At 64.9% G+C, this 57,671-nt stretch carries 42 protein-coding genes (2 of these 42 running past the window's edge); 22 read left to right on the top strand and 20 right to left on the bottom strand.

Annotated elements, in window-relative coordinates; genetic code table 11:
• From HKW67_RS07765 to HKW67_RS07755, 3 genes are all read left to right on the top strand, one after another.
• Positions 1 to 1,254 carry the 3' portion of a DUF1552 domain-containing protein gene (locus tag HKW67_RS07765; protein WP_171224840.1) on the top strand. The gene continues 135 nt to the left of window position 1, outside the view, so the window shows 1,254 of its 1,389 coding nt (coding positions 136–1,389); its start codon lies beyond the left edge, outside the window; its stop codon occupies positions 1,252 to 1,254.
• Entirely contained in the window at positions 1,247 to 3,154 is a 1,908-nt protein-coding gene (locus tag HKW67_RS07760; protein ID WP_171224839.1) for an ankyrin repeat domain-containing protein, read from the top strand. The genes HKW67_RS07765 and HKW67_RS07760 overlap by 8 nt, the downstream gene beginning before the upstream one ends.
• A gap of 345 nt (positions 3,155 to 3,499) precedes the next feature.
• Positions 3,500 to 3,973: a hypothetical protein gene (locus HKW67_RS07755; RefSeq protein ID WP_171224838.1), complete on the top strand. Its 474-nt coding sequence runs from the start codon at positions 3,500 to 3,502 to the stop codon at positions 3,971 to 3,973.
• 159 nt (positions 3,974 to 4,132) lie between these two features.
• On the opposite strand, the gene HKW67_RS07750 is transcribed toward HKW67_RS07755, so the two are convergent.
• From HKW67_RS07750 to HKW67_RS07725, 6 genes are all read right to left on the bottom strand, one after another.
• Positions 4,133 to 4,675 carry a hypothetical protein gene (locus HKW67_RS07750; RefSeq protein WP_171224837.1) on the bottom strand — a complete coding sequence of 181 codons (543 nt, stop codon included), beginning with the start codon at positions 4,673 to 4,675 and terminating at the stop codon, positions 4,133 to 4,135.
• A 64-nt stretch (positions 4,676 to 4,739) separates the two neighbouring features.
• Positions 4,740 to 6,407 carry a S8 family serine peptidase gene (locus HKW67_RS07745; protein ID WP_171224836.1) on the bottom strand — a complete coding sequence of 556 codons (1,668 nt, stop codon included), beginning with the start codon at positions 6,405 to 6,407 and terminating at the stop codon, positions 4,740 to 4,742.
• 138 nt (positions 6,408 to 6,545) lie between these two features.
• Positions 6,546 to 7,715 (bottom strand): carboxypeptidase-like regulatory domain-containing protein, encoded by a 1,170-nt coding sequence (locus tag HKW67_RS07740; protein ID WP_171224835.1) that lies wholly within the window; start codon positions 7,713 to 7,715, stop codon positions 6,546 to 6,548.
• Positions 7,716 to 7,747: 32 nt separating this feature from the next.
• A complete protein-coding gene (locus tag HKW67_RS07735) occupies positions 7,748 to 9,283 on the bottom strand; it encodes a cryptochrome/deoxyribodipyrimidine photo-lyase family protein (protein ID WP_171224834.1) in 1,536 nt (511 codons plus the stop codon).
• Positions 9,284 to 9,329: 46 nt separating this feature from the next.
• Complete coding sequence (locus tag HKW67_RS07730; RefSeq protein ID WP_171224833.1) at positions 9,330 to 10,100, bottom strand: hypothetical protein; 771 nt, start codon at positions 10,098 to 10,100, stop codon at positions 9,330 to 9,332.
• Between the two features lie 63 nt (positions 10,101 to 10,163).
• On the bottom strand, positions 10,164 to 10,640 hold the full coding sequence (locus tag HKW67_RS07725; RefSeq protein ID WP_171224832.1) for an Rrf2 family transcriptional regulator: 477 nt from the start codon (positions 10,638 to 10,640) through the stop codon (positions 10,164 to 10,166).
• Between the two features lie 171 nt (positions 10,641 to 10,811).
• Between HKW67_RS07725 and HKW67_RS07720 the strand changes: the two genes are divergently transcribed.
• On the top strand, positions 10,812 to 11,507 hold the full coding sequence (locus HKW67_RS07720) for an energy transducer TonB (protein ID WP_171224831.1): 696 nt from the start codon (positions 10,812 to 10,814) through the stop codon (positions 11,505 to 11,507).
• Between the two features lie 107 nt (positions 11,508 to 11,614).
• Positions 11,615 to 13,453 (top strand): amidase, encoded by a 1,839-nt coding sequence (locus HKW67_RS07715; RefSeq protein WP_171224830.1) that lies wholly within the window; start codon positions 11,615 to 11,617, stop codon positions 13,451 to 13,453.
• Here HKW67_RS07715 and HKW67_RS07710 read toward each other — a convergent pair whose 3' ends face one another.
• Positions 13,454 to 16,735, bottom strand: a complete 3,282-nt coding sequence (locus tag HKW67_RS07710; RefSeq protein ID WP_171224829.1) for a VPS10 domain-containing protein — start codon at positions 16,733 to 16,735, stop codon at positions 13,454 to 13,456.
• Between the two features lie 139 nt (positions 16,736 to 16,874).
• On the opposite strand from HKW67_RS07710, the gene HKW67_RS07705 reads away from it, so the two are divergent.
• Positions 16,875 to 19,166 (top strand): S9 family peptidase, encoded by a 2,292-nt coding sequence (locus HKW67_RS07705; RefSeq protein WP_171224828.1) that lies wholly within the window; start codon positions 16,875 to 16,877, stop codon positions 19,164 to 19,166.
• Positions 19,167 to 19,288: 122 nt separating this feature from the next.
• Here the strand turns inward: HKW67_RS07705 and HKW67_RS07700 are convergent, their stop codons facing one another.
• Together HKW67_RS07700 and HKW67_RS07695 are read right to left on the bottom strand one after the other, a co-directional pair.
• On the bottom strand, positions 19,289 to 20,134 hold the full coding sequence (locus HKW67_RS07700; RefSeq protein ID WP_171224827.1) for a hypothetical protein: 846 nt from the start codon (positions 20,132 to 20,134) through the stop codon (positions 19,289 to 19,291).
• Positions 20,131 to 20,544 carry a hypothetical protein gene (locus HKW67_RS07695; protein ID WP_171224826.1) on the bottom strand — a complete coding sequence of 138 codons (414 nt, stop codon included), beginning with the start codon at positions 20,542 to 20,544 and terminating at the stop codon, positions 20,131 to 20,133. The genes HKW67_RS07700 and HKW67_RS07695 overlap by 4 nt, the downstream gene beginning before the upstream one ends.
• 343 nt (positions 20,545 to 20,887) lie before the next feature.
• Between HKW67_RS07695 and HKW67_RS07690 the strand changes: the two genes are divergently transcribed.
• Positions 20,888 to 21,829, top strand: coding sequence for a hypothetical protein (locus HKW67_RS07690; protein ID WP_171224825.1), 942 nt, complete (start codon positions 20,888 to 20,890; stop codon positions 21,827 to 21,829).
• On the opposite strand, the gene HKW67_RS07685 is transcribed toward HKW67_RS07690, so the two are convergent.
• Positions 21,780 to 22,199 carry a hypothetical protein gene (locus HKW67_RS07685; protein WP_171224824.1) on the bottom strand — a complete coding sequence of 140 codons (420 nt, stop codon included), beginning with the start codon at positions 22,197 to 22,199 and terminating at the stop codon, positions 21,780 to 21,782. The two genes, HKW67_RS07690 and HKW67_RS07685, sit on opposite strands and share 50 nt — an antisense overlap.
• Before the next feature lie 452 nt (positions 22,200 to 22,651).
• Here HKW67_RS07685 and HKW67_RS07680 point away from each other — a divergent pair, with 452 nt between their 5' ends.
• From HKW67_RS07680 to HKW67_RS07665, 4 genes are all read left to right on the top strand, one after another.
• Positions 22,652 to 23,581, top strand: a complete 930-nt coding sequence (locus HKW67_RS07680) for an ATP-grasp domain-containing protein (protein WP_230981170.1) — start codon at positions 22,652 to 22,654, stop codon at positions 23,579 to 23,581.
• A 130-nt stretch (positions 23,582 to 23,711) separates the two neighbouring features.
• Positions 23,712 to 25,064, top strand: a complete 1,353-nt coding sequence (locus HKW67_RS07675) for a circularly permuted type 2 ATP-grasp protein (RefSeq protein ID WP_171224822.1) — start codon at positions 23,712 to 23,714, stop codon at positions 25,062 to 25,064.
• Positions 25,064 to 25,861 (top strand): gamma-glutamyl-gamma-aminobutyrate hydrolase family protein, encoded by a 798-nt coding sequence (locus HKW67_RS07670; protein ID WP_171224821.1) that lies wholly within the window; start codon positions 25,064 to 25,066, stop codon positions 25,859 to 25,861. Before HKW67_RS07675 ends, HKW67_RS07670 begins: the two co-directional genes overlap by 1 nt.
• Positions 25,862 to 27,082, top strand: a complete 1,221-nt coding sequence (locus tag HKW67_RS07665; protein ID WP_171224820.1) for a carboxylate-amine ligase — start codon at positions 25,862 to 25,864, stop codon at positions 27,080 to 27,082.
• A 7-nt stretch (positions 27,083 to 27,089) separates the two neighbouring features.
• Here the strand turns inward: HKW67_RS07665 and HKW67_RS07660 are convergent, their stop codons facing one another.
• The gene (locus tag HKW67_RS07660) at positions 27,090 to 27,860 is read right to left on the bottom strand and encodes an SDR family NAD(P)-dependent oxidoreductase (RefSeq protein WP_171224819.1); all 771 of its coding nucleotides are present in this window, start codon (positions 27,858 to 27,860) and stop codon (positions 27,090 to 27,092) included.
• A 168-nt stretch (positions 27,861 to 28,028) separates the two neighbouring features.
• Between HKW67_RS07660 and HKW67_RS07655 the strand changes: the two genes are divergently transcribed.
• A complete protein-coding gene (locus HKW67_RS07655; protein WP_171224818.1) occupies positions 28,029 to 29,087 on the top strand; it encodes an HmuY family protein in 1,059 nt (352 codons plus the stop codon).
• Positions 29,084 to 31,261: a TonB-dependent receptor gene (locus HKW67_RS07650; protein ID WP_171224817.1), complete on the top strand. Its 2,178-nt coding sequence runs from the start codon at positions 29,084 to 29,086 to the stop codon at positions 31,259 to 31,261. Before HKW67_RS07655 ends, HKW67_RS07650 begins: the two co-directional genes overlap by 4 nt.
• A gap of 30 nt (positions 31,262 to 31,291) precedes the next feature.
• On the opposite strand, the gene HKW67_RS07645 is transcribed toward HKW67_RS07650, so the two are convergent.
• From HKW67_RS07645 to glgP, 3 genes are read right to left on the bottom strand one after another with little or no spacing between them, the layout of a single operon-like run.
• On the bottom strand, positions 31,292 to 33,112 hold the full coding sequence (locus HKW67_RS07645; protein WP_171224816.1) for a DUF3536 domain-containing protein: 1,821 nt from the start codon (positions 33,110 to 33,112) through the stop codon (positions 31,292 to 31,294).
• The gene (locus HKW67_RS07640; protein WP_171224815.1) at positions 33,112 to 34,611 is read right to left on the bottom strand and encodes a glycogen synthase; all 1,500 of its coding nucleotides are present in this window, start codon (positions 34,609 to 34,611) and stop codon (positions 33,112 to 33,114) included. The genes HKW67_RS07645 and HKW67_RS07640 overlap by 1 nt, the downstream gene beginning before the upstream one ends.
• A 25-nt stretch (positions 34,612 to 34,636) precedes the next feature.
• Positions 34,637 to 36,811, bottom strand: a complete 2,175-nt coding sequence (gene glgP, locus HKW67_RS07635) for an alpha-glucan family phosphorylase (RefSeq protein WP_171224814.1) — start codon at positions 36,809 to 36,811, stop codon at positions 34,637 to 34,639.
• Between the two features lie 198 nt (positions 36,812 to 37,009).
• On the opposite strand from glgP, the gene thrA reads away from it, so the two are divergent.
• The 7 genes from thrA to HKW67_RS07600 all read left to right on the top strand — a co-directional run bounded on the left by thrA (position 37,010) and on the right by HKW67_RS07600 (position 48,231).
• Positions 37,010 to 39,544 carry a bifunctional aspartate kinase/homoserine dehydrogenase I gene (thrA, locus tag HKW67_RS07630; protein ID WP_171224813.1) on the top strand — a complete coding sequence of 845 codons (2,535 nt, stop codon included), beginning with the start codon at positions 37,010 to 37,012 and terminating at the stop codon, positions 39,542 to 39,544.
• A complete protein-coding gene (thrC, locus tag HKW67_RS07625; protein ID WP_230981150.1) occupies positions 39,541 to 40,923 on the top strand; it encodes a threonine synthase in 1,383 nt (460 codons plus the stop codon). Before thrA ends, thrC begins: the two co-directional genes overlap by 4 nt.
• Positions 40,920 to 41,675: an SDR family NAD(P)-dependent oxidoreductase gene (locus HKW67_RS07620; protein ID WP_171224812.1), complete on the top strand. Its 756-nt coding sequence runs from the start codon at positions 40,920 to 40,922 to the stop codon at positions 41,673 to 41,675. Before thrC ends, HKW67_RS07620 begins: the two co-directional genes overlap by 4 nt.
• A 5-nt stretch (positions 41,676 to 41,680) precedes the next feature.
• Entirely contained in the window at positions 41,681 to 43,333 is a 1,653-nt protein-coding gene (locus HKW67_RS07615; protein WP_171224811.1) for a M1 family metallopeptidase, read from the top strand.
• Complete coding sequence (locus tag HKW67_RS07610) at positions 43,330 to 44,145, top strand: helix-turn-helix transcriptional regulator (RefSeq protein ID WP_171224810.1); 816 nt, start codon at positions 43,330 to 43,332, stop codon at positions 44,143 to 44,145. The genes HKW67_RS07615 and HKW67_RS07610 overlap by 4 nt, the downstream gene beginning before the upstream one ends.
• Before the next feature lie 85 nt (positions 44,146 to 44,230).
• A complete protein-coding gene (locus tag HKW67_RS07605) occupies positions 44,231 to 44,818 on the top strand; it encodes a hypothetical protein (protein WP_171224809.1) in 588 nt (195 codons plus the stop codon).
• Positions 44,819 to 44,916: 98 nt separating this feature from the next.
• A complete protein-coding gene (locus HKW67_RS07600; protein ID WP_171224808.1) occupies positions 44,917 to 48,231 on the top strand; it encodes a S41 family peptidase in 3,315 nt (1,104 codons plus the stop codon).
• 10 nt (positions 48,232 to 48,241) lie between these two features.
• Here the strand turns inward: HKW67_RS07600 and HKW67_RS07595 are convergent, their stop codons facing one another.
• Both HKW67_RS07595 and HKW67_RS07590 read right to left on the bottom strand, forming a co-directional pair.
• Positions 48,242 to 49,177 (bottom strand): phenylalanine 4-monooxygenase, encoded by a 936-nt coding sequence (locus HKW67_RS07595; protein WP_171224807.1) that lies wholly within the window; start codon positions 49,175 to 49,177, stop codon positions 48,242 to 48,244.
• Between the two features lie 127 nt (positions 49,178 to 49,304).
• Entirely contained in the window at positions 49,305 to 49,946 is a 642-nt protein-coding gene (locus HKW67_RS07590) for a DsbA family oxidoreductase (RefSeq protein WP_171224806.1), read from the bottom strand.
• Between the two features lie 146 nt (positions 49,947 to 50,092).
• Between HKW67_RS07590 and HKW67_RS07585 the strand changes: the two genes are divergently transcribed.
• Positions 50,093 to 51,706, top strand: a complete 1,614-nt coding sequence (locus HKW67_RS07585; protein ID WP_171224805.1) for an alkaline phosphatase D family protein — start codon at positions 50,093 to 50,095, stop codon at positions 51,704 to 51,706.
• A 54-nt stretch (positions 51,707 to 51,760) separates the two neighbouring features.
• On the opposite strand, the gene HKW67_RS07580 is transcribed toward HKW67_RS07585, so the two are convergent.
• The 4 genes from HKW67_RS07580 to HKW67_RS07565 are packed head-to-tail and all read right to left on the bottom strand — an operon-like array spanning position 51,761 to position 55,318.
• Positions 51,761 to 52,426, bottom strand: a complete 666-nt coding sequence (locus HKW67_RS07580; protein WP_171224804.1) for a PqiC family protein — start codon at positions 52,424 to 52,426, stop codon at positions 51,761 to 51,763.
• Positions 52,423 to 53,415: an MlaD family protein gene (locus tag HKW67_RS07575; RefSeq protein WP_171224803.1), complete on the bottom strand. Its 993-nt coding sequence runs from the start codon at positions 53,413 to 53,415 to the stop codon at positions 52,423 to 52,425. Before HKW67_RS07575 ends, HKW67_RS07580 begins: the two co-directional genes overlap by 4 nt.
• Positions 53,412 to 54,170, bottom strand: a complete 759-nt coding sequence (locus HKW67_RS07570) for an ABC transporter ATP-binding protein (protein ID WP_171224802.1) — start codon at positions 54,168 to 54,170, stop codon at positions 53,412 to 53,414. The genes HKW67_RS07575 and HKW67_RS07570 overlap by 4 nt, the downstream gene beginning before the upstream one ends.
• Positions 54,167 to 55,318: an MlaE family ABC transporter permease gene (locus HKW67_RS07565; RefSeq protein ID WP_171224801.1), complete on the bottom strand. Its 1,152-nt coding sequence runs from the start codon at positions 55,316 to 55,318 to the stop codon at positions 54,167 to 54,169. Before HKW67_RS07565 ends, HKW67_RS07570 begins: the two co-directional genes overlap by 4 nt.
• Before the next feature lie 194 nt (positions 55,319 to 55,512).
• Here HKW67_RS07565 and HKW67_RS07560 point away from each other — a divergent pair, with 194 nt between their 5' ends.
• Positions 55,513 to 57,671: the 5' portion of an excinuclease ABC subunit UvrA gene (locus tag HKW67_RS07560; protein WP_171224800.1), read on the top strand. 376 nt of this gene lie beyond the right edge of the window; only the first 2,159 of its 2,535 coding nucleotides appear in the window; its start codon is at positions 55,513 to 55,515; its stop codon lies off the right edge, out of view.

Raw genomic sequence — 57,671 nt, 5'->3', positions numbered from 1 at the left:
CGCTTGATTGCGATCGAAATGGTGCACGGCGCCGCCGGCTCCAACGACATCGGCTCGAAGCTCAACTTCTGGTCGCCCGCGGCGACTGGTCGTGACTTCGATCTGTCGCCGTCGGCGTTGTCTTCGCTGGACAAGTACCGCGAGTACATGACGATCATCAGCAACACCGACGTGCGCGAAGCCGAGCCAGCCGCTCCGCCCGAGATCGGTGGCGACCATTTCCGTTCGAGCGCCACGTTCCTCACGCAGACGCACCCGAAGCAGACAGAAGGCTCCGACGTCAAGATCGCCACATCGCTCGATCAGCTGTACGCGCAGCGGTTCGGCCAGGAGACGCCGATCCCGTCCATGCAGCTGTGCATCGAGAACGTCGATCAGGCCGGTGGCTGCTCGTACGGTTACGCCTGCGTCTACACCGACTCCATCAGCTGGAAGTCGCCCACCGAGCCGCTGCCGGTCATTCGCGATCCGCGCGTGGCCTTCGAGAAGTTGTTCGGTGTGGGTGGCAACAGCGCCGAGCGCGCCGACCGTCGTCGCTCGCGCCGCAGCATTCTCGACTTCGTGTCGGGGCAGATGACGTCACTGTCGCGTGGCCTCGATGCCGACGACCGCCACCGCATGGATCGCTACCTCACGGACATCCGCGAGGTCGAGCGCCGCATTCAGATGGTCGAAGCGCGCAACACGAGCGGCGAGGAGCGTGAGCTCGCCGCCGCGCCCGCTGGCGTGCCAGATTCGTTCAAGGAACACGTCGAACTGATGTTCGACATCCAGGCGCTCGCCTTCGCCGCCGACGTCACGCGCGTGTTCTCGTTCAAGATGAGCCGCGACGGCACCAGCCGTACCTATCCGGAAAGCGGTACCGACAAGGGCTTCCATCCGGCGTCGCATCATGGCGGCGGTGAGAAGGGCGTGCGCGACTTCCAGCTGCTCAACAAGTACCACGTGTCGATGCTGCCGTATCTGCTCGACAAGTTGAAGAGCATCCAGGAAGGCGAGAGCAACATGCTCGACAAGACGATGATCATCTACGGTTCGCCGATGGGCGACCCGAACGTGCACAACCATCGCCGCTGCCCGCTCATGCTGCTCGGCAAGGCCGAAAATCGTCTCGCCGGCAACATGCACATCAAGGCGCCGGACGGTACGCCGATGGCGAATGCGATGCTCAGCATGATGCACACGCTCGGCATGAACGATCTGACCACGTTCGGTGACAGCACGGGTGCCCTCAATCTGAACTCCCATGCCTAAGCAGGTGGCGGGACACGTCGTGCAGCGCGCCTCGAAGCGGCTGGCCACGGTGGGTATGGCGCTCGGCGCGGCCCTCATGCTGTCGGCCGGCACTCCCGCGTCGGACTCCCCGTTGGCGGACGCCGTCATGCGCGGTGACAGCGCCGGGCTGCGCGTGCTGCTGAAGCAGGGCGTCGATGTGAACGAAGTGCAGGGCGATGGCATGACCGCGCTGCACTGGGCGGCATCACGCGGCAATCTGGCGGCCACCCGTATGCTTGTTTCTGCGGGCGCCCGATTGGATCCGGTGACGCGCAACGGCAACTACACGCCGCTGCATCTGGCCGCGCAGAACGGACGCGCTGAGACGGTGAAGGCGCTACTGGCCGCGGGGGCGAAGGTGAACGCCACCACGTCGTCCGGTGGCGCCTCGGCGCTGCACTTCGCCGCCTCGAGCGGCGATGCGGCCACGATCGACGCGCTGGTCGACAAGGGTGCCTCGGTGAACGTACGTGAAGCGGCGTTCTCGCAGACGCCGCTCATGTGGGCGGCGGCGGCCAATCGCGTGTCGGCGATTACCGCGCTGGTGAAGCGCGGCGCCGACATCGAAGCGGAAACGCGGACGCAGAGCATCCCCGAGCAAGAGAAGAAGGACCGCGCGTATCTGGTCACGCGATCACGACGCATGGCGGCGATGAAGTCGGCTGAAGCGTTGTTGGCGCCGACGGCCGTTGCGGCGACTCCTGGCGCGGCCACGACGGCGTCGGCCTCGGCGGCCACGCCGCGCACCGCAGCGCCGTCGGCGGCGGCGGCAGCGGCTGCGCCCGCACCGTCGGCGGCGACGGCGGGTGCCGCTCCCACCGGCAACTCCGACACGCGCATCACGCCCACGGCTGGTGATCGCCGGCAGCGTGGTCCGTCGTACGGTGATCTGGTGGGCAGCAAGGGTGGCAACACCGCCCTGTTGCTCGCCGTGCGTGACGGGCAGACGGCAGCGGTGAATGCGCTGCTGATGGCGGGCGCGAAGATCAACCACGCGAGCGCCGGTGACAGCACCACGCCGCTGCTGATGGCAACGATCAACGGTCGCTTCGATCTGGCCAAGACTCTGCTCGACCGCGGGGCCGATCCCAAACTCGCGAGCACGGCAAACGCGACGCCGCTGTACGCGGTGATCAACGTGGTATGGGCGCCGAAGGCGGCGTATCCGCAGCCCGTGGCGCAGTATCAGTCGAACGTCACGTATCTCGAACTGATGGAAGCGCTGATCAAGGCGGGCGCCGACGTGAACGTGCGACTCACGAAGCACCTGTGGTACATGTCGTACAACTTCGATCAGCTCAGTGTCAGCACCGCCGGCGCCACGCCGTTCTGGCGCGCCGCGTACGGCACCGATCTCGATGCGATGAAGCTGTTGCTCAAGTACGGCGCCGATCCGAACGTGGCCACCATCAAGCCGGCCGGTCGCTTGCCTGGCTCGGAAGAACTCGACGCCGATGTCGCCGCCGGTAAGGACCCGTCAGGGTTGCCGCCGGTGCCCGACAACGGCCCCGGTGTGCTGGCCATTCATGCGGCCAGCGGTGCCGGTTATGGCGAAGGCTTCGCGGCCAACGCCCATCGTCACGCACCAGACAGCTGGGTGCCGACGGTCAAGTTCCTCGTGGAAGAACTCAAGGCCGATGTGAATGCCCGCGACTTCAAGGGCTACACGCCGCTACACCACGCGGCAGCGCGTGGCGACAACGAGTTGATTACGTATCTGGTGAGCAAGGGCGCCGATGTCATGGCGGTGGCGCGTACCGGTCAGACCACGGTCGACATGGCCAACGGTGCCGTGCAGCGTATTCCCCCGTTCCTCGACACCATCGAACTGCTCGAGAAGATGGGAGCGAAGAACAACCACAAGTGCAAGAGCTGCTGATTATTTCTTCGTGGCCGGTGGCGCATCGTTCCATGATGCCGTCACGGTGATGCGCGTACCGACGGGACGGCAGGACTTCGGCGGAATGCTCGGTCACGTCAATCGACTGATGTCGAATACCGCCTGACTCGAGATCGGTGGCGGACAAAGCGGACGGAACGGCGCGACCGTCAGACTCTCGTCAGAAATAAGGTCGAGGTCGCCAACCGCGTGTCTTGTATGCCCTTGCGCGCGCACCACGAAGCGGCATGTTGAACCGTGCGCTTGGGGCGAAAGCCATCAATCGTTTGGGTTGCCGCACTGTGAAATCGACGAGAGTCCTCCACTCCTGCCCGAGGTTTCGAGATGATGCACCGCTCTGTTTCCCCGTTCTCGGCACCGCGTGTGCTTGCTGCGTTCACCATCGGAGTTGCTGCCCTGATGTCGGCCTGCTCCGACGGTCCAACCTCCGTGCCGCTCGCTGACCCGGAGGCCCGGTTAACCCAAGGCGGCGTTAATAGCACGGGATGTGCTCAAGACTCCAAATCGCTCGGTCTGATCAAGCTGAGCGCTGTGGACGCGCCGGACACGTGGTGGGGTATTACGAAGGCCGGGTTTGCCGCGGCCGGTATCACGGACCCGAAGTCGTTCATCGAAAACGCGTTCGGACAGGAGTTCGAATCGGTCGAAGCCGCGGCGGCGTTTCTGGTTTTGCAGGTGAAACCATACGATCTGAACGGCAACGACTTGGTCTGCGCGTTCAGTACACGTGGTACCCGATCGGTGTACCGCGCTCCGAACGTGGCGCTCTATTTGTTTCGGGCGACGGACGATCGGTAGCGGATACGCCCGTCGCACCCGCATCGGCATCACGAGCTTGCCGCCAAGCGCTTCCATCTCGCGCAGCGTTTCGGCGAAGCCCGACTCCATGATAGATCGAACTGCTCGAGAAGCTGGGCGCGAAGAATAACCACTTGTGCACGAGCTGCTGATGCGGGATTAGCGTTTTGTCACTGGCGGCGCATCGTTCCACGATGCTGTCACGGTGATGCGCATGCCTTGTGACGTACGCACGAACACTCGTGTCGATACGCCCGTCAGCGTGTCGCCGGGCGCGGGCACGCCGATGTAGCGGTAGTAGCCGTATACCACGCCAGGAGCGACCGGGACCACGCGCATCTCTTTCACGATCAGCGTGTCCGGCCAGGCACTCTCGGTGATCGCTGGCCACCCTTCGTAGCCAGTTTCGAGGGCGGTCGGCGAATGCCGGACCAGCTGCGGCGTGTGCACGTAGGTGGCCAGATAGCGCGGCTTGTTACGGGTGTGTATCGCGGCGATGTTCTCGCGAAAGGTGGCCAGTGCGTCGGCTGAGTCACGAGCAGCGCCGACTCCCGCCGCCGAGGTCACGCGCGCGCCTTTCGTGGCCTGTGCCGCGGCGACTCGCGTGGTCAGCATCGCCGCCGCGATGAGGGTGCCAGAGGCAACCAGTCGCCGAATCTGCGTGGCCGAGGATGTGGCTGTCGAGCGCGCAGTCATTCGCATGCGTTGCATTCGATGTTGGTGGTGGTGAGGCGGACACCTCTCAGAACGGTGCTGTGCCAAATACCTACGGCCGCGGCGCCACGCGCTGCAAGGCCAGCTTCACGGCGGCATAGGCATCGATCACGCCACCGGTGCGCGACAGGGTGGTGAACTTCACCTTCGATCCATCACCCGGTCGACGTACCTCGAGGTCGGGCAGTTTACGCACCGACTCCAACAGAATGTCACGCACCTGCATCGCCGTCAGCTCAGGAAAGTACGCCAGCAGCAACGCGGCCACGCCCGACACCACCGGTGCGGCCATGCTGGTGCCGCTCTCGCGCTTGAGGCCACCGCCCGGCACCGTGGACAGGATGTCGACGCCCGGCGCAAACAGGTCGACCTGCTCGCGGCCATAGTTCGAGAACTCGGCCGGCAACGACGCCAGCGGTTTCCAGCTCGACGCGCCCACTTCGATCCAATTCGCGGCGCGCGTTCCGCCGCTGAGCACGGGCGTGGGAAATGACGGCGTCTCGTCGTTGTTCTCGCCTTCGTTGCCGGCCGCATGCACCAGCAGCACGCCCTTCGATTCCGCATAGCGCACCGCGGAATCGACCGACGCCTTCGCGGGAGAGTAGCCCTTGCCGAAGCTCATGTTCACGATCTGCGCGCCGTTGTCCACCGCGTACCGGATCGCCCGGGCCACGTCCACGTCGCGCTCGTCGCCATCGGGCACGGCGCGAACGGCCATGATGTCGACGTTCGGGGCGATGCCCTGCATCGCGGCACCATCACCACGCAGCGCGCCGATGATGCCCGCCACGTGCGTGCCGTGGCTCGCGTCGGGGCCGGTCACGTCGCGCGTGCCCACCACGCGCTGGGGCGAGCGTGGATTGAACAGCGTGTCGAGCGCGTACTTCGCCTGCGAGTCGTAGGCCTCACGCGCCTTCGCGATCTCCCCGGCATTGAGCCCATCGGCATCGAGCCGCAGCCACATCCGCTTGGCTTCCTCCACGTCGGCTGAGACCGGACGCAGTACGGTGACCGACGCGCGCGTAACCGGCGCACCGTTCAGGGCCGTGCCGAGCAGGCGCTCGACGGTGCGCAGGATCTCGTCGATGTTCTCCACCTGCAGCAGCGTCGACTTCACTTCCTTGGCCTTGTCGCGATACGCCGACGCGAGATCGCTGCAGGCCGTGGTGGACGGCTTGGGCGTCAGCGATCCGGCGGGCTGATTGCGACACGCCGCGTACAAGCGCGTGAGTTCGAACGTGTCGTAGCGCACCGGTGTCCCGTCGGCGGTGGCGAGGGCATTCCAACCGAAGACGTCATCGACGACGCCGTTGCCATCGTCGTCTTTGCCGTTGCCGGCGATCTCGCGCGGGTTCTTCCACAAGGAGCCGGTGAGCCGGGTGTGCGCGGTATCGACGCCACCGTCTACGACCGCGACCACCACGCGACGACGCGGCGCACGCGAGGCCAGCAACTCACGAATCGCGCGTTCGGACCCCACACCCATCACGCGATCGGTGTCGAAGTCGAGGCGCTGCCAATCGGCCCGCGCCGTGTCTGCTGCCGCCGGGGTTGGCGGCGGTGGCGCCACCTGAATAGGGGCCTGCATCACCGGCTGCATCGCCGGCTCGGGCGCCGTGGTCACGCCGGCGCGCGCACAGGCGCCAAGCGCAAGCACGAACGGCAGTGCCAGAGGCAGCGCGAGCGGTAGCAGGCGCGCCAGTGGACGAGAAGGACGCACAGCGAACGGAGTACTCTGCATTGGTCGTGTTGGTCGAATCGGTGGTCGGCTGGGCATGCGACACGCCAGCCACGGTCGTCACGGTATCTCCTTCTCTACCCCGCGAATGGCGAATGCTCCGTCCCGGGCGTGCCGGCGTTAGCCGCTGGTGCCCATGCCATCGCACCAGAGTACATCGCGGCCGAGCTGTGTGCGAGGTTGCCATTGCGGCGAGCTGTACGCACTCACCATTGGCGCGTCGGGCGGTGCGGCGTCGAACCGATACGCCGTCAGCTGCTGCAGTTCGACCGGATGACGAGACCCGCGCCTCTGGAACGGCTTCTGCCAGTTGATCGCGCACACACGATCGATCAACGACAAGCCCGGCGTGATCTCCCGGAAGGTGGTGGACACGGCCACCGTGCGGATGCCCTGCAGTCGACGCGGCAGGAGATCGGGGCGGCTCATCTCGAGGTCCATGCGCCGCAGCTGCGCTGTCGCGCTGTCGAGGAAGAAGGTGCCGTGCACGTCGGGGGAGCGCAGCTTGTCGGCGGCGCGCACTTCCAGGCGGACCCACGTCTCGGCGCCCTCGTTCACAACGCCCCCGAAGTGAAAACAGTGGTTGGCGATGAACGACGGGGCGGCGATGTCGGACAGTACGGGAATCGACATCGTGGTCTCGGTCCGACCACCAGAGGCCCGTCGTTCACGGACGACGCGACCGGGACGATAGCCCCCCAGCGACTTGCTCTCTGCCACCAGCGTATCGACGGTCTGCACGAACACGGCGCTGTCGGCGACGGCCGCCAGTACGCGCTGCGTCGCGTAGCGAAAGGGATACTGCGAGGTGAGGAGACGGAACTGATCGGCGTTCTCCCGCAGCAGCTCCACGACATCGTAGACGGCGGGATCGCGCGCTCGATCGGGCATGCCGGGCTTCGTGCACGCCTCGCGCGGGCGCACGAGCATACCCGTGAGTTGCACCGGAATCTGGGCCAACGTGACCGGCGTCGATGTCACGACTCCAGCCTCGATGACGACGCGGCCGCGATACGGGGCGAACCCGATACGTCGCACGGCGATGTCGTAGCTCCCGGCGGGCAACGCCACGATGAGGGCGCGTCCGCCCGCGTCGGTGAACCGCTCGATGCCACGGTCGGGCAGGGCCACTACCGCGTAGGGTAGCGACACGCCGGTCTGCGTCGCTGTGACGGTCACCGAGAGCGTGCCCGTGCCTTGCGCTGGTAGCAGCGGCGGCGCCACGAAGAGCGCCACGAAGAGCGCCACGAAGAGCGCCACGAAGCGAGCAACGCGGACGAGTCGTCGCACGAACCTGAAAGAGTGCATCGAACCGTGTGATCTCACCGTGTCCGCGCCTCGAGCGGCGTGCGACGCGACCCATGCCGATCGTACACCTGTTGTGCGCTCCCCGATCGCTGCGCGGCCTGCTTGATGGCGTGCATGCGATCGCGAGCGAAGGCATACGCAGTTTCGTGGTGCACGATCGGCAGCGGATAGTCGCGACCGATGACGCACCCCGTCATCTGCTGCATTATGAGCGGCGTGTGCTCGGGGCGCACCAGATCGGCATCGGACAATGCCGACAGTTCGGGTACCCACCGACGCACGAATGCACCGGCCGCGTCATGCTCCTCGGCTTGCTTGTACGGATTGTAGATGCGGATCGTGTTGATGCCGGTGGTGCCCGACTGCATCTGACACTGCGTCCAGTGGATACCCGGTTCGTAATCGGTGAACCAGCGCGCCAGCACCGGCCCGGTGTGTCGCCAGTCCAGCCAGAGATGATAGCTCGCGAAGCTCATCACCATCGCCCGCATACGAAATGTGAGCCAGCCGGTCACACGCAGCGAACGCATACAGGCGTCCACCAGCGGGTACCCGGTCTGGCCATCGCGCCACGCGCGTAAATGGTCCATGTCCGGCTCGGCGGGGCGCAATCCGTCGAAGACCGGTGCGTAGTGGGTGGTCTCGAGTCGCGGCTCGTCTTCGAGCTTCTGGATGAAGTGGCAGTGCCAGTGCAGCCGCGAGGCAAAGCTCACGAGGCTCTGTGACCATTGCGCCGCATCACCGTCACGCCGGTTGCGCGTGTCGTCTCGCAGCTCACGCGCGCGCTGTCGGGCCGCCTGGTACGCATGACGTACCGAGAGCGAACCGAACGCGAGCGCCACAGAAATCCGGCTGCACGCTTCCGGCGCCTCATTGGGGCTCGACATGGCACGGCGATAGTCCTGGCCGCGCGCCGACAGAAACGACAGCAGCATGTCATGTCCTCGGGCTTCACCGCCTCGCTGCCAGTCGGACCACGGCGGCACGACGTGCGCACCGGTCGACGTGCGCATGTCTTCCGGCAAGGCCGTCACCGCCGCGGTCGTCGTTGCCGCATCCGGTGACGCGATCCGGTCCGGTGCGGGAACGAGGCGCGATCGCATGCGCCGCTGCCAGGTCTCCGCCCACCCATCGCGTGACGCGAGGCGACGCACGACGCCGTTGCTGGGCAGTTCGTGCATCGTGACACCGGCGTGTTTGGCCCACGCGCGCACGCGTCGGTCGCGCGCGTAGCTCAGCGCATTCCACGTTTCCTCGTGGGCCCAGATGGCCGCGAAGGGGAGCACGCGGTGCAATGCGTCGAACACCGCGGGGAGTACGCCGTGCAGCTCGATGAAATGACCACCGCGCGCCTGCCACGAAGCCTTGAGCTCGTCGAGTGCGTCACGCAACACCCGCTCGTGTCGCACGTCGCGGTCCGTCGCGTACTGCTGCTCCGGCTCGTGCACGTACACGGCCACCACCGGACCCGCAGCCATCGCTCCCGCGAGCGGCGCGTGATCGGCGATCCGGAGGTCGCGTTTGTACCAGACAAGTTGCAGGGCAGCCATGTTCGAACCGAACAGCGGGCGACCCTACCGACGTTCCCGCGAGCGCTTATCGCGCCGTGGTCTTGAACGCCATCGCCACGAGACAGCTGGGTGAGAACTGCTCGACCTGCTTGACGCGTCCGGCCGCATCGAACCGGTAGCGCATGACGGCTGCCCCGGCGCCAGGTCCGTTCCCGGCGTCATCGACGAGTACGACGACCTGATGCGCGTTGGCGGCGATGAATCGGGCCGCACCGCCGCGTCCGTACAGCGCGCGGACTTGCTCGAGATTGCGCTGCATGGCGAGGGAGACGACTCGGATGCCGTCGTCGCGCGGTGCCCGCCGGTCGAATACCGGGAGATCGTCGATGAACACATCGAGAGCGCCCACGTCGCCGCGATCGTCGAACGTCGGGATCGCTATCACCTGCACAGTCGTTGCGCCGGCGCGGAGGCCCGATCGGTGGCCGATTCGTCGAGACTCGGCGACGCGGATGGTGGTCCGCGTAAGCACGAGCAGACGGCCCTCGGCGGTCGAGTACATCGTTACGGCGGCGCTATCCGTCGTCGCCAGCTCGCCGAGCGCGGCGAGATGCGCGCGCACACTGTCCGCGCCGCGGATATCGCCGGCGAAGCGGCTGCTGCCGGGAATGTGCAGCACGACGTTCTCGGCAAACCGCCAGCCACGGGGCGCCGGTGACGTCGGTGCGGCCACCTGCGCCAGCAGCGGCGTTCCGAGGGCGCCTGCCCAGATCCCCGCGAGCGCGGCGGCGCGTGTCAGCCGAGAGTGAAGAAGGTGCCAGTAGCTGTTACGAATTAGCGCGCGAATCGGTGACATATCTTCGGTCTGCAGAATGGTCCGCTACTGAGAACGTACGGTGAACGTACGAAGAAAACGGGGCTACGACGCCTGAAGCGTCGAAGGGCGGTGCAAGGCTCCACGACGCTGTACGCGGTCCATGACCGCGCGAGACATCGAGTCGACCGTTACGGAGGAGAGCGTGCGCAACAAGGCTTCTTCGGCGTCGGCGTAGAGTTCGTCGAGGTACTTGGCGATCACCGGCGCGACGTGGCAGTTCTCACCGACACAGCCGGCGTGGCGTCCGATCAGCTCACAGTCGCGCTCCTCGACCGCCTCGTACACCATGCGCATGGTGATCTCGCGCGGGTCACGGGCGAGGATCGACCCGCCGCCCACGCCGCGGCGGCTATCGACCAGGCCGGCCTGCTTCAGCTGAGACAGCACTCGTCGCACGACCACCGGATTGGTCCCCACGCTCGAGGCGAGTTCGTCAGAGGTGGTGGCGCGCTGTTGCTCGCGTTCGATGTACGCGATCATGCCCAGCACATGGGCGGCGACAGTGAGGCGGCTGTTCATGATTGAATACGTAACAGTGTTTGATCCAAATTGGCAAGAGGGAAGAGAGCCCGCTTCTGGTGCCGGCCCCAGCTGTCGGACGCACCCCCCTTGCCAACCTGCGAAACGCCCCGCATTGATCAAGCAGGCCCCGTTCTTCCCGCCGTCGTCTCGCGCCCTCAGGGTGGCGACATGCCCAAAGCTAAAGTTCGTCTTACGTTGATCGAGTCGACTCGCCGGACCACGCTGAATGCGGTGGGCGCCGAGTTGCTCGGACTCGGCGCGTACTCCGCGCTCATTGCCGTCTCGATCGTTGGTGCGCGCGCCATGAATCGCATCGCTCCCACGCCATTGGTCGATGAGGCGGTCAGCTTTCTGGCGCCACTCCGTCAATCGGCGCCGCCGCCGGTGCAGGAGTCGATTCAGTTCATCGGGCTCGGTGGATTGAACTCGGTATCGATCCCTGTCATCGAAACATCGGAATACGGCAAGACGCCGGTCCCGCGCGGCAGTCTTGGTGACGTCGCTGGTGAGGAGCTCGAACTTCCCGACGCGTCGAACGATTCTGAGAAGGCCTACAGCGAAATCGAAGTCGACTCGACCGTAACGCTCGATCCCTCGGCCGAGGGCCCGCAATATCCGCCGGCGCTGCTCAAGGCCGGTGTGCAGGGTGTGGTGTACGCGCGCTTCATCGTGGATACCATCGGTCACGTGGATACCGCGTCACTGGTGGTGCTCGACAAGCCCGAGCCGGAGTTCGTCGCGGCGGTACGCACCGCCCTGCTGAAGATGAAGTACCGGCCGGCGATCCTGCACGGACGAGCCGTGTCCCAGCTGGTCGAACAGCCGTTCGTCTTCCGCATCCAGAATCCCGACGGGAAACCGTAGTAGAGCCGGCGAGCTCAACGAAGCTCGCCAGCGCGCGTACGGTGAGAGATATTCGGGGCGAGCGTTGAAGGTCCCGTTCCGTTGCCTCTCTCTGTTGGAGCCCCTGCGTGGATACCCCCCTGGATTTTCTGGAACAGGCCGAAGCCGAACTGGCGGCCGCCGATCATGATGAATCGGCGACGGGCGTAGACCGTCGGCAGTTCATGTTCTACTCGCTGGTCGCGGCGGCGGCGAGCACGTTCGGTGCGCAGGCGGCCGGTGCGCAGGGTGCACTCGCGCGCGCCAGTGGCATGGGCAGCATCGCCAGTGGCGCCGCGCAGCCGCCGCAGGTTCCGCCCGTACCTCTCGGCAACGGCGAAGCGCCGGCGCTCCAGTTCATGCCGTACCCCGGTGGCACCGGCGCGCTCATGGAGAAGGTGGTGCGCGAGAAAGGCGCCGGCGCGTTCACGCGCACGCCGCACGCGGTCGAGAAGTGGAGCGGCGTGGTGCCCACCAATCCCGACGATCTCGCGTTCCTGCCGGCGCATCGCATCTCGGCGCTGATCAAGGCGCGCAAGATCACGTCGCGTCAGATCACCGACATCTATCTCGCGCGCATCGAGAAGCTCAATCCCACGCTCAACTTCGTGGTCACTCTGCTGGCGTCGCAGGCGCGCGCAGAAGCCGACAAGGCCGACGCCGAGATCGCGGCCGGCAAGTATCGCGGACCGCTGCACGGCGTGCCCTATGGGATCAAGGACTTGTTCGCCGTGAAGGGCGTACCCACCTCGTGGGGCTCGGCCGACTTCAAGGACCAGATTGCCGATACCGATTCGGAAGTGGTGGTGCGACTGCGGGACGCCGGCGCCGTGTTGCTGGCGAAGCTGGCCACGGGGCTGTTTGCGCAGAACGATTGGTGGTTTGGTGGACGCACCAATAATCCGTGGAACACGAACATCGGGTCGAGTGGCAGCTCGACGGGGCCTGGCTCGGCGACGGCGGCCGGCTGTGTGGCCTTCTCGATCGGCACCGAGACGCAGGGTTCGATCGTGTCGCCGGCAATTCGCAACGGCATCAGCGCGCTGCGCCCTACGTTCGGCCGCGTGAGCCGGTACGGCGGGATGGTGCTGTCGTGGTCGCAGGATCGCGTGGGGCCGATGTGCCGCACCGCCGAGGACTGTGCGATGGTGTTCAGCGTGTTGCACGGCGTCGATGAGAAGGATGCGAGCACGGTCACGATGCCCTTCCAGTTCGATCGCAATCTCAAGCTGGCGTCGCTGCGAATTGGCGTGGATCCGGCCGCGCCGAAGGAACTGGTCGACAAGCTGCGCGAGCTGGGTATGAATCCGAAGACGATCGGTGCGCGCCCCACCGTGGCCGGCATGCAGGGCGGTGGATTGAACGTGGAGTACGCGGCCGCGTTCGACTTCTACGTGCAGCGCAAGGCGAAGGAGATCGGGCTCGATCTCAACACGATCTACGATGCGCCGCGCACGGGGAACGCGCCGTTCGGCAACAACGTGGCGGCGCTACCGAAGGGGATCGAAGCCGGTGCCACCAATCCGATGGCGGCCGCCGACTGGAATCCGCGCTTCGTGGGCGGCCGCACCGCGCGCGGCTTCGAGTTCATGCAAAATCAGCGGCGTCGCATGCTGCTGGTGGCCAAGTGGGGCGAGTTCATGAAGGATCTCGACCTGTTCATCGCCGGTCCCAACGCCGATGTCGGCCCCAACGCGCAGACCGGACATCCGTGCGCCGTGTTGCCGTACAAGTTCGACGTGCCGCAGTTCGGTGGTGGTGGTGGTGGTGGTGGCGCGAATGCGGCCACGCCGGCACCGGTGTACAAGGCGCAGCCGATCTGCGGCGTGATCACCGGCAACCTGTACAACGATGATCTGATCCTGTCGGTCGCCCATCAGTTTCAGAAGGCGACCGACTTCCACACCAAGCGTCCGTCGTTCGCCTGATCAGCCGATCGGTTTTTTCGGCGCCACGAACACATTCGGTACACCCAGCCGCGTCAGCAATGCGTTGAACTGCTGCAGATCGTTCTCTTCGAGCTTCTGCAGCGTGTTCAGCTGCACGTTCAGTTTCGTGGAGAGATCGGTGAGGATCTCGCCGTGCTGGCGCGTAGGCGGGTTGGTGCCTTCGTTCACTTGTCCGTTCAGCGTCACGAACATCTGGTACAACTTGATCGGATAGTTGAGCGTGGCCTGATCGGCCTTGGTGTATACCTCGTACACTTCGGCGCGCACCGCTTCGAGCTTCTTGCGCAGTGCGGTGGCCATCGTCTTCACCGAGTCGGCATACGCTTGCGAGCTCGCCTGACGAGCGCGCTGGTCGAGCTGCTGTTGCAGATCCTGCATACGCGCGACGGCTTCGGTGATGCTGGTGATGCGTGCACCGACGGCCGTCGCCGCGTCGAATTGCGCCTTGTACTCGGCCGTGGTGAGCTGCACGCGCGGATCGGGACGCACGGTGAACCCGCGGGAGAGCGTATCCTTGCCCACGATGAGACGCACCGCGTAGTCGCCCGGGACCGCCATCGCGCCCTCGTACGAACCGTCATCGTTGATCGACCCCGGAATGCGCTTCGGGCCTGTGTACATCAGGTCCCAGACGAAGCGGTTGGCGCCGGCGCGCGCGTGCACCACGGAATCCGCCGGCGCGTACGCCAGCTGCATCACGTTCTGCAGCGCACGCGCCGCGTTCGCCGCCGAGTCGGCCTGCACGTTGCCGGTGCTGTCCTTCTTGTCGGGCGCATCGCTGGTGAAGGTACGAATCACCGTGCCGTTCGACTCGAGGAACTGCATGGTGATCGGCGCGGCCGGCTTGGTTTTGAGCCAGTAGTCGATGGTGACGCCGAACGATGGATTCGCACCGGCGCCGCCGCCGCGTCCGCCGCCGCTTGCCCAGCGCATGGCCGGCGCCGGCGTGAAGAGATGCGTGGCCTTGGTGGTGATCGAGTCACCCAGCGCGCGCAACGGCGAGATGTCGTCGATCGACCAGAAGGCGCGACCATGCGTGGCGACGATGAGGTCGTTGTCGTGCACATGCACGTCGCGGACGCTCACGCGCGGCAGGTTGAGCTGCAGCGGCTCCCAGTTCACGCCGTCGTTGAACGAGGTGTAGATGCCTGCTTCCGTGCCGGCGAAGAGCAGGCCCTTGCGCTTGATATCGCTGCGGATGGCGCGCGTGTACGCGCCCACAGGAATGCCGGCGTCGATGCGCGTCCAGGTGGCGCCGTAGTCGGTGGTCTTGAACAGGTAGGGGGTGAAGTCGTCCTGCTGGTACCGGTTGGCCGCGAGATACGCGGTGCCGGCGTCGAACGGCGATGCTTCGATGATCGAGACGCGCGTGAACTTGCCGAAGGCCTTGGGCGACACGTTCTTCCACGTGCTGCCGTTGTCGGTGGAGACATGCACCAGACCATCGTCACTGCCGGTCCAGAGCACGCCGGCCTTCACCGGCGATTCGGCGAAGGCGAAGATCGTGGCGTACCACTCGGTGCCGGTCATGTCGCCGCTCACCGGACCACCGCTGCGTCCCATGGTGTTGGTGTCGGCCAGCGTAAGATCACCGGAGATCTTGTCCCACGAGGCCCCCTGATTCTTCGAGCGCCACACGTACTGCGACGTGGTATACAGCGTGGTCGGATCGTGCGGCGAGAAGTGGATCGGGAAGGTCCACTGGAATCGCTGCGGTACATCCTTCACGGCCACGCCGTCGTAGTTGCCCAGCCACACCGACACGTCGCGACGGGTGTTCGTGCTCTTGTCGTGACGCGTGAGCTGACCCATGTAGCAGCCGCCGAAGGTCACGTTCGGATTCTTCGCGTCGATCGCGATATAGGCGTTCTCGCAGCCGGCGACGGGAAACCAATCGCGCTCACCGATGAAGCCGTTGTCGGAGCGGCTGGCGATCGACACCGTGGTGTTGTCCTGCTGGGCGCCGTAGATGCGATACGGCTGCTGCGTATCGGTGGTCACGTGATAGAACTGCGCCGTGGGCTGATTGCCCTGTGTGCTCCACGTGCGCCCGCCATCCATCGAGATCGTGGCGCCGCCGTCGTTGCCGTTGATGAGACGGTTCGGGTCTTTCGGGTCGACCCACATGATGTGCGTATCGCCGTGCGGCACGCGCACCGGCGTGAACGTGCGGCCGCCGTCGATGGAACGGTGTACGGTGAGATTCATGACGTACACGGTGTTCTCGTTCACCGGATCGGCCGTGAGGCTCATGTAGTAGAACGGCCGCACCACGAACTTCTGATCACCGCTGGTGCGCGACCACGTGGCGCCGGCGTCATCGGAGCGAAACACGCCGCCCAATGAGTCCTGCGCTTCGATGTTCGCGTACACGCGCTGCGAGTTCGCCGGTGAGACAGCGACGCCGATTTTTCCGATCAGCCCCTTCGGCATGCCCGGATTGAAGGTGATCTCTTTCCACGTGTCGCCGCCGTCGGTGCTCTTCCAGAGGCCGCTGCGTCCCGCGCCGGCGTCCATCCCCCAGGGCGTACGCTGGAACTTCCACATCGACGCGTACACGATGCGCGGATTGTTCACGTCGATCGAGAGGTCGGCGGCGCCGGTGCTGTCGTTCAGGAACAGCACCTTCTTCCACGTCGCGCCACCGTCGGTGGTGCGGAATACGCCGCGATCCGGCGACGGACCGAAGGCGTGGCCAAGTGACGTCACGAAGGCGACGTCGGGATTGGATGGGTGCACGCGGAGCGATGTGATCTGCTGTGCATTGGCGAGACCGCGTGGCGTCCACGTTTGTCCGCCGTCGGTGGAGCGATACACGCCGGTGCCGTACGTCAGATCTTCACGCGGTTTGCCTTCGCCCGTGCCCACCCAGATCACATTGGGATCACTGGGGGACACGGTGATCGCGCCGACCGACGAGAGGTCGGTCTTGCCGTCGGTGATGTTCTCCCACGACTGTCCAGCGTTGGTGGTCTTCCAGACGCCACCATTCACGGCACCGAAATAGAAGACCAGGGGCTTGGTAGGGTCGCCCGTGACGGCCGTCGCGCGACCGCCGCGGGAGGGGCCGACGTTGCGCCAGCGCAGCGACTTGAAGGCCGGATTCGTTTTGGTGCCGTCGCTGTACAGGGCAGGGTCGTAGGCGGGGCGCGGCGAGCCCGTGGCTTGTGCGCGAGCGCTTTGCGCAGCGGCCGGCATCACGCTGAGCAACAGGAGCGCAGCGGTAACTCCGCTGCGACGTAATAGGAATGATGAACGCATCCGGGGACGTTGCCAGCGAACGGCGCCGGGTGCAAGATCAGCCGACTCTTGGCGTTTCCCATCCGTACCGAGGCTGCCCATGCGACCCGTGCCCGACCGATCGCTCCTTCCCTCTGCCGCGCGTCTGGCTCCTGCCCGAGTGGCTGTTGCCCGAGTGGCTGTTGCCCGAGTGGCGGCGGGCGGCACCCTGCTCGTGTTGTCTGCCTCCCCCCTCTGGGCGCAGGCGAAGCGGCCCATGGCGTGGGTCGACGCGCAGCGACTCCGTTCGGTGGCCGGCACCGCCATCTCCCCCGACGGCACCCAGATGCTGTACGCCCTCACCACGCCCGATTGGAAAGAGGCGACCACCCAGAGCGACATCTATGTAGTGCGCACCGATCGTGGAGTGGAGAGCACGCGACAGCTCACGTTTACGACCGGTAAGAACGAATCGTCGCCGCGGTGGGCTCCCGCCGGCGGGTGGTTTGCTTTCTCATCCAATCGCGAGGGGGCGGCCGGTGACACGAAGCAGCAGCTGTTCCTCATGCGCGCCGACGGTGGCGAGGCGCGACGCATCACCAATGCGAAGGAAGGCGTGAGCACGTTTGCCTTCAGCAAAGACGGACAGTGGCTGGTATACCGCAGCGGCAAGGCGAACGAAGAGCAGCTCTACGCGCTCCCCATGGCGTCGCTCGACCGCGGTACGCCGGTGGATTCGCTCACGCCCACGCAGCTCACCAAGCATGCCACGGGCGTGGGCAGTTGGGAGCTCGCCCCGGATTCCCGCCGCATCTACTTCATCACCGCTGATACCGTCGATTCCGACGAGAAGGCGCGGGTGGAGAAGAAGTTCACCGTCGCCGTGCGGAACGCCGAGACGTCGATCAATTCGCTGTGGATGGTCGATCTGTCGTCCGCGTCTCGTCCGACGACGCGGGTCACCCGCGACACGTCGCTGGCCGTCACGGCGTTCGTGATCGCACCCGACAGCAAGTGGGTGGGCTTCACGGCGGTGCCCAACGATCGCTACAAGCGCAACATCACCGAGCAGGGGATCTACGCCGACCAGTTCCTGCTCGACACGCGCGACGGCAGCATCGAGCGACTCACCAAGAACGACGAGTCGGCCGAGTCCGGGCTCTCCTTTTCGCCCGACGCGCGCTCGATCGCGTTTTCGGCGTCGGACGATATGGTGGCGTACAACATGAAGAACCGTCGCGTGTACGTGCGCGCGACCGATGCGAAGGGCGGCGCGTTCCGGAAGATCGGCGATCTCGACGGCGACGTCAGCGCCGACTGGTGGTCGGCCGACGGCAAGACGATCTATTTCAACGAAGGCTTCAAGGCCACGCAGCAGCTGTTCGCGCTCGATGTGGCGTCTGGCAAAGTGAAGGCGGTGACCGACGTGAAGGGCGTGATCGCGGTGACTCAGGACGAGGCGACCAAGCGCCTGATGGTCTCCTACCAAGATCCGACCACGACGCCGTCACTGTTCACCGTGGCGTCGCTCGCGTCGCTCGCCTCACGCAACTCGTGGACGCAGCTCACCGATCCCAACCCGTGGGTGCGTGAGCAGCTCGCGCTTGGCGAAGAAACGGAAGTGACGTGGACGTCGAAGGATGGCAAGAAGGTGGGAGGCGTGCTGCTCAAGCCCGTCGGCTACCAACCCGGCAAGAAGTATCCACTCATCGTGGCCATTCACGGCGGTCCGGCCGCGGCCGATCAGCTGTCCTTCAACGGCGGCTACGGCGCGCAGGTGTATGCGGGGCAGGGATGGGCGGTGTTGATGCCCAACTACCGTGGCTCTACGAACTACGGTGAAGCGCACAAGAACGGTATCGTGGGGAACTACTTCGAGCCGGGCTACAACGACATCATGACCGGCGTCGACGCGCTGGTCGCGCAGGGACTGGTCGACGAGACCAAGATGGGCGTGCTGGGCTGGAGCGCCGGTGGTCACTGGAGCAACTGGATTCTTACGCACACCGATCGCTTCAAGGGCATCTCGAGCGGCGCTGGCACGTCGAACTGGATTTCCATGTACGCGCAGTCCGACGTGCAGCGGAACCGTCAGTACTACCTGGGCAACAAGCTCCCCTACGACGACTTCGACGCCTACTGGAAGCAGTCGCCGATCAAGTACATCCGGAATGCGAAGACGCCCACGATGATCCACGTGGTCGAAGGCGACCCGCGCGTGCCGAGCCCGCAGAGTGTCGAGCTGCACATGGGTCTCAAGCGCGTCGGCGTGCCCACCGAGCTGTTCATGTATCCCGGCGCGTCTCACGGCATTCCTGACGCGCGCAATCGGCTCGTGAAGAGCACGGCCGAGATGGCGTGGATGAACTACTGGGTGCTCGGCAGCGGCAAGAAGTTCTCGTGGCGCGAGGTGCTGGAAACGCTCGAGGATCCGAAGGCCGAGAAGAAGGTCGACGTGAAGGGGATCAACTGATCGGCGACGGTTCAGAACCGATCACGCAGAGGTGCAGAGAACGCAGAGGCGCAGAGAAAAAGGATCTTCTCTGCGCCTCTGCGTTCTCTGCGACTCTGCGTTTTCTTTTCATGGAGCCAAGCCTACGGACACCCCTTCGCGACGATCGGAGCCGGGCACTCGCTGCCATCGGCGGCACACAGCGCGGCGCGCATCACGAGACGATCGGCAAAGCGGGTGATCGGAAAGCCGTCGTCGGGGAGCACGTCGAGCGTGGGCCAGGCCTTTACGAGGTTGGCCATGATGCGGGCGTGCTCGCGCGGTGAACGAATGGCCGGGCTCTTGGCGGTTCGACGCAATTGTGCGAGATCGAACATCAGCCAGGCATTTTCGTCGGTGATGTCACCGACGGCGTGCTCGCTGCGATCCTTTACGTCGCCTTCGTGCAGTCGAACGGCAATGGCGAGGGCGGAGTTGAGGGTGGCCATGGCCGCCGATTCCTGGCCGCCGGCGAGCTCCACCGCGGCCATGCCCTGCAGGAAGGTCACGCTCTCCCGGGTGATGTTGCTACCAACCGAGGGGACGTCGCTGTAGGCCTTCACCAGCACGGTGCGCGCCTCCGCGACCGCCTTCCGGGACGCCAGCAGTCGAACGAGTGCATCGGCGCTGGATCGATCGCCGGGCGACGCGGCGGCGACGGCTTCGCGCAACACGCGACTCGCACTGTCGGCGCAACCACGGAGCATCCACAGGTCCGCGCGGCCCCGTATGGTGGCCTGTTCCGTGGCGAGATCGCCAGCGGTTCGTGCTGCCGTGCCGGCCAACTCGAAGGTGCGGAGCGCGGAGTCGACCTGCCCACGGAGGGCGAAGGCGCGGCCGGCGCGCCAGAGGGTGACCGGTTCGCCCGACTGCGCGGCGAGGTCGCGGGCGGTGGCGGTGCCGACCAGCAGCGCCGCCGCGAGCAGAGCGCGCCGCGGGAGCGTAATCAACCGATCACCAGCCCCGGCAGGGGCGAGGGAGCCGAGAGGGCGTCTTGAGCGGCCATGAGGACGGAGGCGGGCAGGGGTGAACCACCGGCCCGCTTGGCGGCTTCGACGACCATGGAGAGTGCGCGGGCCTGCGCCGCGTACGCCGCAAGAAGGGCACCACCGGCTCCGGGGATCGCCACGATATCCTGGGCGAGGTCGTCGAGATGACGCACCAACGCGCCACCGTGGGCGGAGCCCGGCGTGGTTCCTGCACTCAACGATACCTCACGATCCTGGCTCGCGTCTTGGTGGGACGAGGTGCCCCAAAATCCCGGAAACGTCGACGCCGACAGGGCTTCCTGCACGCGCCCATTGCTCGACGCCAATGCGGCCAAACGGCGCCGCGCCACCTGCGATGACTCAAATCCCACGCGAAATCTCCGGAAAGTGCCGTCTATCAGAGGTTTACGCGGGTTTCACCCGAGTTTGCTCTTGACAGGAACGGACCTGTTACATAAATGCGACAGTGATGGCGATGCGGTGAGGGCGGGATAACCGCATGCTATGGCGTTGCTTACTGCAGTTGCTTCGTGGTTCGGCGTCTTTCTGGTGCCGAACGGGCGCCTAACACAGCGTCGGCGCGGAGCAGGACGGTCTCGATCGGTCGCCCGGTCGTCGCCGGCGTGTGCTTCGATCAGAGGTCTGAGGCCTGTTCCCACACCACGTCGGGTGTGAGACAGGGTACGGTTCGAGCTCTCCCCTGGAGGAGGCTGGATGCACGTCCTCACCCCGATAGCGGAACGTGATCTTGCGGCGAGGGATCTGGCGGAACTGGCCAGAACCACCCTCGACGATCACTGGGCTGTCGCCGCGATCCCGACCGAGCGGCGCGCCCTGCTGCTGGAACGGGCGGACGCTGCGGCCCTTCGCCCCGGGGACGGACTCGGCGAACCGATTGCCGACGGACTGGCACTGCTGGGGACGGCGTACGAATTGGCGGCACTCGGACAGCTCGATGCGGCGCTGCAGCCGGCTCCCAGCGCCGGCCGCGATCTCGCCCAAGCCGTGCTGGCCCTCGGTGCGGCCCGCGCCTTCCGCTGCTCGGCGGCACTGCGAGCCCCCACCGACGATGGGGAATCGGCGGTCAAGTGGGCCCTCAAGTTGGGGGCCTTGGCGCTGGTGTCGCGACAGACCGACGCCTACATCCGCTGGTGGGCGGTGCGCAATCAGGTCACCGAGACCGTGAATCAGGCGGCCCTTCGGCTCGAGCATGAGCCGTGGGAAGCCTACGCCCGGGGCACGCTCTGGATGGCGTGGCTGGGGTTGATGGGCGCCCCCGTGGCAGCGCACGCCGATAACGCCGCCGAGGAACTGCCGATGCTCTCCGCCACGCGTAGTCGATTGGCGGCATTCCGTGAGCGTCGGGCCGACCACGAGGTGCCCGGTGAAGGACCGCTCCTCAACACGGCCGCGCTGCGCGCCCGCATGACGGAGTTCGCGATCCGACATCTGGCTGACGCGACCGAGCTGCTCACGGTGGCCGTGCTGCGGCGCACTCTGCCCGATGTGTCGGGCGAGTTCAAGCTGCACCTGAGCGCGGCGCGCTCCGCCATGGCTGGCGATCATGGACAGGACGTATTGCTGGCGTGGCTGCAAGCTGCCGGCGTTACGCTGGCAGGCGGCGTGACCGCCCAGCTAGAACTCCCAGGATTCTAGTCCGTCCTGCCTTCGACGCGCCCTTGGTGTTGCCTCTGGCTGCGCCTCTGGAGGCGCGCCAGACGCGATACACGCGGCGTCCGCTGCTCCCCACGGGAAAGGCGATGCGCCCCGCCCCGAGGGGCAGGATGTCGGCCATCATGGCGCCGATCGCGACGCGTGTGGCTTCATCGGTGGCCGGCGCCGATGCTTCCGCTTCGATGCGATACCATGCGGTCCCGGTTTCGCCCTCGACGCAGACCAGATACTGGTCGTCGCTGTTCCAGAACGCGGTCAACCGGTCACTCTCCACGCCCATGTTGATAGGCAGCGATGTGAGCGGCGCCGGGTCGATGGTGCCGAGTGGGGCGTTACAGGCGACGACGTGCATGAGCGATTTCCAATGAAGGCAGAAACGTGAGCACCGGTATTTCGACTTGCGTCGGATCAGCGGCGGGCGGTGATGTTATGACGATCCGAGCGCCCGCGCAATACGACCGGATGAGGCTAAGTTGTTGATCTAGTTGTTGATATACGTTGAAAGGTGTGTGGATAACTCGGTAAGTCCGCATTGCGGGGGAAGATCCCCCCAGGCGTCGTGTGGATAAGTGGTTCCGTGATGCCCCTCCGTTTTGCGGTGCGGATGGGCACTTTGTCCACATTGCCCGTTGTCACAAAAGTGCTTTTCCGTTGTTTGCTAACACATCCCCACGGCTGGCTTCGCTGTCGATCGGGCGAGCCCAGCCGTTCCGGCGACGAAACACGCGGAACCATGGCGGAGCCGCTCATTTGGGCGCATTCTCCCGTGATTACGCGCCCCTCATCAGGAGAACAGACGTGTCGATGGAACCACGGATCGGATTGCTCGTCGGCCGGGAATGGTCGTTTCCTCCCGCCTTTCTCGAAGCGGTGGCGCGCCGGCAGTCCGGTGTCACCGCGGACTACATCACGCTCGACGCCACGCGAATGGGCCAGGATGTCCCGTATTCGCTGATCATTGACCGCATCTCGCATGAGGTCGGGTTCTACCGCACCTTCCTGAAGCACGCGACGCGGATGGGGACGACCGTCGTCAACAACCCCTTCATGTGGTCCGCCGATGACAAGTTCTACGACGCCACGGTAGCCATCCAGAACGGCGTGGCGCACCCGAAGACAATGGTCCTGCCCAACAAGGACTACATCCCTGGGATCTCGCATACGGAGTCGCTGCGCAACCTGGCCTATCCGCTCGACTGGAAGGGCGTCGCCGAATACATCGGCTTCCCCTGCGTCCTCAAGGACGCCCACGGCGGCGGCTGGCGCGATGTGTACATCTGCGACTCGATGGAGGAGCTGATCCACCATTACAACAACAGTGGACTGCTCACCATGGTGGTGCAGGAGTTCATCAAATGGGACGCCTACGTGCGCTGCATGGCGCTCGGGCGCGAAGAAGTGCTGCCGATGCCGTACGACCCCGGCGAGCGCCGCTACATCCCGGACCCGGGCTATCTGGGCAAGGAACTCGAGGCCCGCTGCATCAAGGACTCGCTCACGTTGTGCAATGCCTTGGGGTACGACATGAACACCGTCGAGTTCGCCGTGAAGGATGGCATACCCTACGCCATCGACTTCATGAACCCGGCTCCCGACATGGATATCTATTCGCTCACGCCGACCTACTTCGAATGGGTCGTGGAGCACATGGCGGATCTCGCGATCAAGCTGGCGACGGCGCCGCGAAAGGAGCCGAAGGGTGTGGCGATTGGAGAAACGACAACAGCGAAGTAAGGGGTTGGGAGTACGGGGTAGGGAGTACCGGAGTACGGAGTACCGTATTACGGAGTACTCCGTACCCCATACTCCATACTCATGTGTACACGACGGCGTGTTGGTTGATCACAAACTTTAGCGACAGTTTATGTCCACATCCGCGATCGCGCGGTACCACGATGCGCTGCAGGATCGCGCGATTGCGCAGGCGAGCGCCGAAGTCCTTGAACGGCAGCTCCGGCATGACGGGCTCTTTTTTGGAGAGCGCGCGTTGTGCAGTGTCTTACGCCCGCGCTTCCTTGGTCTCGGGCAATACCAGCAGCTGGCCCGCGCCTGTGCCCTGGTCGGATCGGCGTTCGAAAAGGTCCGCGTGGCTGCCATGGCGGACTCGGCTTTACGTGCCCAGTTCGGGTTGACGGCTTGGGAAGAGCAGCTGATCCATGCCGACCCCGGCTTCGACGTCGCCAGCCCGACCTCCCGCCTCGATGCCTTTTTCGCGGAAGGGCGGGGCGGGCTCAAGTTCACGGAATTCAACGCGGAGACGCCGGCTGGGGCGGCATACAACGATGCGTTGTCGCGCGCGTTTCTGTCGTTGCCGGTCATGCATGAGTTCAGCCGGACGCATGTCGCCGTGCCGCTGCCCGCCGCGCCGTCGGTCGTGCACTCGCTCCTCAACGCGTACTACCGCTGGCGCGGGGTGCGCGAGGCGCCCACGATCGTCATTCTCGATTGGAAGGAAGTGCCGACGTACAGCGAGTTCGTGCTCTTCGAGCGCGAGTTCAAAGCGCTCGGGATCGACGCGTTCATCGGCGACCCGCGTGACGCGGAGTACACGAACGGCAAGCTGATGATCGGTGGCAAGCACGTCACGCTGATCTACAAGCGCGTATTGATCGACGAACTGGTGACGCGTGAAGGGCTCGATTCACCCGTCGTCCGAGCTGTGCGTGAAGGTGCGGTGTGCATGGTGAACCCGTTTCGCTGCAAGATGTTACATAAGAAGGCCTCACTTGCCGTGTTAAGTGACGAACGGCAGGCGCCGCTGCTCACCGCCGACGAACGGGCAGCCGTCTCCGCCCATGTGCCGTGGACACGTGTGGTGCAGGCGCGACACACGCAGTATGGCGACAGTCGCGTCGATCTCCTGGAATTCACCGCCGCCAACCGCGCGACGCTCGTGCTCAAGCCCAACGATGAGTACGGCGGAAAGGGGATCGTGCTGGGCTGGACGGTGAACGACGCCGAGTGGGCAGCGGCGATCGCGACGGCCCTTGCCGAGCCATATATCGTGCAGGAGCGGGTGGAGATCCCCAGCGAATTGTGGCCGGCCTGGACCGACGGCGCGCTACATCTTGGAGAACGCATGCTCGATACCGCGCCCTTTCTCGCGGACGGCATTACGATGTCTGGGTGTCTCACGCGCATTGCGACCGATCCGCTGCTCAACGTCACCGCCGGCGGTGGCTCGAACGTTCCTACCTTTCTTGTTGAACCACGCTGATGTCGTCTTTGAAACGCCCGGTGATCGGGCTGACCACACAAACGCTGCACTCGATCGACGGCATTCCACCCGGATTGCCATCGTCGTGGGTGATGAATCAGCGCTACTTCCTGGCCGCCACCATGGTGGGTGCCGTGCCCTGGATGATCCCGCTGCTCGACGACGATCTGCTCACACTTCGCGAGATCTACGAGCGGCTCGACGGCATCCTGATTCCGGGTGGCGTCGATATCAATCCGGCCGAGTACGGCGAGACGGTCCGGAAGGAATGTGGCAATCTGGACCCCGCGCGCGACCGCGTGGAGCTGCAATTGGTGCGATGGGCCATCGAGGACGGTAAGCCCGTCTTCGGTCTCTGCCGTGGTCTGCAGGTGATCAACGTGGCCTCGGGCGGTACGCTCTGGCAGGACCTCGCATCACAAAAGCCGTCTTTCAACAAGCACGATTTTTTTCCGACGGCGGGCTTCGAGCGCGACCACCTCGCGCACGAGGTCGATATTGTGGCGGACACAAAGCTGTCACGGTTGCTGGAATCCACACGGGCGCCCGTGAACAGCATGCATCATCAGGGCATCAAGCAGCTGGGGCAGCATCTCGTGGCCTCGGCGACCGCCGATGACGGGTTGATCGAGGCAGTCGAGGGCGACGGTGACGCGTTTCTGATCGGGGTGCAATGGCACCCGGAAGTGCTCGAGATGGCGGATCCACATACCCGACATCTGTTCGGCGGCTTCATTCGTGCCGCTATGGATTGGTCCACGGCGAACAGCACGTCCCGTGTGGGCGTGGGGGGTTAAATGCGCGCTCCGAGCCTAACGGTCGGAATCGAGGAAGAGTACCAGATCATCGACCCCGTCACGCGTGACCTCACGCCCGGGTTCGATGCGTTGGTGTCGAGCAACGACGCACAGTTGGCCGACGTCAAAGCTGAGCTCCACCAATGTCAGGTGGAGATCGGCACGAAGGTCTGCTCCTCGATTGCGGAACTGCGCTCGGAGCTGGTGAAGCTGCGTGGGTTGGTCATCAAGGCGGCCGGTCAGCATGGCCTGACCATCGCCTCGGCCGGTACGCATCCCTTCTCCAACTGGATGAATCAGGAGATGACGCCGAAGGAGCGATACCTCGGCGTGAAGGCGGAGCTGCAGGACCTGGCCCACCGCCTGCTCATTTTCGGGACGCATGTGCATGTGGGCATTGAAGATCCGGAATTCCGGATCGACTGCCTGAACGCCGCGCGTTACATCCTGCCTCACATTTTGTGTTTGTCCACATCGTCGCCGTTCTGGTTCGGTCGCAACACGGGGCTGCATTCCTATCGCAGCATCGTGTTCAAGAACTTTCCGCGCACCGGTGTACCGCGCATCCTGAACGGATGGGGCGACTACGCCGATCTCGTGGACACGCTGGTGAAAACGCGCAGCATTCCGGATGGATCGAAGATCTGGTGGGACGTGCGCCCGCACCACATCTACCCGACGCTCGAGTTCCGCGCCTGCGATGTGAACACGAAGGTCGATGAGGCGGTATGCATCGCGGCCATTCTGCAGGCCGTTGTCGCCAAGATGTGGAAGCTGCGTCGCGACAACATGACGTTCCGCGTGTACGCCCAGGATCTCATTGAAGAGAACAAGTGGCGCGCCGTCCGTTGGGGACTCGGCGGCAAGCTGATCGACTTCGGCAAGAAGGAGGAGCTGCCGGCACCGGTGCTGATCCGCGAGCTGGTGGAGTGGTTCCTCGACGACGTGCTCGACGAGCTCGGTACGCGAAAGGAAGTCGAGTATGCGTTTCGCATCCTCGACGAAGGGTCGAGCGCCCAGCGTCAGTTGGCGACGTATGCGCGAACTGGAGATCTGCGGGCGGTCGTCGACCAGCTCATCCGCGAGACGGCCGAGGGGGTATGCGAGCCGTTCCTTGGTCCGCCGCTCGAGTCGGCGAACTCACGTGAGGCGGCTGTTCCGGGATCGATGCCCACCCCGACTGCCCCGTTGTCGGCGGTGCGAGGGCAGTCAGTCCCGTAACTACGCGTTACGGGTCGACGCCGATCGACGCGTACATGCCGGCAATGCGCGCCGCCGATCCGGTACGGGTATAGACGTCCGGTCGGCGGTCATGAAGCACGGCGGCGATCACGGCCGCCACGTCGTCGGCGCTCTGCGATTCCGGTAGCGCGCGCGAGTCGACGCCACCATGGCGGGCATTCAGGCCGAACTCCGTGCGCACGACGCCCGGAGAGACCAGGGAGACCTGAATGTCCGGGTGGGTCGCCTGCACCTCGGTGCGGAAATTCGCCGTGAGTGCGTTGAGGAAATGCTTCGCTGCGCTGTAGGCCGAGCGTTGCAGGGCGAAGGGCGCGCGCCCCAGCATGGACGAGACATTGACGATGTGTCCGCGGCCGGTCGCCTGGAAATGCGGCAGCACCTCCTGCATGCCGTACAGCGCCGACTTCACGTTGATCCGCATCATGTCGTCGATGTCGTCGTCGGTGAGTTCGGACGGCATGCGCGTGATGCCCTGACCGACGTTATTGACCCAGGCATCGATTCGTCCGAAGCGCGCCAGCGTCTCGCGCACGACGCGCTGGACCTCGGCGCGGCTTGTGACATCGGCGGTGATGGTCAGGACTCGCGATCCAGTCGCCCTCAGCTCGTCGCCCACGGCCTGGAGTTCAGCGGCGCGTCGTGCGACGAGGGACAAGGCGTGCGTAGGCGCCACGTGACGCGCCAGCGCGGCCCCAATGCCGCCACTCGCCCCCGTGATGACGAGTACGGGGCGATCGGAGAGAGTCGGTGTGCTCATGGTATCAAGAGTAACGCAGGGATTCCCCTACGATCACCTCGTTAGAAATACGAATGCAGCAGCGCCGTGCGCATAGGTACTGTCCAGCTTCGCGCACGGGCGGGCGATATCCGCCGGTGCTGCTCGACTCAATCGAATCTCTGCTGCGCTCTCTCCTATATGAAGTCGATGATGATGCGGTCGCTGTTGTCGGTGGCCTCCCTCGCTGTGCTCGGCGCGTGTGAAGGCGAGTCGAACGCCACTGGTCCGGGTGCCGGCACACCGGAGCCGGCCATCAACCAGGTGGTGTCGTTCGGTCCGCTCAACGCGAGCAGCACCGACACCCTCGTGTTCTTCAGCTTTGCTTCCGGCACCTTGGTGCCGCGCACCGCCGACTGGGATCTGGCATTCCGTCGCTACGAAGTCCGTTTGAACTCGCCGGCAGTTGGCGGCGCGACGAGCAAGAACGTGCTTGGCTTCGCACTCGACAACAACAAGACGACCAGTGACGCGCAGGTTTTGGCCTTCACACCGGCCGCGACGCTCGCCGACTTCGATGGGGTGCGCGTGGCGCAGATTCCCGCCGACGATCAGTTTCAGACCGATCGTTTGACGGAGAACAAGCAGGGCTACCTGAACCTGAGCGGCATTCCGACGGCGAATCCGGCGAACTATTGGAAGCTGCGTCTGGCCAATGGTACGTTCGCGGTGTTCCGCGCCACCCGCATCAAGTTCACGCAGACGTTTGCGGTGGACACGCTGTACCTCGAGTCGCGCCTGCAGACCGGCAGCACTCTCGGTGCGGTGCAGACGCTGGCGATTGCGCCGGCCAACGGCGTGCGTCAGATCAGTCTCGCCACCAATGCCGTGGTCACCGGCGCCGGCTGCAACTGGGATCTCGAGTTCAATCCCGCCGCGAACCAACTGTCGCTCGTGCCCAATGTCGCGTGCAACGCCGGCTCGTATCCGGGGCCGACCTCTCCGGCGTTCGCCAACGCGACGATCGCCAGCGATGCGCCGCAGTTCGCGACCTTCCTCTCGACGTTGGTGGGGCCGATCCCGAACTCCGTGCTCGATAAGAGCGCTCCGTTCCGCTACAACCTGCAGGGCAACGACCGCTTGCACGCGGCGTTCAACACGTATCTCGTGAAGTCGGGCACGCGCGTCTACAAGCTCCAGGTCACCGACTACTACAGCAACACCGGTGTGGCGGGCTTTCCGACGATTCGCTACGCCCGCATTCGATGAGCGATGTCCGGCGCACCGCGATGTCGTATCGGATGATGCCGCTCTGCTGCGCGTTGATGCTGGCCGTCGTGTCTGGCGGACCGGCTCACGCGCAGAGCGCGGTTGCGGTGCAGGGCACGGTGCTTGGAAAGAACGATGGAGCGCCGGTGTTGTCGGCCGAAGTACGCCTGCCACGAACCGGCGCGCGCGCCCGCACCGATGAACGCGGCACGTTTCGCGTCGCGGCGTCGGTGGGCGATTCGCTGATTGTGCGGGCGCTCGGATTTGCCGAGCTCCGAACGGTGGTGCAGAGCAGCACACCGGTGGTGCGGTTGGTGGCGTTGGCCACCGTGCTGCCGGTGTTCACGACGACGATGGGTCAGCGCGTCATCCGCGCCAGCGAATCGCCGCGTAGCGTGACCGTGATCGGACGTGAAGAACTCGATGCCGTGGCGGCGGTCTCGGCCAATCAATTGCTGCGTCAATTGCCGGGATTGCAGGAGCTTCCCGCGCCGCCGTCGAAGACATCGATCTCGATTCGTGGGTTCGACGATTCGCGAGTGCTCGTCTTGGTGGACGGTGAACCCGTGGCGGGCGCGCTCATCGAGAGCCGTGACATCGGCCGACTGAGTACCATCGCGACCGAGCGCATCGAGGTCACGAAGGGGCCATCGAGCGTGGAGTTCGGCAGCGACGCATTGGGTGGCGTCATCAACATCGTGCAGGCGGCACCGACCCAACACCTGACGCTCGACGCGCTCGCGCGCGAAGGCGGACTGGGACGACAGGAATCGTCCGTGGGCGTGAGCCAGACGGTGGGAAAGTTCGGCTACCGCATGAATGGAGGGTGGCGCCAGTCCGATCGCGTGACCGGATACAACGCGATCGGCTCGACGTTCAATCGCATTTACGATGTGCGCACGGACTTCCGCTATGCGCTCACCGACAAGTGGGCGCTGCGGCTCGACATGCAAGGATCGCAGGAACGTCAGCGCTTTCCCGTGGACGCCGCCTTCAATGGATTCATCGACAATCGCGGCGGGCAGGGCTTCGCCGAAGTCCGTGGGCCGTTGTTCGGTGGCAACGTCCGCGCGCGCGCCTTCGAGCAGCGGTTCGTGTATCAGTACCGTCAGTCCCGCGAACTGCTGCCGATCAAAGGCTCGGCTGATTCGCTCGAGCAGCGGGAGCGACAGGGGCGTTATCTGCTGTCGTATACGCACGTGGTCGGCGCCCATGCGATCGACGTCGGCGCGCAGCGTTCGCATCGCACACTGGTGGCACCGAAGAAGGTGACGGGGGACAGCGCCGATGAGCAGGTGACGGAAGTGTTCGCCCGCGACTCCTGGACACTCGGTGCGCTGCTCATGACGGTCGGCGCACGACATACGAACAGCACGCTGTGGGGCAGCAGCACCAATCCGTCGTTCGGCGTGGCCTGGCAGACGTCGTCGCGTGTGCGCCTGCGCAGCAACGTGGCGCGAGGATTCCGCGCGCCGGGCTTCAAGGAGATTCGCTACACCTTCACCAATCCGGCGGGCGGTTACACACTCGAGGGCAATCCTGAGCTGCTGCCGGAATCATCGTGGAGCACGAGCGTTGGCGGCACGTGGGCGCCGAGCCAGTTGGTCTCCTTCGATGTGGAAGGGTATCGCAACGACGTGTCTGGTCTCGTCGACTGGCGGTACGAGGGTGACAACGCGGCCGGATTCCAAACGTATCGCTACGTCAACGTGGCGCGCGCCCGAACGCAGGGCGTGGAGACCAATGCGCGCCTGAATGCGGGCGCCACGGAGGTTACGCTGGGCTACGACTTCCTGCGGGCGCGCGATCTGAACTCGGGGCTGCCACTCAGCCGCCGTGCGTCGCACACGGCGCGACTGCGCGTGGCGCGCGAATGGACCGTGCGACGGGGACTCTCCACCGATGCCTCGGTACGATATACCGGGAATGCACCGCTCGTCGGCATTCCGAGCGGCGCGCCGATCACCGGACCGTTCTCCACGGAAAGCGGCATCATCGGTCGTCAGGGCGCGTTGTTGTCGGTCGACGCGCAGCTGCGTCTGGCGGTGACACGCGAACTCGAAGTGTCCGGTGGCGTGAACAATCTGCTCAATCAGCAGCCGAACTTGTGGACGCCCGCCTTTGCCCGACAGTTGTACGCCGGCCTACGCTGGCGGTGGAGCGTGGCACCGTAGCGTCGCGCTGTACGCTGGGTCTCGCTGGACTCAGCGCGTGGGGCCGACTTCGTCGATCAACGCCTCATCGGAGAGCGCCATCGGTCGGAGCAGTTGCCGCGCGATGGCTTCCGGGAACTCGTGCACGTTGATGCCGTGCGTATCGCCGGTGTCGGCGTTGGCTTCCGACAGGTCGACGGTGAGACCGGGGCCGGTACCATGGACGTGACCGACGAAGGAGCGCACGGCGCCCGTGCGTCGGTGCGCGAGCGTTACCTGCCAGGGCGCACTCGGCGCCTCGTCGTGCGCGGCCACGGTGACATCGAACGTGGCAATGCGCGGTGTCGCGATCCCCATCGAGGCGCAGGCCATCGCGCCTGCCGCCGCACAGGTGGTCGCATCACGGTGCGGCATCGCCTCGCGCACGAACAACTCGCTGGCGCTGCCGCTGTTCGGGGCACCGCTGGTTGCCGGTGCCAGCCACTGCACGAACTCCGGCATCAGCCGTGATGCGTGGCCGGACAGTTCGATGGAGCGAGCGGCGTAACGAAGCACTTGTCGCACTTCGATGCGCTCGACTTCGTCGAAGAACCACGCGCACGACGTAAAGGTCCGCATCGTTGCCCGTTCGAGCTCGAGCAGTTCGCGAGCGCGCTGCACGTGGTGGTCCGACGCATCGGCGGGCAGTTCACGTCGCGCGAACTGTTCGAGCGCGGGTCCATCCTGCGCGACCACGTCCCCATATCGGTCGCGCACGTCCCACGGATCGTCGCGGAAGAGTGCGCGCCCTTCGTGCTCGAACACCTCATGTGCGTGATGCGAGAGGCGCTCGATGGCCGCTCGCAGCGGTCCGCGCCACTGTTGCGCCGGCGGCTTGCTGCCATCGAGTCGACACCCGCAGTTGCTGCGCCACCGTTCCACACCGTGTGCGCAGCTCCAGGCGCTCGGCGAGACCAAACGCACATCGGTGGTCGCCGGATACTTCGCCACCAACGCCGCGCTGTTGGTGACGCGGGAACTCGACTCACGCACCACCATCGACAGTGCTTCGGTAAGTGTGGAGTCTCCACTCTTGTGGTGATGACCGAAGGTCTCGCCATCGGTGGCCAGCGTGGTGCATCGATCGAGGTGCGCATCGCCCGCGTCGCGGTACGGCGTGAGCCGCCGGGCCAGCGCCGGGGCGTCGCGCAGCAACCCGCCGAATGCGACATCGCCGGCGAGCGAGCCGTCGTACGGCACGATCGTGAGTGTCCGACCAGAGGCGCCGCGCCAACGCACCGGCATGCCGCTGCCGTCGTGACCATGCACCTGATACGGTGCCAGAATCGTAAAGGCGATGCCTTCTTTGGCGACGGCATCGAGGGTGTCCTCATCAGCCGCGCACTCGGGCAACCACATGCCCTCCGGTTCTCGACGGAAACGTCGACGGAAGTCGCGGATGCCCCAGCGGATCTCGGTGGCGCGCTCGCGCGGTGATGCGAGCGGGAGAATCACGTGATGATACGGCGCGGCGATCGCGTTGCCGTGTCCCCACCGACGCATGCTGGCCGCATCGCCCTCCTGCATCGCCCGCATGGTGTCGGGGGCTTCGGCGTCGAGCCATTCGCAGAGGGTGGCCCCCACATCGAAGGAACACCAGGCGTAGAGATTCACCACGCGTGCAATGCCGGCGCGCGCGTCAGGATCCCGCGCGGCGGCACGCCGGTCGCGCAGGTGCGCCTCGGCCGCCGCGAGGCGCGCATAACACTCGCGATTGATACGCGTATTCCAATCGTGGTCGGGGGCTGCCGACGGCTCGGTCGGTACCACCTCGAGCCAAGGATCCTCGCGCGGCGGCTGATACAGGTGATGGTGTACGACGACCGAATGCATCAGCGGCGCTGCTTGGCGATCTCGATCGCCTGCTGATACACCTGCGCATAGCGCTCGGCCGAGCGTTCCCATCCGAAATCCTGCTGCATCGCGGCATTCATGCGTGGCGTCCAGGCGTTCGAGTCGGCGAAACGCGCGAGGGCGCGGGAAATGGCCCGGTCGAGCGCGGCCGGCTGAAATTCGTCGAAGAGGAAACCGGTGGTGTCGTCCCGCACGGTATCGGCGATGCCGCCCACACGGCGCCCGATCGGCAGTGAGCCGTATCGCTGTGCGCGCATCTGCGTGAGCCCGCACGGCTCGTACTGCGACGGCATGAGAAACATGTCGGCGCCAGCCATTAGCCGATGCTCGAGCCGGTCGGTGAAGTTCAGTTGAACGCCGACGTGCTGAGGACGCGCCTTCGCCAACGTCAACAGGGCGCGCTCGTACTTCGCTTCGCCGGCGCCAAGAAAGACGAACTGGGCATCGAGGGTCCAGATGAGCTGCGAATTCAGCACGAGATCGAGACCCTTCTGCGTGACCATGCGCCCGGTCAGACCGAACATCGGTATGCGCTTCCGCTGCGGCAGGCCGAACGAACGCTGGAGCGCTGCCTTGCACTTCGCCTTGTTCGCGGTATCCGTACGCGAGTAATTGGCGGTGATCTGATCGTCGGTGGCGGGATTCCACAGCGACTGATCGATGCCGTTCGTGATGCCCGTGAAGCGCGTACCCAGCCACTGAAACACTTCCTGAAGACCGAAGCCGCCACCCGGCGTACGCAACTCCTGCGCGTGCGTCGGGCTCACGGTCACGACCATGTCGGCGAAGGTGAGTCCGCCTTTCAGGAAGTTGATGCGGTCGTACCACTCGAGATGCCGGAAGTTGTACACCTCGGGTGGAATACCGCAGTCGTTCAGCATCGAGGCCGGAAAGTGGCCTTGGTAGCCGGCGTTGTGCACCGAGAGCACTGTCGGCGTATCGGCGAAACGTTCCCTGAGTTCGCCGTACGTGCGCATGTACATGAGCGCCAGCGACGTGTGCCAGTCGTGCGCGTGCACCAGCACGGGACCGGCAATGAGTCGCGGAATGCCGTCGAGCACCGCGCGCGAGAAGAGCGAGAAGCGTCGCGCATTGTCGACGTAGTCGCGGCCGCCCTCGCCGTACAAGCCGGCGCGGCTGAACGCCGAGGGGATGTCGACGAACACCACCTTCGGACCGGCTGGCTGTTGCACTTCACGGAAGAACCGCACTTCCTCACTGCGGAATCCGAGCGCGACCTGAATGGGCCGGCCGAGCGGGGCGAGGTCGGGCGCGTGGGCGCGCACCGAGCGATAGAGTGGCACGAACACGACCACGTTCGCCCCACCCATCACCTGATAATTGGCCAACCCCATCACGGCCTCGGCCAGCCCACCCGTCCGGGCGAAGGGACTGTATTCCGACGTGAGATGTACGATCGTCGGCGCACCACCTTCGGGTGCCCGTATGACGGGCGACCCGAAGCTGGGCGTGGGCATGGCTGGGGAGGTCATTGTCGGCGTGTTACGCGATTGGTGGATCGTCGGGCAGGGAGTCACCCAGGATCGATGGCGCATAGTAGGCGCGGGCGTACTGCTCCACCATGCGACGCGCCGTGAATTGCTGGCCGGCCACGCGAATCGAGTGCTTCATTGTGGCGAGCCAGCGACGCGGCAATTCATTCTTATCCACGTCGTAGTAGCGCGGCACGACTTCCTGTTCGAGCAGCTCGTACAATCGGTTCGACGTGCTGATCCCCGCCTCGTCGTCCTCTTCCGGCGTGATGGCCCAGCCGTTGTTGCCTTCGTAGCCTTCTTCCCACCAACCGTCGATGGTGGAGATTTGCGGCACGCCGTTGAGCGCGGCCTTCATGCCGCTCGTGCCCGAGGCCTCGAGCGGCACGCGCGGCAGATTCATCCACAAGTCCACGCCCTGCACGAGCAGGTGCGCGAGGTGCATGCCGTAATCCTCCACGAAGGCGACACGACCTTCGAAGCGCGGATCGCGGGTGAAGTGATACACGTTCTGCAGCACCTGCTTGCCCGGATTGTCGGCCGGATGCGCCTTGCCGGCGAATACGATCTGCACCGGACGCTGCACATTGGTGACGAGTTTCCGCAGGCGTTCGACGTCGCGGAAGATCAGGTCGGCGCGCTTGTAGGTGGCAAAACGTCGGGCGAATCCAATCGTGAGCGTCTTCGGGTCGAGCAGGGTTCCGGCACCAACGAGCTGGGTGGCCTCGATCTGCCGTCGCGCGAAGGCGTTTCGCGCTTCTTCTCGCACGAGCCGCATGAGGGTGTGCTTGAGACGCGAGTGCGTGAACCAGAGCGCTTCGTCGTCGAGCGTGAGCACCTGTTCCCAGAGGGCGGGGTCATTGCTGTGTCCCCACGCCGGTCCGAGGTGATCGTCGAGGAGCTTCATGATGGGATTGGCCATCCACGTCGCGAGGTGCACGCCGTTCGTGACATGACCGACGGGGATGTTCTCGGCCTCCCGTCCGTTCCAGAGCGATCGGCTCATAACGCGCGTGACAATGCCATGTCGACGCGAGACGGCGTTCACGCGACGCGACAGGCGCACCGACGCAGCCGTCATGTGATACACACCGGTACCCGACTCCGGCATGTAGCCGATGCGCAGGAATGTCTCGGCGTCGATCCCCATCTCGTTCCAGTAGCCTTGGGCGCACTGACGCACTTCGTTTACCCCGAAGTGATCGTGGCCGGCCGGTACCGGCGTGTGCGTGGTGAAGACGCTGCGATTGCGCACCCGCTTCACCGCATCCGCAAACGACACGCCCTGCTGACACAGTTCACGCACGCGCTCGACCATCATGAACGCGGCATGCCCTTCGTTGGCGTGCCAAGCAGCGGGTGCGATGCCAAGCGCGCGAAGCGCACGCACGCCTCCCACGCCCAACAACCATTCCTGACGGAGGCGCATCGCAGGGCCACCCGAGTACAGCTTCGAGAGCAGCGGTCGGTCGTCGGGATGGTTTTCCGGGAGATCGGAATCGAGCAGATACACGGGTACGCGACCCACCTGCATCTTCCAGACGCGGATGTTGATGTCGCGGCCGAACGTGTTCACAGTGACGAGGTGCTTTTCGCCGTCCTTGCCGGGCAACGGGACGATCGGCACCGCATTGAAGTCGATGGCATCGTTCGAGTCTTCCTGCCAGCCGTCCACGCGGATGTGCTGATCGAAGTACCCCTGTCGGTACAGGATGCCAACGGCCACCAGCGGGATACCAAGATCGGACGCCGTCTTGAGGTGGTCACCGGCGAGCACACCGAGGCCGCCGGAATAGATCGGCACGGAGTTGTGCACTCCGAACTCGGCGCAGAAATAGGCGACCGGCTGACCGCGCAACTCGGGAAAGGTGCGGGCGTACCAAGTATGCTCGTCCGACCGCTCAGAGGCCAGCCACTGCATCGCGCGGTCGTAGCGCGCACAAAAGACGGCGTCGTCGGCGAGCTGCACGAGACGGGCCGGATCGACGAGCTGGAGCAGTCGGATCGGGTTATGGCGCAGCCGCTGCCACAGGCTCTCGTCGATCTCCTTGAAGATCATCCGCGCGTCGCGGTTCCAGCTCCACGCCAGATTGTGCGCGAGGTGGGCAAGCCCGGCGAGCCGTCCCGGCAGTGGGGTAGGCTCGGGGACAGGCGGGGCAGGTGGCGCTTCGACAGGTGCGGTCATATCCACGGGAACACGGGACGAAAACGCGACCCGGAATGGCCGCGACTGAACAGCTTCGTGAAAACTAGGGGGATGCGCACCGGTGTGGACAGGTGAACCGGGCCGAAGTAGTGTGCGGATGTGCCCCTCGATGGCCTCTCGATGGCCTCTCGAGCGTTGGACCGGGGCGTCCGATTGGTCTCATTTTCCAACTGCAACATGCCGCCACTGCGTACCCGCTCCGTTTCGCGGTCTCCCGCGATCGACGTTTTCAAGTTCGGCGGCGCCTCTTTGGCCGATGCGGCGGCCGTTCGCCACGCGATCGAGCTGATTCTCGAACCGCGTCCGACGCGCGTGGTGACCGTGGTATCGGCGCTGGCAGGCGTCACCGACGCGCTGCTGGCGATCGCTGAGTCGGCGCGCGCCGGTGACATCGATGCCGTCGATGAGCAGGTCACGAAGCTGCAGAAGCGACATGCCGCCGTGGCCGTCGGCATCATTGGCAACGCCAGAGTTCGAACCCGCCTCCTTCGCGAGCTGGACGAGGCCTTCGAGGAGCTGCGCATGCTGGGCCACGGCGTGGCCAGCCTTCGCGAACTCACCCCGCGTACCAGAGACTTTCTGCTGGTGCGCGGAGAGCAGCTTTCGGCGCGACTGGTGGTGGCCGGCCTGCTCGCTCGCGGCGCGAAGGCGGAATACGTGGAGGCGGCCACGCTCATACGCACTGACGGCGTCTTCGGTGGAGCGTTCCCGGATCTGCTGGCCACCGATCGCGAAGTTCGGGCGCAACTGCTCCCCTTGTTGAAAAGGCGTGTTCTGCCGGTTGTGCCCGGATTTGTCGGGGGCACGACGGACGGCGCGCTGGTGACGTTGGGACGTGGTGGCAGTGATCTCACGGCCACGGTGCTGGGACGTTCGCTGCGGGCCCAGCGCATCACGCTCTGGAAAGACGTGCCCGGGCTGATGACGACCGACCCGCGCCTGGTGCCCACGGCGCGCATCGTGCCGCAGCTCAACGTGCGCGAAGCGGCAGAGCTGGCGTACTACGGCGCCAAAGTGCTGCATCCGCGCGCGCTCATCCCGCTGGCGCGCGTGCGCGTGCCGGTGTTCGTGCGACCGTTTGCCGATCCCGCGGCGCCGGGTACCGAGATCTCGGTTCGTCACACGCTCACGCGGTATCCCGTGAAAGCGCTCTCGATCGTGCGCAGTCAGTCACTGGTCACGGTGACCGGCAATGGCATGCTCGGCGTTCCGGGTATCGCCGCCCGCACGTTCGCAGCGCTCCAGCAGGCCGGCATTTCCGTGACGCTGATTTCGCAGGCGTCATCGGAGCACTCGATCTGCTTGTGCGTGCCGGCCGAACGTGGCGCCGAGGCGCGCGTAGCGCTCGAGAAGGCGTTTGCGCTCGAACTTTCGCGGCGTGAACTCGAAGGAATGGACGTACAGCGCGGCATGGCCACCCTGGCGGTCGTTGGACTCGGCATGGCCGGATCGCCGGGCATTGCCTCGCGGATGTTCACTTCGCTGTCCACCGCCGGCGTGAACATCGTGGCGATTGCGCAAGGCTCGAGTGAGCTGAACATCTCGGTGGTGATTGCCGAACCCGATGCGGAAGTGGCCGCGCAGGCCGTGCACGACGAATTTCAGCTCGACAAGATCGGCGGCGGCGGACTGCGCGAAGAAGATCGTCTGGACGTGGTGCTGATGGGAGTGGGACTGATCGGGCGGGAGCTGCTGCGGATGCTGCCACGTGTGCGGCGCCGTGTGAAGCCCACGATCGTGGGTCTCATCGATCGCAGCGGTTTCGTGTTCGAACCCGATGGACTCACGGCACGACAGCTGGCCAGCTACGCGAAGGCCAAGGAATCTGGTGGCAGCTTGGCGACGATGAGCGGTGGGCACAAAGGCACGGCGGCCGAGGCGGTGGCCTATATCGGCACTCACGCGCTGGCGCGTCCGGTACTGGTCGACGTCACAGCGCACGAAACGTTGCCGGCTATTCGCGCGGCGATTCTGGCCAACATGGATATCGTGATGGCCAACAAGCGGCCGCTGTCCGCGCCCCGGGCCGAGGTGGAGTCGCTGCGGGCGCTGGCCGCGAAGCACGGCTCTCGACTGTTGCACGAAACCACGGTGGGCGCTGGTCTGCCCGTTATGGACAGCTACGCGAAGCTCGTGGAAACGGGTGACAAGGTGCTGCGCATCGAAGGGTGCACCTCGGGGACGTTGGGCTTTCTGCTCACCGAGATCGGCAAAGGCCGCCCGTTCAGCGAATCGCTGCGTGATGCGATGTCGCGCGGGTTCACCGAACCTGATCCGCGCGATGATCTGTCGGGCATGGACGTGGCACGCAAGGCGCTCATTCTGGCGCGTATGATGGGCTTCGGCGGCGATTTGAAGGACGTCACCGTGGAATCCCTCGTGCCAGTCGCGTACCGCAGCATGCCGTTGCCGAAGTTCCTGGCCACGCTCGCGCAGCAGGACGCGGCATGGGCCGAGCGTTTCGCGGCGGCGACCAAACAGGGGCGCGTGTTGCGGTACGTGCTGAACGCGTCACCACGGAAGGTGGAAGTGGGGCTGCGCGCTGTGCCGCTCACGCATCCACTGGCGGGGCTGCGTGGCACCGACAATCAGATCGTGTTCACCACCATGCGATATCGTGAGCATCCGCTGGTGATCACCGGCCCGGGCGCTGGTCCGGCCGTCACCGCCGCCGGTGTGCTCAATGATATTCTTCAGCTGACGCCATCATGACCACGCCGATGTCTCACCCGTTACCGGCCGATGCGGTCTTTCTGCCCGCCGGTGTGACCGGCCTGCCGGTCGGCGCGCAACACAGCGTGCAGCGATGCGCGTCGTGCGGGCAGCTACTCTCTCCGCTGGATGCCGCGCCCGATTGTCCGAGCTGCGGCGGGTTGCTCGAAATCATTCACCGCGCGCCCGTGGATGAATTCGATGCGCCATTGTCCGCCAACGCCATCAAGCACAGCTTCGCGCAGCACTGCTGTGCGCTGCCGATGGGTCATGCGTCGGGCGTGTGGCGCTTCGAGTCGATCGTGATGCCCGGTGCCGGCGATGCGATCGTGAGTCATCCAGAGGGCAACACGCCGCTGCTTTCGCGCGCGGCAATTTCGCGGTACACGGGCTGCGACGGATTGCTGATCAAGCACGAAGGGCACAATCCCACCGGCTCGTTCAAGGATCGCGGGATGACGGTAGGCACCACGCAAGCGGTGCGTATCGGTGCGAGTGCCGTGGCCTGTGCCAGCACGGGTAACACGTCGGCGGCATTGGCATCGTACGCCGCGCAGGCCGGTATTCCCGGTCTGGTGTTCGTGCCCGCCGGCAAGATCGCGCTCGGCAAGCTGGCGCAGACGTTGTCGTACGGCGCGCGCACGCTGTTGGTGAAGGGCGACTTCGACGAATGCTTGCGGCTTGTGCAGCAGGCGTCGCGTGAACTGGGCATCTATCTGCTCAACTCGATCAATCCGTGGCGCGTGGAAGGGCAGAAGACCATCGTATTCGAACTGCTGCAGCAGCTGGGCTGGCACGCGCCCGACTTCATCGTGCTGCCGGCCGGCAATCTGGGGAATACCGCCGCGTTCGGAAAGGCGTTGCGCGAGGCGCACGCGTTGGGGTTGATCGCGAAGATGCCGCGCCTCGTGAGTGTGCAGGCGGCCGGTGCGGCGCCGTTCGCGCGCGCATTCCGCGAAGACTTTGCCACGCGCTACACGGTGCAGGCGGAAACAATTGCGACCGCGATTCGCATCGGCGATCCGGCCTCGTGGGATCGCGCAGTGCGCGCCATTCGTGAAACCAACGGCCTCGTGATTTCGGCGACCGACGACGAGATCATCGATGCCAAAGTCACCATCGACGCCGCCGGCGTCGGCTGCGAGCCGGCGAGCGCGGCCAGTGTGGCCGGCGTGCGGCAACTCGTGCGCGACGGTATCATCGGAGCCGGTGACACCGTGGTGGCGGTGCTGACCGGACACGTACTCAAGGACCCCGGCATGCTCGTGGAATTGCATCAGCGTGAGGACTACCCGCGCGCCAACCGCCCCGTCGAGATCGATGCCACGGTGAGTGCGGTGGAAGCGGTGCTGCGTGAGACGCGCGGGAGCGCGCTGTGACGCCGGCCAGCATGCATGCGATGGCGTCGCCGCGACGCACCCTGATCACCGGCGCCGCGCGGCCACTCGGTGTGGAGTTGGTGCGGCAGTGTCTCATTCGCGGCGACAAGGTCTACGCGGCGGCACGCAATCCGGCGCGGGTGCCGGTGCTGGCGGATCTGCGCGCCGAATACGGCGGACTGGAGCTGATCGCCCTCGATCCTGCCGATCCGTCGTTGGTGGCCGATGCGGTGCCGGTGCTCGAGAGCCTCACCGATTCGCTCGACCAGCTGATCATTGCGCCGGCCGAGCCGGGGCAGCACGAGAAGCTGGCCGACAGTGAGCGCGATGAAGCATTGTCGACGTTGTCGGGCACTGGGCTCACCGAGCATTACCGACGGCATGCGGTGGCGCCGCTGCTGCTGGTGCGCACGCTGTTGCCGTTTCTGGCCAATCGCGACGGTGCACGTGTACTGGTCGTGAGCAGCTGGCTCGGTTCCCTCGCCGGCAAGACGCAGGGCGGGGACTACGCCACCTGTGCAAGCGGCGCCGCGTTGCACATGCACATGCGCGCCGTGGCGCACGACTTGAGTGAGGAGCGCATCGTGCTCATGCTGGGCAACCCCGGGCATTTCGCTACCACTCCCGATGGCCCCGCGTTCCGCGTCCCGATCGACGAGGCGGCCATCGGGCTGCTGAGTCAGATGGAACGGTTGCCGCGCGAGAAGACCGGGAGCTTTCTGGATTGGACGGGGGCGGAGCGGGCGTGGTAGCCCAAATGCCGCGTGCCTTTCGCGTCCTCGCCGCCGCGAGCGTGCTGCCAGTGGTGCTGAGCTCCGCCCTCGCCGCGCAGGCATCGCCCAGTCGCACGGGTGCGCGTCGGGCCGGACTCGACGTGGTGCACTACGAGTTTCGCGTCGACTTTCCGGCGCGCGCGTGGCCTGACACGATCCGGTTCGAGGCGACGACCACGGCGACGCGCCGCGATGCGATGTCGCTCTCGCTCGATCTGGCGGCCGCGATGCACGTGGACTCCACGTATGTGAACGGTGCACGCGTGGCGTTCACGCGACCCGGCGATAGCGTGCGCGTTGCGTTGCCGAAGGGCAGCAACGATACGGTCCGCGTGGCGGTGTACTACCGAGGCCTGCCGACTGATGGGCTGATTGTGCGACGCGACTCGCTGCTTGGATGGACCGCGTTCGGCGACAACTTCCCCGACCGCGCTCGGCAGTGGCTCGCCACGGTCGATCACCCGTCGGACAAGGCGCTGGTGGATTGGATTGTGCGCGCGCCGCGAACGCATCGCGTGATCGCCAACGGCGAGCTGGTGGAGGAGACGCCGGAGGCCGGTCTTGCCGGCGCGCCGCTGGTGCGCACCCATTGGCGTACCGTGCGGCCGATCTACACTGGTCTGATGGTCATCGGCGTGTCGCCATTCGCCGTGCTCGAGTTGGGCGAGACCGCGTGCAATCTCGCCGAGCGGCCTGGCTGCGTGCGCCAATCGGTGTGGACGAGCCCCGACCGTCGTGCCGCGATGCCAGGAAATTTCGCGCGCGCGGGCGACATCGTGGCGTTCTTTTCGACGCTCGTCGGACCGTTCCCGTACGAGAAGTTGGCGCACGTGGCCTCGTCCACGCGCTTCGGCGGTATGGAGAACGCCGGCGCCATCTTTTACGACCAGCGGTTGTTCGTGCCGGGCGCGATCAGTGAGTCGCTGATTGCGCACGAAACCGCTCACCAGTGGTTTGGTGATGCGGTGACTGAGCGTGAATGGCCACATGTGTGGCTCTCGGAGGGCTTTGCCACCTACTTCGCTGCGCTCTGGACGGAGCACGCGCATGGCGACAGCGCCTTCCTGGCGGAGATGCACGATATTCGCGCGAAGATGCTGAAGTCGCCGATCACCGTCGAGAAGGCCGTGATCGATACGACGCTCGACGATCTGACGCGCGTGCTGAACACCAACGTGTACGAGAAGGCCGGCTTTACGCTGCACATGTTGCGACGTGAGATCGGAGACTCGGCGTTCTTTCGCGGGATCCGCGCGTACTATGCGGCGCATCGCCACGGGAACGCGCTGACGGCCGACTTGCAGCAGGCGTTCGAGCGCTCGTCGTCACGCCAGCTCGATTGGTTCTTCGACCAGTGGATGCGCCGTCCCGGGTACGTCGACGCGGACGCATCGTGGTCGTGGAACCAGAAAACCCTTCAGCTCACTGTCACCGTTCGGCAGGGGACGCGCTTCGCGCCCTACCGGCTGTCGCTCGCCGTGGATGTCACGACCGCAAGCGGGACCATGAAGCGCGTGCGGGTGACGGTGCCAGCGCAGCGCTTGGCGACGATGACGGTGCCGCTCACGCTGGCGGCAAAGCCACGCGCGGTGTTGTTCGACGGGGACGTTTCGTTGCTGGGCGTGCTGCGCCAATGACGAAGCCGCTCCGCTACGTCGAAATGCCCGCGGCACCGGCACTCTCCGGGATTGTTGCGACGTATTGGGGCTTCACTATTCGGGAGCTGCCACATCCTGGCTTCACGCATCACGTCTGGCCGGATGGCTGCGCCACGTTGGCGATTTGCAGCGTGCCCCACGGCGCATCGGTGGCGGCGCTCGTCGGGGCGTCGGTCACTGCGTCGAGCGTTGCGGTGCACCCGGGGGAGCAATACTGGGGTATACGGTTTCGACCCGAAGCCGGTGGTGTGTGCTGTGGGCGCAGCGCGCAGTCCTTGCGTGATCAACGACTCGATGCACATGAGCTGTTTGGTACCGCGTTGACGCCGCTGATCTCGGCGCTCGCCCGATTTCGCGACGCCGACGACGCGAGCGAGGTCGCTACGATCTTTGATCGCTGGTCGCTCGACACGATCGGTGTCGACCGGCCAATTGACGCGCTCGTTCAACGCGCCGTGGACGCCATCGTCGCCGAGGACGGCACTGGCCCGATTACCGATATGGCCGAGGGGCTTGGCGTCACCGTGCGCCAGCTCCAACGTCGCTTTCGCGCCGCTACCGGATTGACACCCAAGGAGTACGCCAGCGTTCGGCGCGGGCGCGCTGCGTTGAAACGGCTGGTCGTAGCCGAGGACCGAGGCCTGCAGCCGGGTCTCGCCCAGGTGGCGTTCGACTCCGGTTACGCCGACCAAGCGCATCTGACCCGTGAGGTCGGTCGCCTCACGACGTTGACGCCCACCATGCTGGCCGAGCGACTGGACGACATCGCGCACGATCACCTCGTGGACTGACGCTGTCGCATTCGTTCAAGACCGGTGGACGCGCTGGACATAGGTTGATGCTGCACCGTTCGATCATTCCATCCGGAGCGCGTTGATGACCCTGTCTCTGTCCACTGCACGACCAGTCGTTCGCTCAGCCGTTGCCGTCCTCACTTTTTGTTTCTCGTTGCTCGCGGCGTTCCCGCTGACCGTGCGTGCGCAGGCGCCGTCGACGGCTGGCGCCGATACTGCTCGGGCGAGGCTTGCCCCGCTCACGTGGCTGGTCGGGGAGTGGAGCGGCCCCGCGACGGTCACGTCGGGTGGGCGGACGTTCACGCTCACGCAACGGGAAACGGTTGAAGCTGCCGCGAATGGCACCGTGCTGATGATTCGGGGCAGCGGGAGTATGAAAGACGCCTCGGCGGTGGAACGCGAAGTGTTCCAGGCGGCCGGCATGCTGACGTATGACGTGGGCACGGGGCGTTTCACCTGGGTGTCCAGCGGAGGGAGCGGCTACCTCGGCATCACAGAGGCCTCGGTCAGCGGAACGTCCTTTGTGTGGAGGCTGGCAGACCGTGGAAATGTCCGGTCGAGATTCACCATCACCAAGACGCCGGAAGGGGCGTGGTATGAACTGGGGGAGGAGTCTACAGACGGCGTCGTGTGGACGCGTACGATCGAGATGCGGCTGACCAAGCGCTGAGTGCACAGCACGTGGCGAGCCGCGGTCGCTCTGGCGCACCTGGAAGTCCGGCCGCACGTTTGGGTGGACTACGCGTTCGCCCCTCAACTCCGCCCCTCATGCGTCTCGCCTGCCGCCTGCTGCTTGGGTCCGTGTCCGCCGCGGCCCTCCTCGCCCCGACGCTCCTGCGGGCCCAAGCCCCCGAGCCGGTCAAGTTTGCGCGATACGCGCACGTGGCCAACGATGGGACGATTGCCTTCACCTATCAGGACGACATCTGGCTGGCCGATGCCGACGGGGCCAATCCTCGCCGGCTGACGGCACACGTCGCGCGCGACTTCATGCCGCGCTTTTCGCCCGACGGACGCTGGATCGCGTTTACCAGCAACCGCTTGGGCAACAACGATGTGTACGTGGTGCCGGTGAGCGGTGGAGAGCCGAGGCAGCTGACGTGGCATTCCGGCGACGACCAGGCGCTGTACTGGACACCCGACGGACGCGAGATCGTGTTCACCAGCGCCCGCGGTGAGCATCCGTTCGGATCGCCGCTATACCGCGTGACGCTCGATGGGTCGATACCGCGCGCGATGTCGATGGATTTCGGTCGCTCCGGCATGATCAAGCAGGATGCCACCAAGATTGCGTTCAACCGCACCCTCCCCAGCTACTGGCGCAAGGGCTATCGCGGGAACAGCAACGCCGACATCGCCGTGCAGGATCTCAAGAGCGGCGAGATCACCGAGCTCACTGATACCGACGTCAAGTCCTACCAGTCGGCCGTGCACGATGTGCATCCGATGTGGGGCGCTGACGGCATGATCTACTTCGCGTCGGAGCGCGATGGGACCTTCAATATCTGGCGCGTGCCTCCCACGGGGGGCGCGCCGCAGCAGGTCACGAAGCACAAGGAAGACGGGGTGCAGTTTCCGGCGATCTCACCGGACGGTCGTCATCTGATCTACGAAAACGACTTCGAGCTGTGGACCCTCGACGTGCCCAGCGGTGCGCCGAAAAAGCTGGCCCTTCGGATGGCCTTCGATCCGAAGGAGAATGACGTCGACATGATGTCCACCACCAACCGTGCCGACGGATTCTCGCCGTCCCCCAACGGTGACTACCTCGCGGTGGACTTTCACGGCGAGATCATGATCGTGCCCACTGAGTCCGGCGTGGGTGAACGCACGCAGGTGACAAGTTCTCCGTGGCGTGAGCGGTCGCAGGTCTACAGCCCGGATGGGCGGCGCCTTGCCTACATCTCCGATGAGTCGGGCGACGAGGAGATCTGGATCTATGATCTCGCGACGGCACAGCGACGCAAGGTCACCACGCAGGCATCGATCAAGGCCGATCTGACCTGGGCGCCGAACTCGCAGAAGCTCGCCTACACGGGCGCCAATCGCTTGTGGGAAGTGGATGCCGCCGGCGGTGGGCCGCGCGAGTTGGCATTCAATCAGGCCGGCGGATTCACCATCGGGTCGTGGGCCGGCGATGGCAACGCGCTCAGCTACATCAAGCGCGATGACGATCAGAATGCGGATGTGTTCGTATTCGATCTCCGCACGAAGAAGGAAGTGAACGTGACGCGCAATCCGTTCGCCGACGGAAACGGTATGCTCACGCCTGATGGCCGACATGTGGTGTTCACCTCGTCGCGAGAGGGCGGAGTCTCGCAACTGTTCGTGGTCTCGTTGGCCCGACTGACCGAGGATCCCAATGATCCGCTGGTGCGCGAGCGTCAGCGTCGTGCAGCGGGCGCCGGCGCCGGCGCCAGTGCGCGCGCCGACCGCGGTGACTCAGCCGCCACGTCGACGGCGGGTGCTGCCGCGGCTCCCATGCGTATCGACGAAGCGGGCATCGAGCGTCGGGCCATGCAGCTCACGCGCGGCGCGCTTCCCGTCGGCGCGTTCTTCCTGTCGCGTGACGGCCGGACGATCATGTTCACCGTGGGCGGTGGTGGTGGCGGACCGGGAGGCGGAGGGCAGAATGCCGCCGCGACCGACGCCGACAACCCGAACGTCGGACTGTTCAGCATTGCGATCGATGGGCTCAACCGGCGGCGTATTGCCGGAGGGACGTATCCCGGAATGACACCGACCGCCGATCGCCGCGCGATCTACTTCCGTCGAGCGTCTCGCTCGGGTGACGGCGACGCGGCCGGCGGCGCGGCCTCCGGCACGGAGATCGCCAAGCTGGTCATCGCCACGCCGCAGCGCGCCGAGCCGGTCGCGTTCAGCTTCGGAGTGCGGGTCGATCGCCGCGCCGAATGGAATCAGCTGTTCGAAGAGTCATGGCGCGTGATGAAGTACCGCTTCTACGACGAGAAGATGCACGGGAAGGATTGGGATGCCGTCAAGTCGCGCTACAAGCCACTCCTGCGTTACGTGGGCACGAACGAGGATGTGTACGATCTGGCCAATGAGATGATCGGTGAGCTGAACGCGTCGCACACGGGTGTAAGCGGACCGCCGACACGCGCGATGCCACGTGTCTACAGCACGCGATTCCTGGGCCTCGAGCTGGAGCCGACCGATGCGGGCCGATATCGCATCGGACACATCTACCGTGACGGGCCGGCCGACAAGGAGTGGCTCGGGTTGTCCACCGGAGACTATATCCTGTCGATCGACGGGCAGGATGTGAAGTCGGGCGACAACTACTGGAAGACGCTCAGCGCGACGGTGAACGAGTACATCCCCGTGAAGGTCGCCAAGTCCCCCAGCGGTGAAGGCGCGCGCACCGTTCGCATCGAAAGCGTCACGTCGCTGTCGAACATCAAGTATGAAGAGTGGGTGGCCAACAATCGCGACGTCGTGGAGAAGGACACCAAGGGCGACATCGCGTACGTACACATTCGCTCGATGGATCAGCCGTCACTCGTGCGCTTTCGCAATGAGATCGACCGCTTCTCCAACAAGAAGGGCATCATCGTCGACATTCGCTACAATGGCGGTGGCAATATCGATCAGGAGATCATCGACATTCTCGAACGGCAACCGTATCAGTTCTGGAACCAGCGTACCGGTTCGCGTAGCTGGGGACGTCGGCCACGACAGGCGATTGCAGGTCCAAAGGTCATGATGATCAACGCGCGGTCAGGCTCCGACAGCGAAGTCACACCGATGGCGTTCCGGCAGCTGGGGTTGGGCCGAATCGTCGGCAACCCGACCGCCGCGGCGGTAATCGCGACCGGCAGCTACAACCTGATCAACGGCGGAACGATCAGAACACCTGGATCGCTCGTGATCACCTACGATCCCACCAAGCCGAACAACTACGGCGTGAACCTCGAGAACCTTGGCGTCCCACCCGACGTCTGGGTCAAGAACTCGCCGATGGACGAGGTGAAGAAGTACGATCGTGAACTCAAGACGGCGATCGAAGAGGCGATGCGCATGCTCAGGGAGAGCACGCCGAAGAAGATCACGGGTAACTGAGACGGCGCGACTACCGCGCCAGGCTCGCCTCGAGAAAGCTCTGGGCGTCCGCCTCACTCATCTGCCGGTAGCCCGGCGTGACGTTATCAAGCTTGCCTGCTTTCATCCAGGCTTCGAGTTGACCCACCAACTCATACAAATGGTCGAAGTCGTTCACAATGAACAGCAACGGCTGATAGTGGTCGATTTCGAAGTGTTGGTTGATCACCCACTCCAGCTGGAGCGGGTGACGCTGCGTGGTGTCACTGTCCACGCAGTGCACAATCTCGCCGTACGATGACAGCAGCCCCGAGCCGTACACCTTGATGTCGGTTGGCGACGTGCCGCGCATCAGGCCGAACTCCACCGTGAACCAGAAAAAGCGCTGCAGCGCATTCTGAATGCTGGTGAGTCGCCGCAACTTCTCGGTGCGATCGGGCACCGTGCTGACCAACTCGGCGGCGAGATGAGCACAGGCCCCGAATCGCACCAATGTTTCGGCGAACGCCGGGTCGGTGTGCATCGGCACATGACCGGCAATGTCGTGAAAGATGTCGGGCTCAGGCAGGTAGTCGAGTGACGCGCCATCCCGAATCGTGATCGTGGTGGGAAACTCGCGGCGGCTGAGGCAATCGAAAAAGTTGAACGCCGGCACGAAGCCGCTCACCGCCTTCGCACGGAATCCGGTGCGGGGCGCCATGAACTTGTTGACGTCTTCCAGACGCGGCACCTGCGTTGCGTCGAAGCAGAGGGTATCAAGCCCGTCCAGAAAGCGCGGATTTGCATAGCGCGCCCAACGGTCCTGCATGCGCGCGTACAGCCGGCGCCAGGCGTCGTGATTGTCCGCGGAATACAGCTCGTACGGCTGCGTGATGTACATCTCGCCGTTGGCGACGGCTTGCTCGATGTACGGCGCCTTCGTGGTCGTGAGCCCTTGTCCGGCGACGAGCTGTTGCGGCAGATCCATTCCCTGAACCCCACGTGATAGTTCCCAGCGTCTCAGATCGCGACACCGCGACGCGCAGCATCGCAGTCCAACGTAAGCAGCCCCACGGCGCAATGGACTTCGGTAAAGTACGGAGGAGGTCGCAGCGTCAGGGCGTGCGCTCCGTCCACGCCTGTTCGAGCGCGCCGCGCAAGACTTCATGGCCCTGTGCACCCGAAATGCCGTAGCGTCGGTCCAGCACGAAAAACGGCACGCCGGTCACGCCGATCTCCTGCGCGTCCGCCTCGTCCTCGCGCACGGCGGTGGCGTACTCCTCGCCGCTCAATACTGCCCGCACCGCTTCCGGATCGAGGCCGACGTCGCCGGCGAGCGCCACCAGTGCCTCGATATCGCCCAGCGCGGCGCCCTCACCGAGATACGCGGCAAAGAGACGCTCGCCGAGGACTTCACGTTTACCGAACGTATCGGCAAAGTGCAAAAGGCGGTGGGCGTCGAACGTGTTGCCGACCTTCACGTCGTCGAGCCGGAAGGCGAGGCCTTCGCCCGCGGCGGCCTCGGTCATGCGCGCGTTCATCGCCTGCGCGTCCGCTACCGACATGCCGTACTTGCGCGCCAGCAACTCCGGTTGGGACACATCATGTTGCCGCGGCGCCCGTGGATCGAGTTCGAAGCTACGCCACGTCACGGTGACCGCGTCCCGGTGCGCGAAGCCTGCCAGTGCGGCCTCGAACCGACGCTTTCCCACGTAACACCACGGACAGGCAATATCCGACCAGATTTCGACGAGCATCCGTTACTCCACGGTGATGATATGGTGCTTCTGCAACGCGGGGCAATCTAGTTGGGGGGTGAGCGCCCCTCCTAAGTGCCGTATGGAGTGCACGGAGCGATCTTTCAGGGTACTCATGACCAACCGTACTCATCATCGCCTGGTACATGTCTGAAACGCCTTTGTCCCGCCGCCGGTTCGTACAGGGCACGTTGGCCGCGGGCGCGGCCATGTTTGTTCCCGACACCAGACTGTGGCTTCCGACTGATGGTGCACCGGCGATCGTACCCAGCGCGCGACAGCGGCCAGTCATGGTGAATGGGGTGCAGTCCGGCGACCCGTTATCCGATCGCGCGATACTGTGGTCGCGCACCGATCGCGCAGCGCGACTGCACGTGGAGTGGGACACGAGCGAGCGCTTCACGAATGTGCGGCGCCTGCGCAGTCCCGTGGCGGTCGCCGAGTCGGCGTACACCACGCACCTCGACCTGACCGCCCTTCCGGCTGGTCAGGACATCTGGTACCGGGTGCGGTACGAGAGTGAGCGTGCGCCCCGCGTGTTTAGTGAGCCGATCATTGGACATCTGCGGACGGCGCCACACCCGTCTGCGCGTGGCGGGCACCGAGTGCGTGTGGCGTGGTCGGGAGATATGGTGGGGCAGGGATGGGGCATCGATGAGTCGCGCGGTGGTATTCGTATGTACGACGCGTTGCGCCGCGCCGAGCCCGATGTTTTCGTGCATTCCGGAGACAACATTTACGCCGATCAACCGCTACTGCCCGAAGTACCGCTCGACGACGGCACCATGTGGCGAAACCTCGTGGTCGATGGCAAGCGCAAGGTGGCCGAAACGCTCGAGGAGTATCGCGGCGCCTTCGCGTACAACCTGCTCGATGCGAACGCCCGACAGTTCGGCGCAAGTGTGCCGATGATCGCCCAGTGGGATGATCACGAGGTCGTCGACAACTGGTTTCACGATCTCGTACTCGAGAATGATCCACGCTACACCGAAAAGCGGGTTCGCGTGCTGGCCGAGCGCGCGAAGCAGGCGTTCTTCGAGTTTCTGCCGATACGACGCCATCGCCGCGACGCAGGTCGCGTGTATCGACAGTTCCGATACGGGCCACTGCTGGAGCTGTTTGTCGTGGACCTGCGCAGCTACCGCGGCGCCAACAGCGGGAATAGGCAACGTACCGCGTCCAGCGAGACCGCGATGTTCGGTGCGGAGCAACTGGCGTGGCTGTCGCGCGCCATGCGGGAGAGTCGCGCGGTCTGGAAGGTGGTGGCGTGCGACATGCCGATAGGGCTGATCGTGCCCGATCGCGTACGCAATGGCGAACGCAACTTCGAGGCGATCGCCAACAGCGATGACGGCGTTCCTTCCGGACGCGAACTGGAAGTCGCCCGGCTGCTGCAGCAGTTGCAGCAAGCAAAGGTGCGGAACGTGGTGTGGGTTACGGCCGACGTGCACTACGCGGCTGCGCATCACTACGCGCCGGAGCGCGCCCAGTTCACCCACTTTGATGCGTTCTGGGAGTTCGTGGCTGGCCCCATGCACGCCGGGACGTTTGGGCCGAATGTGCTCGACGCGTCGTTCGGTCCTGAGGTGCGCTTTGCCAGCACGGCGCCGAAGCCGAATCGTCCGCCGAGCGACAACCTGCAGTTCTACGGCACGCTTGACGTCGATGCCTCAACGCACGCGCTGACGGCTGGCCTCTGGGACGTGACCGGCAAACGGTTGTGGCAGGTGGAGTTGCCAGTGGCTGAACCATCGCGATAGTGCGGTCGAACGCCGTCTTCCCGCTGCGTAGGCCAGGGTCGCCCACGAGCTCGCCTATTGCGCGGCGGCTCCACAGCTGGCTGGCGGCGTTGAGTCGTTGGGGAAGCGAGCTACGCACGCGGCAATGTCACGCGCCATACGCGACAGCGCGGCATCCAATTCGGTCACCAGGCCCGCGTAGTCTCCCACCCGCCACGAGCCACCGCGTTCGTCGGTCGTGCCACGCATCAGTAGTGCCCCGTTGCCTGGACTGATGATGTCCCAGCTGGCCAGCAGATGAATGCGGCCCTGAGTGGCGGCCGAGTCGGCGATCCCCTCGAAGCGAGACACATGCAGTTGTACGAGGAAATCGTGACGCGCACCGATCTGCCACGGCGCAACGTGTACGGCACGCACCGACGGCGCGCCGGCGAGATTCGCCGCCACCACGCGATTGATGCCTTCGCTGAGATCCTCGCCCCACCGGTGAAATTCCGACACGACCACCTCGTTCGCGCCGCGTCGGATGATGATCGCAGGTACGGCCAGGTAAGCCGCCAGATCGATTCGGCGTAGCGCAAGCGTGCGGCCGGCGCGAACCTCTGCCGTCGACGTTGGCGGCGCTCCGCTCAACACGAACTGCTGCAGTCGCGGCGACTGTCTCGACAGTTTGAAGCACGCCGACAGCGGAAGCAGGGCGGCCAGCACCATCAGACAAGACGAACGAACACGCATGTTCATGGGAGTTTCTCGGGCGGCTTTTTGCCGCGGATCATCATGTCGGGATTCTGTTCGAGCGATCGGATCAACACACGGAGTGCATCCGCGGCATCACGCAGACTCGTCAGGGCGCCGGTCAGCGCGTAGCCGGGGCCCGTGTCCGCCGACAGCAAGCCGTGTGTGTCGTCGAGCGTCTTTCGCAGTGCCTGCAGCGTTGCGATCGCCTCCGTGGACGCTCCGGTGATCTGGGTCTGCATGGGGTCGATCGCTACGGTGGCCCGAGTCGCCAGCTTCTCGGCCTCGGCCAGCGTGCGGTTCAGCTGGGCCGTGGCTTCCGGCATCTGGCGCAGCGTGGCCCGAAGCTCCGGCGTGCTCACAAGCTCCTGCACGGCCTTCGCCGACTGCACGACGGCGGCGTTGATCTCGCGCATGTTCACGTCTCTGAGCATCCCGTTCACGCGATTGAGAATCTTCATCATCTCGGAGAGCAGGCTCCCGGCACCGCCACCGATCGCGGCCATCAGCGATGGCGTGGTCGGAATCTCTGGCCACTCGGTGGCGCGCGGCTCGAGTTGAGGCGGTGTCGAGTCCTGGCGATAGCTGAGCTCGAGATAGAGCACGCCCGTGACTAGACTCTCCATCTGTAACTGCGCGCGAAGCCCCTTCTTGATCTGCTCCTTGAGCACCAACGTATCGGCGAGGTTTACGTATGTGCCGCGCGGTGTCGTCAATCGTGGAACGTCGATCTCGTACTCCACCGGCACTTGAAAGGACTCGTCGCGCTGGTCGATCTGAATGTTGATGCCGGTGACGCTGCCCACGGGAACGCCCTGAAACTTCACGGGAGCGCCGTTCTCCAGGCCGTTGACCGACTCGGGGAAGAAGCTGATGAAGGTTGTGCGATCCTGAAACCACGTCGCGGACGCAAGGATGACCGTTCCGACGACGGCGAGTACGAGCGCGCCGAGCAGAAAGAGGCCGATGGCAGTGGGGTTGGCGCGTTGACTCATGGAAGGCCGTCGCTGCTACGGGTGAGGAATCGGTGCACTTCCTCACTGGGTGGATTGTCGCGGAGTTCCGCCGGCGGACCGAGCGCCGTCATGGTCTTCTGCTCGATGTCGAGGAACAGCGCGCGGTCGGCGATGCGGAAGATGCTGTCGAGGTCGTGGGTCACCACGACAATGGTGGTGCCGAAGCTCGCCTTCAGTTCGAGAATGAGGTCGTCCAGGCGACTGGCGCTGATCGGATCGAGACCTGATGACGGCTCGTCGAAGAAGAGCACCGCCGGATCGAGAGCCATCGCACGCGCGAGTGCAGCGCGCTTTCGCATCCCGCCGCTGATGGCCGCGGGGTAGTAGTCTTCAAAGCCACGAAGCCCGACCAACGCCAATTTGAGCGACACCACTTCGGCGATCGTCTGCTGATCGAGCGCGGTAAACTCGTCGAGCGGAAGGGCGATGTTTTCGGCGAGCGTGAGACCGCTCCAGAGTGCACCGTTCTGGTACAGGACGCCGAATCGTCGGAGCACACGCTTTCGTGCGTCATCATCCGTGAGGTCGAACGTCTCGCCTTCAAAGCGAATCGAGCCCTTCGCCGGCTCCTTGAGGCCAATCAAGTGCTTTAGCAGCGTGCTCTTGCCGCTGCCGCTGCCGCCCATCAGCACGAACACTTCTCCCCGTGCAACGGAGAACGTGAGGTCGCTCATAATGACGCGATCCCCGTACATCATGGTCAGGTCGACCACTTCGATCGCTGGGGGTGTCATATGTCGAGCAGCGCGGCAAGCCAGTCGACTACCGCGTTCGCCAGAATGATCAGGGTGATGCCAAGCACGACCGCCGACGTCGCGGCGCGCCCGACGGCGCTCGCGTCCGAACCGCCTTGCAACCCCTTCATGCAACCGGCTACCGCGATGAGCAGGCCGTAGATGGTGCCTTTGAAGACGCCGAAGACCGCATCAGAGAGCGTGACGGCGGACAGCAGTCCACTCATGAATTGCTTGAAGGAGAGATCGAGCAATGTCGCAGACACGAGCATTCCACCAGTGATGCCCACCACGTCGGCGTAGATCGTGAGCAGCGGCATCATGGCGAAGAGGCCGAGGAAGCGCGGCAGTACCAGATGTTCGATGGGCGATACGCCGAAGGTGACATACGCATCGATCTCCTCCGTGATCTTCATGCTGCCTAGCTCAGCCGCAAACGCTGCACCGGTGCGACCGGCGATAATGATCCCTGTCATCAGTGCGGCCATTTCCCGCAGCATCCCAAAGCCAACCAGGTAGGAGACGTAGTAGCCGGCACCGAACCGTTTGAGCACGACTACACCCAGAAACGCAATGATCACGCCGACGAGCAGCGCGATGAGCGTGACGATCGGCAGTGCACCGGAACTGTTCGTCTGTATCACCACCCAGAACTCGCGCCAACGCATATGCACGCGTCGCGTGGGAAGACCGGCGAGTGCGATGGCGATCTCACCGGTGAAACGGATGGCACTGCGGACGTCGCTCCATATGCCAAGTGCGGCTTCGCCGATGCGTGCCACGAGCGAGCTGCGATCCGGTTCTTTCGCTTGGGACCGCTCAGGTACCGCATGCGCAAGCGCGAGCAGCCGCGGAACCTGCTCGGGCAGCGATGATGGGCCGAGCTCGAGGGAGTGCTCCTCGCAAAACGACTGGACCTGCATCAGAAAGATCAGCAAGCTGCTGTCCCATTCGCCGAGCTCAGCGGCGTCGAATGAGACGGAACGTATAGCCTCACTTGCTGCCGTTGAGCGTGCGACAAGATCCGGGAAGCGAGGCACGGATTTCTCCAGCGACCAGACGCCGCCGAGCGCAACCACGAGCGCATCGCCCTCGCGGTGCAGCTGGGCGAGCGCAGCGGTCGTGCCATTCACCTCCGTTCTGCTCATGCCGTCCCTCGCCGCTCGCGTGATCGAATTGCCAGGCCGGACTGCCCGGATCGGAATACTCGTCACAAAGCAGAGAGCAAGTTGCGGACCGAGTTCTAGCGTGCAGCGTCACGGCATGCATCCTGCCGCTGACACGACGTCACGTGCAACAGCCGAAGCGTATTCAGCCAGAAACGTCGAGTTCGCCGCACGACATGATCCGTGTTCGTGGCGCTCGCGAGCACAATTTGCGGAACGTGGACGTTGACATTCCTCGAGAGGCGCTCGTGGTGTTCTCGGGCGTATCCGGTTCGGGGAAGTCGTCACTCGCCTTCGGTACGGTGTTCGCGGAAGCACAGCGACGCTTTCTCGACTCCGTCGCGCCCTATGCGCGCCGCTTGTTCGATCAGATTGGCGTGCCCGATGTTGATACGATCGATGGCCTACCGCCAGCCGTGGCCCTCCGACAGCAACGCGGCACGCCAAGCGTACGGTCGAGTGTCGGCAGTGTCACGACGATCTCGAACCTGCTTCGCCTGCTCTATTCGCGAGCGGGTCACTATCCAGCGCGACAGCCGCGTCTGCATGCCGAAGACTTTTCGCCGAATACGCCTCAGGGAGCGTGTTCGCGGTGCCATGGCCTCGGCACTGTGTACGATGTGACGGAAGAGTTCATGGTGCCGGACGCCTCACTCACTATACGCGAGCGGGCGGTGGCCGCGTGGCCGACCGCGTGGCAGGGGCAGAATCTCCGTGACATTCTGGTCACACTGGGGCATTCGATCGATACGCCCTGGCGCGAGCTGCCCAAACGCACACGGCAGTGGATTCTGTATACCGACGATCAGCCGACCGTTCCCGTCTTTGCGGGCTTCTCCAGCGACGAAGTACTCGCCGCGCGCAAGCGAAAGCTGGAGCCCAGCTACATGGGCACGTTCATCGGTGCCCGAAAGTATGTGCTGAAGACCTTCGCGACGACGCAGAGTGCCCTCATGAAGAAGCGTGTGTCGCAGTTCTTGACGGGAGTCCGTTGCCCGCTCTGCAAGGGGCGTCGCCTGAAGAAGGCCGCGCTGTCGGTCACGTTTGCCGGCAAGGACATTGGCAGCTTGTCGCAACTCTCGTTCAAGGCACTGGTGGAAGTGCTCGAGCAGACGGCTCGCCCGTCGGCGGGTCACGGTGAACGGGCGTCCGCTGAAAATCGGATCGTAGCCGAACGCATCGTAGCGGATATCCTCGTACGCGTCGTGACGCTTCAGTCGCTCGGGCTTGGGTATCTGACGCTGGAGCGTTCCACGACGACGCTGTCGGCCGGCGAGCTACAACGATTGCGGCTTGCGACGCAAATCCGATCCAATCTGTTTGGCGTGCTTTACGTGCTCGACGAACCGACGGCAGGATTGCACCCCGCCGACAATCAGGCGCTATTCGCCGCACTTGATGATCTCAAAGCGGCCGGCAACTCGGTGTGTGTGGTCGAGCATGATCTTGAAATGATGGAGCGCGCCGACTGGCTGATCGATGTCGGTCCCGATGGCGGAACAGGCGGTGGTCGCATCCTCTACAGCGGACCACCGGAGGGTCTGCAGCACATCGCGGCCTCTCGGACCGCGCCCTATCTCTTCGGCCACGGTGCGGCGCCGGCTCGTCGCCGGCGCGAACCGACACGTTGGCTGGAGCTGCGTGACGTCACGCGCAATACGCTCCGCCGACTCACCGTACGCATTCCGCTCGGCGCGCTGACGATGGTGACGGGCATCTCCGGCTCCGGCAAGTCGAGTCTCGTGAGTCAGGCACTGGTCGACGTGGTTGCCGAGCATCTCGGTCATGTCGCGCCTGATGTGCAGTCGGACGTTCCCGACGAACCGTCGATGCGCACGCCGTCGCGCGGTCGTATCGCTGCCGGCGGAGACGGCGTTCGTCGACTCGTTACCGTCGATCAGCGTCCTATCGGCCGGACGCCACGCTCGAACCTTGCCACGTACACGGGACTGTTCGACCACGTACGCCACTTGTTCGCAGGGACGCGTGCGGCGCGTGCCAAGCGGTACACTGCCGGTCGGTTTTCCTTCAACATGAAAGCCGGACGGTGCGCGACATGTGAAGGTGAGGGATCGGTGCATGTGGAGCTGATATTTCTCTCGACGGTCTATGCGCCCTGTCCAACGTGTCATGGCACACGGTACAATCCGGCGACGCTGTTGGTGACCTGGAATGGCAAGAGCATTGCTGAGGTGCTCGCGCTTACCGTCGCCGAGGCAGTTCAATTCTTCGAGCACGAGGCGAACATCATGCGTACCCTGTTGCTGCTTCAGGCGATCGGCTTGGACTATCTCCGGCTTGGCCAACCGGCCACCGAACTGTCCGGGGGTGAGGC

It is taken from the genome of Gemmatimonas groenlandica, assembly GCF_013004105.1.
Classification (GTDB): Bacteria; Gemmatimonadota; Gemmatimonadetes; order Gemmatimonadales; family Gemmatimonadaceae; genus Gemmatimonas; species Gemmatimonas groenlandica.
Note: the sequence above shows the minus strand (reverse complement) of the source record. Positions and strands in the feature narration are given on the sequence as shown.

Coding starts and splice junctions, on each gene's coding strand:
- HKW67_RS07760 (WP_171224839.1), top strand. CDS start 1,247: ATGCCTAAGCAGGTGGCGGGACACGTCGTGCAGCGCGCCTCGAAGCGG.
- HKW67_RS07755 (WP_171224838.1), top strand. CDS start 3,500: ATGATGCACCGCTCTGTTTCCCCGTTCTCGGCACCGCGTGTGCTTGCT.
- HKW67_RS07750 (WP_171224837.1), bottom strand. CDS start 4,675: ATGCGAATGACTGCGCGCTCGACAGCCACATCCTCGGCCACGCAGATT.
- HKW67_RS07735 (WP_171224834.1), bottom strand. CDS start 9,283: ATGGCTGCCCTGCAACTTGTCTGGTACAAACGCGACCTCCGGATCGCC.
- HKW67_RS07730 (WP_171224833.1), bottom strand. CDS start 10,100: ATGTCACCGATTCGCGCGCTAATTCGTAACAGCTACTGGCACCTTCTT.
- HKW67_RS07725 (WP_171224832.1), bottom strand. CDS start 10,640: ATGAACAGCCGCCTCACTGTCGCCGCCCATGTGCTGGGCATGATCGCG.
- HKW67_RS07720 (WP_171224831.1), top strand. CDS start 10,812: ATGCCCAAAGCTAAAGTTCGTCTTACGTTGATCGAGTCGACTCGCCGG.
- HKW67_RS07710 (WP_171224829.1), bottom strand. CDS start 16,735: ATGCGTTCATCATTCCTATTACGTCGCAGCGGAGTTACCGCTGCGCTC.
- HKW67_RS07690 (WP_171224825.1), top strand. CDS start 20,888: ATGCACGTCCTCACCCCGATAGCGGAACGTGATCTTGCGGCGAGGGAT.
- HKW67_RS07685 (WP_171224824.1), bottom strand. CDS start 22,199: ATGCACGTCGTCGCCTGTAACGCCCCACTCGGCACCATCGACCCGGCG.
- HKW67_RS07680 (WP_230981170.1), top strand. CDS start 22,652: ATGGAACCACGGATCGGATTGCTCGTCGGCCGGGAATGGTCGTTTCCT.
- HKW67_RS07675 (WP_171224822.1), top strand. CDS start 23,712: ATGTCCACATCCGCGATCGCGCGGTACCACGATGCGCTGCAGGATCGC.
- HKW67_RS07670 (WP_171224821.1), top strand. CDS start 25,064: ATGTCGTCTTTGAAACGCCCGGTGATCGGGCTGACCACACAAACGCTG.
- HKW67_RS07665 (WP_171224820.1), top strand. CDS start 25,862: ATGCGCGCTCCGAGCCTAACGGTCGGAATCGAGGAAGAGTACCAGATC.
- HKW67_RS07660 (WP_171224819.1), bottom strand. CDS start 27,860: ATGAGCACACCGACTCTCTCCGATCGCCCCGTACTCGTCATCACGGGG.
- HKW67_RS07655 (WP_171224818.1), top strand. CDS start 28,029: ATGATGATGCGGTCGCTGTTGTCGGTGGCCTCCCTCGCTGTGCTCGGC.
- HKW67_RS07650 (WP_171224817.1), top strand. CDS start 29,084: ATGAGCGATGTCCGGCGCACCGCGATGTCGTATCGGATGATGCCGCTC.
- HKW67_RS07645 (WP_171224816.1), bottom strand. CDS start 33,112: ATGCATTCGGTCGTCGTACACCATCACCTGTATCAGCCGCCGCGCGAG.
- HKW67_RS07640 (WP_171224815.1), bottom strand. CDS start 34,611: ATGCCCACGCCCAGCTTCGGGTCGCCCGTCATACGGGCACCCGAAGGT.
- glgP (WP_171224814.1), bottom strand. CDS start 36,811: ATGACCGCACCTGTCGAAGCGCCACCTGCCCCGCCTGTCCCCGAGCCT.
- thrA (WP_171224813.1), top strand. CDS start 37,010: ATGCCGCCACTGCGTACCCGCTCCGTTTCGCGGTCTCCCGCGATCGAC.
- thrC (WP_230981150.1), top strand. CDS start 39,541: ATGACCACGCCGATGTCTCACCCGTTACCGGCCGATGCGGTCTTTCTG.
- HKW67_RS07615 (WP_171224811.1), top strand. CDS start 41,681: ATGCCGCGTGCCTTTCGCGTCCTCGCCGCCGCGAGCGTGCTGCCAGTG.
- HKW67_RS07610 (WP_171224810.1), top strand. CDS start 43,330: ATGACGAAGCCGCTCCGCTACGTCGAAATGCCCGCGGCACCGGCACTC.
- HKW67_RS07605 (WP_171224809.1), top strand. CDS start 44,231: ATGACCCTGTCTCTGTCCACTGCACGACCAGTCGTTCGCTCAGCCGTT.
- HKW67_RS07600 (WP_171224808.1), top strand. CDS start 44,917: ATGCGTCTCGCCTGCCGCCTGCTGCTTGGGTCCGTGTCCGCCGCGGCC.
- HKW67_RS07595 (WP_171224807.1), bottom strand. CDS start 49,177: ATGGATCTGCCGCAACAGCTCGTCGCCGGACAAGGGCTCACGACCACG.
- HKW67_RS07590 (WP_171224806.1), bottom strand. CDS start 49,946: ATGCTCGTCGAAATCTGGTCGGATATTGCCTGTCCGTGGTGTTACGTG.
- HKW67_RS07585 (WP_171224805.1), top strand. CDS start 50,093: ATGTCTGAAACGCCTTTGTCCCGCCGCCGGTTCGTACAGGGCACGTTG.
- HKW67_RS07580 (WP_171224804.1), bottom strand. CDS start 52,426: ATGAACATGCGTGTTCGTTCGTCTTGTCTGATGGTGCTGGCCGCCCTG.
- HKW67_RS07575 (WP_171224803.1), bottom strand. CDS start 53,415: ATGAGTCAACGCGCCAACCCCACTGCCATCGGCCTCTTTCTGCTCGGC.
- HKW67_RS07570 (WP_171224802.1), bottom strand. CDS start 54,170: ATGACACCCCCAGCGATCGAAGTGGTCGACCTGACCATGATGTACGGG.
- HKW67_RS07565 (WP_171224801.1), bottom strand. CDS start 55,318: ATGAGCAGAACGGAGGTGAATGGCACGACCGCTGCGCTCGCCCAGCTG.